Origin of the sequence: Megasphaera massiliensis (assembly GCF_000455225.1) — a bacterium.
GTDB lineage: Bacteria > Bacillota > Negativicutes > Veillonellales > Megasphaeraceae > Megasphaera > Megasphaera massiliensis.
This window is the reverse complement of record NZ_HF954537.1, coordinates 682,162-732,693: the sequence shown is the minus strand read 5'-3', so window position 1 is coordinate 732,693 and position 50,532 is coordinate 682,162. Positions and strand designations below refer to the sequence as shown.

Annotated in this window: 39 protein-coding genes; 35 read left to right on the top strand and 4 right to left on the bottom strand. The window is 51.9% G+C overall.

The features are described 5' to 3' along the window. The first annotated feature begins 407 nt into the window (after window positions 1–407). The 5 genes from rhaB to TX77_RS06760 all read left to right on the top strand — a co-directional run bounded on the left by rhaB (window position 408) and on the right by TX77_RS06760 (window position 5,873). Complete coding sequence (gene rhaB, locus TX77_RS06780) at window positions 408–1,826, top strand: rhamnulokinase (RefSeq protein ID WP_044504018.1); 1,419 nt, start codon at window positions 408–410, stop codon at window positions 1,824–1,826. 106 nt (window positions 1,827–1,932) lie between these two features. Further along, window positions 1,933–3,168, top strand: a complete 1,236-nt coding sequence (locus tag TX77_RS06775; RefSeq protein ID WP_044504017.1) for an L-rhamnose isomerase — start codon at window positions 1,933–1,935, stop codon at window positions 3,166–3,168. Between the two features lie 36 nt (window positions 3,169–3,204). After that, window positions 3,205–4,023 carry a rhamnulose-1-phosphate aldolase gene (rhaD, locus tag TX77_RS06770; RefSeq protein ID WP_044504016.1) on the top strand — a complete coding sequence of 273 codons (819 nt, stop codon included), beginning with the start codon at window positions 3,205–3,207 and terminating at the stop codon, window positions 4,021–4,023. 27 nt (window positions 4,024–4,050) lie between these two features. Then, window positions 4,051–5,403 (top strand): MFS transporter, encoded by a 1,353-nt coding sequence (locus TX77_RS06765; protein ID WP_044504015.1) that lies wholly within the window; start codon window positions 4,051–4,053, stop codon window positions 5,401–5,403. Window positions 5,404–5,555: 152 nt separating this feature from the next. Then, complete coding sequence (locus TX77_RS06760; protein ID WP_044504014.1) at window positions 5,556–5,873, top strand: L-rhamnose mutarotase; 318 nt, start codon at window positions 5,556–5,558, stop codon at window positions 5,871–5,873. A gap of 109 nt (window positions 5,874–5,982) precedes the next feature. On the opposite strand, the gene TX77_RS06755 is transcribed toward TX77_RS06760, so the two are convergent. Beyond that, on the bottom strand, window positions 5,983–6,738 hold the full coding sequence (locus TX77_RS06755; RefSeq protein ID WP_044504013.1) for a DeoR/GlpR family DNA-binding transcription regulator: 756 nt from the start codon (window positions 6,736–6,738) through the stop codon (window positions 5,983–5,985). 490 nt (window positions 6,739–7,228) lie between these two features. Here TX77_RS06755 and TX77_RS06750 point away from each other — a divergent pair, with 490 nt between their 5' ends. Further along, a complete protein-coding gene (locus tag TX77_RS06750) occupies window positions 7,229–9,181 on the top strand; it encodes a sigma-54-dependent Fis family transcriptional regulator (RefSeq protein WP_044504012.1) in 1,953 nt (650 codons plus the stop codon). Between the two features lie 223 nt (window positions 9,182–9,404). After that, window positions 9,405–10,556: a lactaldehyde reductase gene (gene fucO / locus TX77_RS06745; RefSeq protein ID WP_044504011.1), complete on the top strand. Its 1,152-nt coding sequence runs from the start codon at window positions 9,405–9,407 to the stop codon at window positions 10,554–10,556. 211 nt (window positions 10,557–10,767) lie between these two features. Here the strand turns inward: fucO and TX77_RS06740 are convergent, their stop codons facing one another. Next, a complete protein-coding gene (locus TX77_RS06740) occupies window positions 10,768–11,646 on the bottom strand; it encodes a LysR family transcriptional regulator (protein WP_044504010.1) in 879 nt (292 codons plus the stop codon). Window positions 11,647–11,781: 135 nt separating this feature from the next. Between TX77_RS06740 and TX77_RS06735 the strand changes: the two genes are divergently transcribed. The 4 genes from TX77_RS06735 to TX77_RS06720 all read left to right on the top strand — a co-directional run bounded on the left by TX77_RS06735 (window position 11,782) and on the right by TX77_RS06720 (window position 15,486). After that, window positions 11,782–13,194, top strand: coding sequence for an MATE family efflux transporter (locus tag TX77_RS06735; RefSeq protein ID WP_044504009.1), 1,413 nt, complete (start codon window positions 11,782–11,784; stop codon window positions 13,192–13,194). A gap of 352 nt (window positions 13,195–13,546) precedes the next feature. Continuing rightward, window positions 13,547–14,128 (top strand): helix-turn-helix domain-containing protein, encoded by a 582-nt coding sequence (locus tag TX77_RS06730; protein ID WP_044504008.1) that lies wholly within the window; start codon window positions 13,547–13,549, stop codon window positions 14,126–14,128. Between the two features lie 172 nt (window positions 14,129–14,300). Further along, window positions 14,301–14,723, top strand: coding sequence for a YbjN domain-containing protein (locus tag TX77_RS06725; RefSeq protein ID WP_044504007.1), 423 nt, complete (start codon window positions 14,301–14,303; stop codon window positions 14,721–14,723). 418 nt (window positions 14,724–15,141) lie between these two features. Next, entirely contained in the window at window positions 15,142–15,486 is a 345-nt protein-coding gene (locus tag TX77_RS06720; protein ID WP_044504006.1) for a hypothetical protein, read from the top strand. Window positions 15,487–15,815: 329 nt separating this feature from the next. On the opposite strand, the gene TX77_RS06715 is transcribed toward TX77_RS06720, so the two are convergent. Next, window positions 15,816–17,753 carry an OPT family oligopeptide transporter gene (locus tag TX77_RS06715; RefSeq protein WP_044504005.1) on the bottom strand — a complete coding sequence of 646 codons (1,938 nt, stop codon included), beginning with the start codon at window positions 17,751–17,753 and terminating at the stop codon, window positions 15,816–15,818. A gap of 251 nt (window positions 17,754–18,004) precedes the next feature. Between TX77_RS06715 and TX77_RS06710 the strand changes: the two genes are divergently transcribed. The 7 genes from TX77_RS06710 to galU all read left to right on the top strand — a co-directional run bounded on the left by TX77_RS06710 (window position 18,005) and on the right by galU (window position 24,921). Then, the gene (locus TX77_RS06710) at window positions 18,005–18,787 is read left to right on the top strand and encodes an electron transfer flavoprotein subunit beta/FixA family protein (RefSeq protein WP_044504004.1); all 783 of its coding nucleotides are present in this window, start codon (window positions 18,005–18,007) and stop codon (window positions 18,785–18,787) included. Between the two features lie 14 nt (window positions 18,788–18,801). Beyond that, on the top strand, window positions 18,802–19,803 hold the full coding sequence (locus TX77_RS06705) for an electron transfer flavoprotein subunit alpha/FixB family protein (RefSeq protein ID WP_044504003.1): 1,002 nt from the start codon (window positions 18,802–18,804) through the stop codon (window positions 19,801–19,803). Window positions 19,804–19,996: 193 nt separating this feature from the next. Beyond that, complete coding sequence (locus TX77_RS06700; protein WP_044504002.1) at window positions 19,997–21,286, top strand: tetratricopeptide repeat protein; 1,290 nt, start codon at window positions 19,997–19,999, stop codon at window positions 21,284–21,286. A gap of 27 nt (window positions 21,287–21,313) precedes the next feature. Beyond that, complete coding sequence (gene dcd / locus TX77_RS06695) at window positions 21,314–21,844, top strand: dCTP deaminase (protein WP_044504001.1); 531 nt, start codon at window positions 21,314–21,316, stop codon at window positions 21,842–21,844. Between the two features lie 13 nt (window positions 21,845–21,857). Then, window positions 21,858–22,838, top strand: coding sequence for a P1 family peptidase (locus tag TX77_RS06690; protein WP_044504000.1), 981 nt, complete (start codon window positions 21,858–21,860; stop codon window positions 22,836–22,838). 108 nt (window positions 22,839–22,946) lie between these two features. Next, complete coding sequence (glf, locus tag TX77_RS06685) at window positions 22,947–24,041, top strand: UDP-galactopyranose mutase (RefSeq protein ID WP_044503999.1); 1,095 nt, start codon at window positions 22,947–22,949, stop codon at window positions 24,039–24,041. Window positions 24,042–24,045: 4 nt separating this feature from the next. Then, the gene (gene galU, locus TX77_RS06680; RefSeq protein WP_044503998.1) at window positions 24,046–24,921 is read left to right on the top strand and encodes a UTP--glucose-1-phosphate uridylyltransferase GalU; all 876 of its coding nucleotides are present in this window, start codon (window positions 24,046–24,048) and stop codon (window positions 24,919–24,921) included. On the opposite strand, the gene tadA is transcribed toward galU, so the two are convergent. After that, window positions 24,887–25,381, bottom strand: a complete 495-nt coding sequence (gene tadA, locus TX77_RS06675; RefSeq protein WP_044503997.1) for a tRNA adenosine(34) deaminase TadA — start codon at window positions 25,379–25,381, stop codon at window positions 24,887–24,889. The genes galU and tadA overlap by 35 nt on opposite strands. Before the next feature lie 67 nt (window positions 25,382–25,448). On the opposite strand from tadA, the gene TX77_RS06670 reads away from it, so the two are divergent. From TX77_RS06670 to TX77_RS06590, 17 genes are all read left to right on the top strand, one after another. Next, window positions 25,449–26,114, top strand: a complete 666-nt coding sequence (locus tag TX77_RS06670; protein ID WP_044503996.1) for a trimeric intracellular cation channel family protein — start codon at window positions 25,449–25,451, stop codon at window positions 26,112–26,114. Window positions 26,115–26,170: 56 nt separating this feature from the next. Then, on the top strand, window positions 26,171–28,009 hold the full coding sequence (locus TX77_RS06665) for a DUF4127 family protein (protein ID WP_044503995.1): 1,839 nt from the start codon (window positions 26,171–26,173) through the stop codon (window positions 28,007–28,009). Window positions 28,010–28,038: 29 nt separating this feature from the next. Further along, complete coding sequence (gene mltG, locus TX77_RS06660) at window positions 28,039–29,100, top strand: endolytic transglycosylase MltG (protein ID WP_044503994.1); 1,062 nt, start codon at window positions 28,039–28,041, stop codon at window positions 29,098–29,100. After that, entirely contained in the window at window positions 29,097–29,684 is a 588-nt protein-coding gene (locus tag TX77_RS06655) for an O-methyltransferase (protein WP_044503993.1), read from the top strand. The genes mltG and TX77_RS06655 overlap by 4 nt, the downstream gene beginning before the upstream one ends. Window positions 29,685–29,689: 5 nt before the next feature. After that, window positions 29,690–30,928 carry a peptidase U32 family protein gene (locus TX77_RS06650; protein WP_044503992.1) on the top strand — a complete coding sequence of 413 codons (1,239 nt, stop codon included), beginning with the start codon at window positions 29,690–29,692 and terminating at the stop codon, window positions 30,926–30,928. Next, entirely contained in the window at window positions 30,921–31,175 is a 255-nt protein-coding gene (locus TX77_RS06645) for a DUF4911 domain-containing protein (RefSeq protein WP_044503991.1), read from the top strand. Before TX77_RS06650 ends, TX77_RS06645 begins: the two co-directional genes overlap by 8 nt. 407 nt (window positions 31,176–31,582) lie before the next feature. Beyond that, complete coding sequence (locus TX77_RS06640; protein ID WP_044503990.1) at window positions 31,583–32,758, top strand: glucose-1-phosphate adenylyltransferase; 1,176 nt, start codon at window positions 31,583–31,585, stop codon at window positions 32,756–32,758. Then, window positions 32,755–33,876, top strand: coding sequence for a glucose-1-phosphate adenylyltransferase subunit GlgD (gene glgD, locus TX77_RS06635; RefSeq protein WP_044503989.1), 1,122 nt, complete (start codon window positions 32,755–32,757; stop codon window positions 33,874–33,876). Before TX77_RS06640 ends, glgD begins: the two co-directional genes overlap by 4 nt. Before the next feature lie 28 nt (window positions 33,877–33,904). Further along, complete coding sequence (locus tag TX77_RS06630; protein WP_081651711.1) at window positions 33,905–36,337, top strand: glycogen/starch/alpha-glucan phosphorylase; 2,433 nt, start codon at window positions 33,905–33,907, stop codon at window positions 36,335–36,337. Between the two features lie 18 nt (window positions 36,338–36,355). Then, window positions 36,356–38,293, top strand: a complete 1,938-nt coding sequence (gene glgB, locus TX77_RS06625) for a 1,4-alpha-glucan branching protein GlgB (RefSeq protein ID WP_044503988.1) — start codon at window positions 36,356–36,358, stop codon at window positions 38,291–38,293. A gap of 154 nt (window positions 38,294–38,447) precedes the next feature. After that, on the top strand, window positions 38,448–39,884 hold the full coding sequence (gene glgA / locus TX77_RS06620; protein WP_044503987.1) for a glycogen synthase GlgA: 1,437 nt from the start codon (window positions 38,448–38,450) through the stop codon (window positions 39,882–39,884). Between the two features lie 50 nt (window positions 39,885–39,934). Next, window positions 39,935–43,345 (top strand): 4-alpha-glucanotransferase, encoded by a 3,411-nt coding sequence (malQ, locus tag TX77_RS06615; RefSeq protein ID WP_230198077.1) that lies wholly within the window; start codon window positions 39,935–39,937, stop codon window positions 43,343–43,345. Between the two features lie 106 nt (window positions 43,346–43,451). Then, window positions 43,452–45,113, top strand: coding sequence for an ATP-dependent nuclease (locus TX77_RS06610; RefSeq protein WP_044503986.1), 1,662 nt, complete (start codon window positions 43,452–43,454; stop codon window positions 45,111–45,113). A 96-nt stretch (window positions 45,114–45,209) separates the two neighbouring features. Next, on the top strand, window positions 45,210–47,342 hold the full coding sequence (locus TX77_RS06605) for a DNA topoisomerase III (protein WP_044503985.1): 2,133 nt from the start codon (window positions 45,210–45,212) through the stop codon (window positions 47,340–47,342). A gap of 112 nt (window positions 47,343–47,454) precedes the next feature. Next, window positions 47,455–48,597: a cysteine desulfurase family protein gene (locus tag TX77_RS06600; protein ID WP_044503984.1), complete on the top strand. Its 1,143-nt coding sequence runs from the start codon at window positions 47,455–47,457 to the stop codon at window positions 48,595–48,597. 2 nt (window positions 48,598–48,599) lie between these two features. Next, the gene (mnmA, locus tag TX77_RS06595) at window positions 48,600–49,679 is read left to right on the top strand and encodes a tRNA 2-thiouridine(34) synthase MnmA (protein WP_044503983.1); all 1,080 of its coding nucleotides are present in this window, start codon (window positions 48,600–48,602) and stop codon (window positions 49,677–49,679) included. 19 nt (window positions 49,680–49,698) lie between these two features. After that, window positions 49,699–50,532 (top strand): GTP-binding protein (locus tag TX77_RS06590; RefSeq protein WP_044503982.1); only part of this gene is annotated, 834 nt, incomplete at its 3' end.

The following is a 50,532-nucleotide window of genomic DNA, read 5'->3' as shown; positions in this document are numbered from 1 at the left end:
TCTAACTTTCGGAGGTTTTTTTGCGTTGTATCGGGCCGGGCGAATGGGCAGGGGATACGAGAGGGTGATGTCTTAATGGCCATATAAAGCCATTTTCTCCATCGTTTTGGGGACTGAAGACGGCGACTGATGTTGGGGTGAGATTCGATCAAAGCCATCTTTCTTGTGAAAACCAGATTATATTTTTTAAGAAATCCGCTATTAATATGTAAAGAATATTGATAAAAAGAGCTTTATATCTTGCTTTTAATGCATAACAAAAGTAAAAACATATGAAAAAAGAAATAATGTTGACTTTTACATAGTTTAAATGTAGTATAGTTATTGTAAAAACCAAGTAAACAAAGAAGAAAACAGGAAAACAAGAAAAATGTAAGTGGTTTATTGATGGGAAAGGAAATGGGAGTATGTCAGATATAAAGTATTATTTGGCGGTAGATATCGGCGCTTCGAGCGGTCGTCATATCCTTGGCTGGGTTGATAAAGGAAAGATTCGCATAGAGGAAATTTACCGCTTCGAGAATAAGCTTGTAAAACAGAACGGTCATCTTTGCTGGGATCTTGAGCATCTCTTTCAGGAGGTCGTCGAAGGGCTTAAGAAGTGTAAGGACCTTGACCGCATTCCCGAGAGCGTCGGCATCGATACCTGGGGCGTTGATTTTGTCCTCCTCGATAAGGCCGGCCAGGTCATCGGCGATACGGTTGCTTATCGCGACGGACGTACAAAGGGCATGGATGAGGAAGTTTATAAGACGATTTCCGAAGCGGAACTTTACAGTCGCAATGGCATTCAGAAAATGATGATTAACACCATCTATCATTTAATGGCCATCAAAAAAGAAACACCGGAAATACTGGACAAGGCAGAACGTTTTCTGATGATCCCGGAATATCTTAATTATCGACTGACCGGGATTGCCATGAATGAATACACTAATTCAACAACATCACAACTGATTAATGCAAAAACACAGGATTGGGATTTTGAACTCCTTAAAATGCTGGGCCTGCCGACAAAAATTTTTGGTGACATCCATATGCCGAAGACGCTGGTCGGCCCCCTTTCAAAAGAAATGGAAGCGTGCGTCGGATTCAAGACCCATGTTGTCCTTCCGGCCACACACGATACGGGTTCGGCAGTCATGGCAGTCCCGACGAATTCCGATGACAGCATTTATCTGAGTTCGGGAACCTGGTCGCTCATGGGAATTGAACGCCTGATTCCGGATTGTACCGAAATGAGTCGAAAGCATAATTTTACGAATGAAGGCGGATACCATTATCGCTATCGCTATCTCAAGAATATCATGGGAATGTGGATGATGCAGAATCTGCGCCGCGAGTTTAAGCATCCGTACACCTTTGACGAACTTTATGAACTCGCCCATATCGGCCGCTATTTTACATCGACAGTTGATGTCAACGACAGCGCTTTCCTGGCCCCGGACAGTATGATCAAAGCCTTGCAGGATTATTGTGAAAGAACGAATCAGGAAAAACCGGAAACGGAATGTGAACTCCTGTATTGTGTCTATCGGAGTTTGGCAAACTGCTATGCCAAGACCGTTGCCGAAATCGAGGAAGTCACGGGCCGTACGTACGATACGATTCATGTTGTCGGCGGCGGTTGTCAAGATAAATTCCTGGACAGGCTGCTTGCCGAGGCGACAGGCAAAACGGTGTATGTCGGGCCGGTAGAAGCGACGGCTATCGGCAATATCATGGCGCAGATGCTGGGTGCTAAGGTCTTTGAAGATTTAAAGGAAGCACGGCAGGTCGTAGCCAAGTCCTTCGATGTGAAGCGCATCGAAAATCAATTCGAGTAATTCCGGTTCCATAACCGGAGCGATTAAGATGTTGGAAGTTATAAATATTATATATCAGGTGATGTACGTCACCTCAAGGTTACAGGATTTATAGGAGGTTTTCATTATGTCGAGATTTGAAGAAGCAAAAGAAAGTTACGCATCGATGGGTGTGGATGTAGAAAAGGCCTTACAGAAACTGCAAGATGTACGTATTTCCATGCATTGCTGGCAGGGCGACGATGTCTTAGGATTCGATTCGGACTCACTGACTGGAGGCATTGCGGCGACGGGCAATTATCCGGGCCGTGCACGCAATCCGGAAGAACTCATGCAGGATATCAAAAAGGCTTATTCTCTGATTCCGGCTAAGCACAAACTGAACCTTCATGCTTCGTACCGGATCACCGGTGAAAATATTGATCGTGATCAGATCGAGCCGAAACATTTCAAGGCATGGGTTGATTTTGCGAAAGAAGAAGGCATCGGCCTTGATTTCAACCCGACTTTCTTCAGTCACCGGAATGTTAAAAACAACATGACCCTTTCCAGCCCGGATAAGGATATTCGTGATTTCTGGATTGCTCATGGCAAAGCCTGCCGGAAGATTGCCAACTACTTTGGTGAAGAACTTGGCATCACGGCTCTGGACGACATCTGGATTCCCGATGGGACAAAGGATGTGCCTGCTGACCGTTTGGGACCTCGTCAGCGCCTCAAGGAATCTTTGGATGAAATCCTTTCCGTGAAATATGACCGTAAGAACATCGCCGACGCGGTGGAAGGAAAGGTTTTCGGTATCGGCGTTGAGTCGTACACCGTAGGCTCTCATGAATTTTATATGAATTACGCCGCCAAGAATGGCATCATGTGTCTCCTGGATACGGGTCATTACCATCCGACGGAAGTCGTTTCGGATAAGATTTCTTCGATGCTGCTCTTTAACGACAGTTTAGCCCTTCATGTGAGCCGCCCGGTCCGCTGGGACAGCGATCATGTTATCAAGTTCGATGATGAGCTCAAGGAACTGGCAACGGAGCTCGTCCGCTGTAATGCCCTCGACAAGGTGTTCATCGGCCTTGACTTCTTCGACGCCAGCATCAACCGTGTTGCAGCCTGGGTTATCGGCATGCGCAACATGCAGAAAGCTTTGCTCTACGGCCTCTTGACACCGAACAAAGAACTCAAGGAAGCACAAGATGCAGCCGATTTCACGCGGGTCCTGCAGGGACTGGAAGAAATGAAGACGCTGCCCTTCGGCGATGTCTGGGCTGAGTTCTGCAAACGCAACGAGGTCCCCGTTGACGGTCAGTGGTACTCCGTCATTACGGATTACGAAAAGGACGTTCTGTCCAAGCGATAAGAGAAACTATAATTTGAAATAAAGAAGGAGTCAATCATGGATATCAAAGATTCAACATTTATGGAAGGTTTTAAGCGCCTGACGGCAGATGCATTTCAGAAAGGCTGGCATGAACGAAACGGCGGCAATTTGACGTATCGTGTCAAAACAGAAGAAGTCGACGCCGTCAAGGAATCGCTGCATGAAGTGACGGAATGGAAGCCCATCGGCAATACTGTCCCGGGCCTTGCCGGCGAATATTTCCTGGTTACGGGAAGCGGCAAATATATGCGCAACGTCTCATTGGCACCGGAAGAAAACACGGCCCTCATAAAGATCGACGAAAAAGGCGAGAATTATGGCATTGTTTGGGGCCTTGTCAACGGCGGTCGTCCGACGAGTGAACTGCCGACGCACCTGGCAGCCCATGAACTGAAGAAAAAGATGACCAACGGGACGAACCGCATCATTTATCACGCACACCCGACGAATCTCATTGCCCTGACTTTTGTCCTGCCCCTGAAGGATAAGGAATTCACGCGTGAGCTTTGGGAAATGGCCACGGAAGATCCCGTCATCTTCCCGGAAGGCATCGGTGTCGTGCCCTGGATGGTACCGGGCGGCAAGGAAATTGCCGACGCCTCGGTTAAACTGATGGAGAAATACCGCGTCGTCGTCTGGGCCCATCATGGCCTGTTCGTTTGCGGCGATACCTTTGATGAAGCCTTCGGACTCATGGATACGGTTGAAAAAGCCTCGGAAATTTGTGTCAAAGTCTTATCGATGGGCGGTAAAAAACAGACGATTCCTCGGGAGGGCTTTATACAGCTTGCTAAGGATTTCCATATTGATTTGAATACGAAGTTATTGGATTAATCATTTTTATAAAGGGAGGAAAAGGCTATGTTAGGTGTAAAAGTCGATTACGAGATGTCTGCTTGGAAAAAGACCTTAATTGCCGGGCTCATCAGTTACATCGATGCCGGTTCCATCGTAGCAGGGGCTTCCGGACTGTCGATGTGGCAAGGCTATCTCGGCATGAGCAGTGTGCAGATGGGTCTTTTGGCCGCGCTGTCATCGAATACGGGAGGGGCTGCCATCGGGGCGCTGATCGGGGGTAAGATTTGTGATAAGTATGGCCGTAAATTCGTTTATAACTACGCACTTCTATTTTATATGATCGGCGTGGCGATGATTTGCCTGGCAACGAACTATCCCCTGTTCCTGCTCGGTTACGTCATTGTCGGGTTAATGGTCGGCGCCGATGTCGTCGCTTCCTGGACCTTTATTGCGGAAGAAGCGCCGTCGAAAAATCGTGCCAAACACTGCGGTTCAGCCCAAGTTGCCTGGATGCTCGGGCCTGTTGTCGTATTTCTCGCATCCATTCCGCTCAATTCGATGTTCGGCCTTCTCGGTAACCGTATCATCTTTGCCCATTTGATCGTCGTTGCCGGCTGGATTTGGTATCAGCGTTTGAAGATGCCGGAATCGACGGAATGGACAGAAGCCCATAAACGGGAACAGGAACTTGCGGCAAAAGGCATTAAAGTTCGTAAGGTCCATTATGGCGATATCCTTCACGGTACCTGCCTCAAGACGGTGGTCATGCTCTGTGCCGTTTATACGCTCTGGAATCTGGCTGCCAGTACGAACGGATTCTTCATGCCCTATGTGTACGAACACCTCGGTAAGCTCTCGAACGCCATGTCTTTGTTCCTGACGGCCTTGAACTTTGCCGTTTGTATCTTGACGACCTTCATCTTTATGTATACAGGCGATAAATTTAATCGCCGCAAGGTATTTGGCATTTTTTCCGGTCTCGGTGTCATCAGTTGGTTCGTTTGGGCCCTGCCGGCGAACATGATGCAGATGTGGATGCTCTTCTTCTTCACCATTGTCTGGGGATTCTCGATGCAGCAGCAGTTCTATCAACTTTGGAGCTCCGAACTCTTCCCGGTCCGCTACCGCGCAACGGCACAGGGATTCACCTTCTTTGTCACGCGTTTCTCCGCCGCTGTTTGGGGCTTCCTCGTTCCTATCCTGATGGAAACGGTCGGTTTCCAGGTCGCCGCGATGATCATGATCGGATTCGTATTTATCAGCTGGGTTGCCGGTACCTTCTTTGGTTCTGATGCCCGCGGCCTGACCCTTGATGAAATCACGAAACAGCGCTATGACCACGAAATCGATGAAAATGGCTGGTTTGTCAAACCGGTCGAACATAATGTCAATGCCATTCATCCGGTAGGAAAATGACAGCCGTCTGCATACGATTGAGGTTTAACGTATAAGATGAAAAAGAGCCTTCGCCGCTCCCAAACGATTCCTTTTGTCGGGCAATTGGAGAAGGGGGAGACGGAGGTTCTTCTTTTTGATCATTTTGATGAACATGTATGGGAGGTTTTTTGATGGAACGTTTTGCATGGAAAGCGACGGTCAAAGAGGGAAAACTCGATGAATATAAATATCGTCATGCCCATATTTGGCCGGAAATGAAGCAGGTACTGAAGGATGCCGGTATTTCAAACTATACGATATGGAATGTCGGAAATGAACTGTTCGGCTATTTTGAATGCGAAAAAGGGGTGGCTTATGCCGAATCCTATCAGGCCAAGAGCGCTGTCGTTGACAAGTGGAATGAGTACATGAAGGATGTCATGGTTATGGAAATGGATCCAACGACGGGAGCACAGCCGAAGATGCAGCAGGTATTCTTCCTGCCTTGAAATCGTTTCCTAAAAATAAAAAACGAATTTCTTATGGACATGAAATGACCTCCTAAGATTAGATCCGAACGTCTAATTTAGGAGGTCGTTTTTTGTAAATCAGCCTTTGTCAGAAGATTAAGTTAATCTGTTTATCTGCCAGAAATTCCTGCCATTCCTTAGAAGGCGGAACATCGGTGACGAGGGTGTCGATGCGTTCGAAATCATCACATTTAACAAACGCCGTTTTGTCAAATTTCGAATGGTCGACCAGAAGAATGGTATTGCGGGCCTGCTGCATCATGATGCTCTTGACGCGGCTTTCGCTTTCGTTGGATTCCATAATGCCCTTGTTCAAGTCGATGCTCTTACAGCTGATAAAGGCAAAATCGACGTAGTATCGGGTAAGTGTTTCACAGGCTATGGAATCTGTCAGGGCACAGGAGCTGTCGCGCATCGTGCCGCCTGTGCAGATCATTTTGAAGCCGCAGCCGATGAAATCGTTCATGAGACGGATGGAATTGGTAACGACCGTGATATTACGCTGATTCTGAAGGCGCTGCAAGAGTGCTTGGCAGGTCGTGCTGGAATCCATCATGATCGTGTCGCCGTCTTGGATCAGGCTTGCGGCTTTGTCGGCGATGAGCAGTTTGCTTTCATTGTTTATGGAGCTGCGACGCGTATAAGAAAGTTCATCACTCGTGCTTTCCGTTATCACGGCACCGCCGTAACTGCGGCTGAGCAACTCCTGTCTTTCCAGTTTTTCCAGGTCGCGGCGGATTGTTTCTTCGGTTACTTTGAATAACTTAGCAAGTTCTGAGACGTAAACTTTGCGGTCAATTCGAATCTTTTCCATGATTTTTTGTCTGCGTTCTAATCCCAGCATGATAAGCTCCTTCTTTCTCTTGTTTTCTGTTATCTTTTTCTATTTCCCAATGATTCGCTCTTATTATAGGGCAATTTGAGGATCAATACAATAGAAACAGACAAAAATAGACGTTTGATTTGTTGGATGTTGTCTCTCGGTTCACTTGAAAAGAAAGGTGTCTTCATAAAAAATGAGCGAAAGTACCCTGATAAGAGGAGCTGTTTGACTACGCCCATGCAGGGTATAAAAAAAGAGGATTTTTTCGGAGGACATAGACTTTGGATTTATTCGTATGGGAGGGAGCAAGGTGTTTTCAAGAAGGGCAGCGTGGTAGAATCGATAGGAGATCGGAAGGGCCCCCCTGCGAATATATTGGCAGCGACGTTATCCGAATAGAAATCTCCATAAAGTTTTTGTGAGACGTCCGAATCCATGATACAATCAAAAATATTTGATGTTTCGTGACCCTACATACACGTGACTTATTCTCTGTAAAGGAGGTATGGCAATGATAGATTTACAAGAACGGAAAAAAATCTGGCAGCGCTTCATCGAAGAGGGCATCTTGAGTAAACAATTGCCTCCGCTTATTGCCCGTTCATGGCAGGATTGCCGCAAGAAGGGAATCGATCCGTGGCACCGAAAAAATCTTCCCGTTGATTTAGAAAATCTAAATAGAAGTCGTCAAAAAAACAGATTATTGTTGCAAGTTGCCGGACCCATTATGCAAAGTGTCCATGAAATTGTCCGGGAATCCCATTCTCTTTTGGCCTTAATGGATAGTGCCGGCTGCGTGCTGCGTACCATTGGCGATGATACGATTTTGCAACATTCAGAAAATATTTTTTTTCATCCCGGCTCTGTGTGGAGAAATGATTCTGTCGGCACGAATGGTCCCGGGCTGGCCCTGGAATATGACAGGCCCGTACAACTTATCGGCGCAGAGCATTATTGCGCTGACCAACATAACTGGAGCTGTTCAGCAGCACCCATCCACGGGAATGACGGACAGGTGATCGGCGTTCTGGATCTTTCGGGCAGTGCGGCTGCCGCTCATCCCCATACCTTAGCCTTGGTGGTAGCCTGTGCCTTTAGTATCGAACAGACCTTGCGTTCTTATCACCAAAGCCATTTCATGAAAGCCGCCGCCAATGGCCTGCCGGAATCCATCCTTCTTTTAAATGATACCTTGAAAGTGCGCTGGGCCAATGCCACGGCCTATCGTGAATTGGGCGTATCCCATAAGGAGCTGTCGGCCCTCGATTTCCGCCGTGTCCTGCCTCAAATCGACTGGCCTGCCATTCAGTCCGATACGGTGAGTGACAACCCCTTGTATATGGATGATCTGGGCGTCGTTCTAGCCAAGAAAACACGTCACTTCAGTGCTACCTTATCCAAAACCTGCGATGCTACGGGACAAACGTATACGCTCATTCTGCGCAGACAGGAACACTTATTTCGGTCCGTTAACCGTGTAGCCGGCAATCAAGCAAACTATACCTTTCAAAATATTTATACGGCGGACCCCGCTATGTCTGAAGTCATTGATAAAGGCCGTCAATATGCCTACTATGACAGCACCATCCTTATTGAAGGGGAAAGTGGGACCGGGAAAGAACTCTTTGCCCAGGCCATCCATGCCGAGAGCCCCAGGCATAAAGGGCCTTTCGTTGCCGTGAATTGCGCATCATTGCCTCGAGATTTAATTGAAAGCGAATTATTCGGCTATGAAAAGGGGTCATTTACCGGGGCCCTTCGAGAAGGGAATCCGGGCAAGTTCGAACTGGCTGATCACGGGACTCTCTTTCTCGACGAAATCGGTGAAATGCCTCTGGAATTCCAAGCCAAGCTGCTCCGGGCTGTAGAGACGCTTTGCATTCGCCGTATCGGAGGCAAAGAAGAGAAAAAACTCGATGTCCGCGTTATTTCTGCGACCAATCGCTGCTTGGAGTCTGAAGTCGCAAAGGGAACCTTCCGCGGCGATTTATACTATCGATTGAACATTCTTAAACTGTCAATCCCGCCGCTCCGCAAGAGGCCGAACGATATCAGCTACTGTGCCAACCTGTTCTTGAAGCGCTTTAATACACGCTATCCCGAACGGACTCGCCAATTATCTCCGGAGGCATTGAAGTCTCTTCTGGAATATTCTTGGCCCGGTAATGTCAGAGAGCTGCAAAATTGTATTGAACGAGCTTTCTACACCAGCTCATCGGCGATCATCATGCCCCATGACCTGGCTCTTCGCGACAGGCAGCCGGCAGATGATGTCCGACGATTGAACCCTCCTGTTGATGGGACAAATGCGGCAGAAAAAGCGGCACTCCTGCACTGTTTAGAAACTGCTTTTGGGAACGTACCGGCTGCTGCAAGTTCTTACGGAGTAAGCCGAGCGACTTTTTATCGCCTCTGTCATCGCCATGGAATTCGGCCTAAAGAAATCCGGCGGCGCCACCCGTAATCGCCCTTGAAAATGTCTCAAAAATCTCAAAAATTATCAAGACATTTGAGACTTTTTGAGATTTTTTTCTTTTCGTTTATCCTAAAGAAGTTCGTTAAAAAAATATAATAACGCATAAACTAGCCAGTATAGTGATTTTGTCTGTATTCCTGCCTTTGATTGGCACGGTAATTACATATATATTAATGAAAATAATTTATACAAGTTGTAGGAGGAATGCAAGATGGCAAATAAGATCACTTTAAATGAAACATCATACTTTGGTAAGGGGGCTATTCAGGAAATCGTCACAGAAGTTAAAAACCGCGGCTGTCAGCATGTTACGGTCATTACCGACAAGGATTTAATGAAATTTAAAGTAGCGACAAAGATTACCGATCTTTTCGATGCAAATGGCATCCAGTATACGGTTTATGATCGGATTAAGCCCAATCCGACGATTCAAAATGTTCAGGACGGCGTAGCTTTTTGTAAAGATGCAAAGACCGATATTATCGTCGCTGTCGGCGGCGGAGCAGCTATGGATACAGCAAAGGCGATCGCCATCATTTTGACGAATCCGGAATTTGCCGATGTCAGAAGTCTTGAAGGGGCGTCGCCTACGAAGAACAAGTGCTTGCCGATCATTGCCGTTTCAACGACGAGCGGAACGGCAGCTGAAGTTACGATTAACTATGTCATTACAGACCCTGAAAAGCATCGTAAATTTGTCTGCTGCGATCCCCATGATATTCCTGTCGTAGCCGTCATTGATCCGGATATGGTGGCCTCCATGCCTAAAAAACTTTGTGCGGCTACCGGCATGGATGCCTTAGTTCACGCCATTGAAGGATATATTACCAAGAATGCTTGGGAAATGACGGATATGATGCACTTGAAAGCCATTGAGATCATTAGCAAATGGCTGCGTAAATCTGTAGAAGGGGATATGGAGGCTCGAGAAAAAATGGCCCTTGGCCAATACATTGCCGGTATGGGATTTTCGAACGTCGGCCTTGGTATCGACCATTCCATGGCCCATCCGTTAAGTGCTTTTTATGATATTCCTCACGGCGTGGCCTGTGCCATCCTCTTAGCACCTGTTTTGACATTCAACGCTTCTGCCACGGGGGAACGATATCGTGAAGTTGCTCGGGCAATGGGCGTTGCCGGCGTTGACGAAATGAGTCAAGACGAATATCGTAAAGCCGCCATTGATGCCTGCCAACAATTAGCAGACGATGTCGGTATCCCTCGAAAACTTTCCGACCTTGGCGTTCAGGAAAAAGATATTGATTTCTTAGCTGATTCGGCCATGGCCGATGCCTGCACGCCCGGAAATCCGAGAGACGTCGAAAAGTCCCAAATTGTAGATCTCTATAAGTCGATTCTCTGATATAGCTCACTATCAGACATAGACAAAATTACTCCCTTTTTAGTGGACCGGTAACTAAGTATATCCTGTTCACCTAGAAGGGAGTTTTCTTTTGGCACAAAAGGAAAGGTCGTTGGTATTCGCCATGAATCACTCATCCATAAGTCTTTTTCGCATAGGAATATTTGATGGTTTGAGCAGCTCCTTCTTTTGGGCAGGGCCCGTTTACAGGCTATTTTTGGGGATAGAGTCGATAGACGGTTTCTAAGAATTTCTGGCTGGCTGCCGAAAAGGCAGGATAGCGTTTCCAGGCCAGGTAATGACTGGTTTTTATGGGCGGATCGAGGGGGCGAAAGGCGACGGCCGGGTCGATGGTCGGCGACAGGAGGTCGCGGATGATGAGGACCAGTCCCGGTGTATAGAGGGCAAAGGGGACGGGGGTCCCGTTCATGACGTTGTAGGTGGCGATGATGTCCAATTGGTCGGAAACGGGCTTGGCCCAATCGAAGAGCATTTGGCGAATCCCTTCTCGTTGGGCAATGACCAAGGGGCGGCGGCAGAGGTCTTTTGGGGTGACGGCTGTTTTTTTTGTCAGGGGATCGTCGCTTTTCATGAGCAGGCCCCAAAGGGAGACATCGGGCAGGGGGTGCGATCCATACGTTGCCTTGTCCGGCCGGTCGAGGAGGACGATGAAATCCAGGCTGCCGTGGTCGAGGCGTTCGATGATGTCGGGCGCATCGCCGACATGGAAGGAAAAACGGATTTGCGGATACTGCTGATGAAGGGTTGACGCCGCTTCAAGGACGCCTTGACGCGGTGTACCGCCAATGGCGACGGTGCCAGTAATATCCTGGTCCGTTGAAGCGATTTCCTGCTCCGTCTTTTCAAGGAGGGCGACGATTTCTTCAGCTCGTTTTCGCAGCAAGATTCCGTCGGCCGTGAGGGTGATGCGCCGCTTTCTCCGTATTAAGAGCTGTTTTCCCAGTTCAGATTCCAGTTCTATCAACTGCTTAGAAAGAGAGGGTTGGGCAATGTGCAGGGTTTCAGCGGCACGGGTAATGTTTTGTTCTCTGGCCGTGGCCAGAAAATAACGTAAGACGCGAATATCCATGAGAGTCTCCTTTCTTTTTCAGGTCCATTGTAGCATGAGGTACCATTGCTGTAAACTATGATAATGATAGTTTATAGGTCTTTGCTATGAATCACTGACAGCACTATAATGAGTGTCGTTAGGAGGAGACCTACTATGGAAGAAACAAATACAATGCATCACGTACATCAAAAAATGTTTAAAATCGACATGCTGCACGGTTCACTCTGGGATAAAATCCCTCTCTTTGCCTTGCCTGTAGCAGCCACGGTCATTTTGGAACAACTTTTTCTGGCAGCTGATTTGGCCGTTGTCGGTCATTTCAGCGGTGCCGCCAATACGATTGCCGTCGCCGGCATTGGGGCTAATATCCCCATTATCGGCTTAATTCTAAACCTTTTTATCGGATTGGCTCTTGGTGTCAACGTCGTCATCGCCAATGCCATCGGCCGTAAGGACAGACTGACCGTAACCCATACGGTACATACGGCCGTCGTCATGGGCCTGGTCATCGGCGTCGCCGTGGCCATCATCGGAGAAGTCGTGGCGGCACCGCTTCTCGGTTCTCTCAATGTCCCCGATGACGTCTTGCCGTCGGCAGTGCTCTTTTTACGAATTTATCTCTTGGGACTGCCGGTCATCATGCTGTACAATTTTGAATCGTCTATCTTTCGCAGCGTCGGCGATACGCGCATGCCTTTAAAGGTCCTCGTCGTATCGGGACTGGTAAATGTAATCCTCAGTCTGTTTTTTGTTGCCGTCCTCGATTTGCATGTCGCCGGTGCCGCCTTGGCTACGGTGATGGCCAACGCTGTCAGTGCCGGCGTCTTGTTCCGCCTGTTGATGCGGCCCCACCGTTACATTCAGCTGAAGGTCAACGATATCGGCATTCATTGGGACTGCGTCCGTTCGGTTATCGCCATCGGTCTTCCGGCAGGCGTTCAAAGCGGCGTATTTACCTTAGCCAACATCGTTATCCAGGCCGCTATCAACAGCTTGGGGACGAATGCCATCGCTGCTTCGGCTGCAGCCTTTAACCTTGAAATGATTACGTATGATCTGCTTAATTCCTTCAGCCAGGCCTGCACGACCTTTGTCGGGCAGAACTATGGTGCCGGTCAGCTTGACCGCTGCCGCCGCATTTTTAAGATTGCCCTCTTCGAAGACATCATCGCTTCTGTCGCCGCCGTTTTCCTGATTTTCTCGTTCGGCCCCTTTCTGTTATCCCTCTTTTCGCCGGATCCGGCCGTCATTGAACTGGGCATGCTGCGCTTGAAGATGGTCTTCTTTGCCTATGTATTCACTGTTTTATATGAAAATATGTCCGGTTATATGCGAGGTTTTGGTATTTCTTTGCTGCCGGCAGCCGTTACGACTGTCAGCATCTGCGGAAGTCGTCTCTTTTGGATTTTTGTCGTCTTTCCGCTGCACCGCGAATTCTACTGGATCATGATGGCCTATCCGGTCAGCCTGGCCATCACCGCCGTCTGCATTTTTGCCCTGCTCTTATGGTATCGTCCGCCCCATCGCTTAGGACATGGGACGGAAAAACTGGCTTATGAAGGCTGAGTAGAACCGATATGAGCTATTCATGATGGTGAGAAATGAAAATACCTACGTAAAGCTTATAGAAAAGACGCGTAAGACGAATTGTTATTATGCGTCTTTTTCTTGTAGGATAAGAATGTAAGCTGTCATTCATGACAAGGGACTTTAATATAAAGCTTGAGTTTTTTGCAAATACGGAATAGCCGGCGGATTACTTTAGAATCCGGTGCCGTTAAGTACGGGCTTTCTTCGTCGAAGGAGTGATATGGTTGAGCTGCTTATTTTCGGAGGGGAGACGATTCTACGCTGCGTAGGTAGTATTATTGCCCCTTTTATTTTAAGATAATCATAGTAACGGAAAGAGGTGTAATGTATGAATTATATATCAGGAACGATGTTGAAAGAACTGCGTGAAAAAAGGAATCTCACGCAAAAAGAATTAGCTGAGAAACTGCGTATCAGCGACAAGACGATTTCGAAATGGGAGACCGGGAAGGGCCTGCCGGATATTACCTTGGTAGCCCCCTTAGCGGAAGCTCTCGGTATTTCGGTGGCAGAACTCTTTGCCGGTGAATATGCCGTCAATGATAACCGCTCGGCCAATGTGAAAAAACTTAAGTTTTACGCCTGTCCCATTTGCGGCAATATCATTACCACCTTCGGCGAAGGCGATTATAATTGCTGCGGCGTCAAATTGCCGGTCCTTACGGTGGAAGACGCTTCTTCAGCTCATCAAATCAACTATGACATGATCGAACATGAGTTCTTCGTCCATATCGACCATCCCATGACTAAGGAGCACTATATTTCCTTTATGGCCTATGTAACGGCCGACCGCTATACCCTGGTCAAGCTCTATCCTGAACAGGATGCGCAGTGCCGATTCATGAGTCGGGGCCATGGCTTTATCTATGCCTACTGCAATCGCGACGGCTTGTTTAAGATACATGTCTAGTGAATTTGTTTTTTCTGTCCTTGACCTCCTGAGGATTAGCTCTAAAAAGTTAACCCTAAGGAGGCCTTTGTTTAGGCAAATTTGTACGTATATTTACGACTCTGCGTTATTTGTGTTATGATAAAAGCAATAAAAGTTATGATACGTATTTGTTTTTATCATGGAGGTAACGATGAGTAAACTGGATTTATTTAAAGAGCATCTGGATGAAAGAGAATATCGCTATCGTGAGGTCACCGATAAGGAGGGCGTGACGCGGGGGTTTATTGCTCAACACGAGATTAAAGACAATCAGTTACTTACGGTGGTTTTTGAATTCCCAGAGGAAGAAAATTTTGTAGACGTGAGAATTTTTGATATCGCCAAGATAGAAGATTCTTCAAAACGAGAAAATTTATTGGAATTGATTAATGAACTCAATCTAAAGTATCGATTTGGCAAGTTTTTCGTCAGAGATACAGGCGATGTTGTCATGCAGTGGTCATTGTTTATTAAGGATCACTTTGATCCCGCATTTCTTCTGGATATGACTTTTATACTCGTAGGCAATGTAGGCGAAGAGTATCCTAAGTTTATGAAACTTCAATGGACATAAAGATAACATGCCCTTCTGAATAGGAAGTTCATATTCAATCTATTGTTCCATCGAGACAGATTGTTTTAGATGACTGTCTCATTAAATTGGTTTTACCATTCTTGCCCGTCTCCTGAGCGGGACGGAAGAACGATATGCCCAGGCCAAAGAGGCCCTGCAGTATATCTTCGATCATATTTGTAAGTAAAAATGGGATTTATCATACCTGTTGAATTGACAAAGAGGGCACGACGGAGCTTTGGGCTTAGGTCGTGCCCTCTCTGTTTTTAACGGCTTTTCTTGAAGATTCGGTAAGGCCCTGCTCCTACGGGCAGGCGTTCTTTGTCATATAAAGTATATATATGATATAATAAAATAAATCTAACATATATACAAAAGATGGCCGATGTGAGTCTGTCGGTTGGAGGGAGCAAGGATTATGAAGAAGAAGTGCAGTTGTTGCGGGAAGAAAAAGAAGGTTGTCCGTTTTGATGGGAAGGTGTGGTGCAAGTCCTGCATTTGGCACGAACTGAAAGAACGCAGTGCTGCGGACGTGAAAACGGACACCGTCGAAGAAGTGAAAGAGCCCGACACCATGGAAAACAGGACTGCCGCCGAGGAACTGCAGGACATGAAGGAAGCTGTAAAGGGATTGGCTACCAAGCAGAATCTGATTAAAGCGGGCACTTGTGCCGTCGGTGTTTTTGTCGTCGGCATGATTGCCGTCCATTTTGGCGCTGACCAGATGGTCTATCGTTGGCTGAATCCTTGGGCACCGTTCTAAATTGAACGCCGGTCATCGTGAGATGGTCGGCATTTTTTTTGCCAGAAAATAGGGAGGAGCGTATTTCTTTATAGGAATAAAAAAAGTCCCACCATGGTCCGCAGTGCGTTTCCGCCTTATGCGTGGTGGGCTCTATCGACTATAGTGTATCAAACTTTAAGAAAAAAACAAGGGGCATAGACGTATAGGAACCGCGTCAGCTTGATTCGGACAAGTCGGGATTCTTTTGATGTAATTTAAATAGTGAGTAGCCATAAAAAATGACCTCCCGGAGTTCGTCTTTCAAAACGGACGTTAGGAGATCATTCTTTTTATGTTAAGGCTGCACGTTAAGCCTGTTTTTTGATGCGGCAGGCGACGCAGTAGATGACGGCGCACAAGCCGAGATAGGCCAGGATGCCGAGGTAAGTAGCGCCCGGAGTGGTGACCCAGTCTTTTAAGAACCAGTCGACGCCGCCGATATGGAGGACGGCGCTGATAAGGCTGCCGATGGCACCGCCGGCAACGAAGCCCGAGGCGATGGTGCTGCCTTCACTGAGACGGAGTTCATTTAAGGCTTCGTCTTTACTGCTGTGGGAGACGAAGTACGATACCAAGCCGCCGATGAGGACCGGCGTGTTGATTTCCATGGGAAGGTACGCGCCGAGGGCGAAGGCCAACGGCGGAACTTTCATCATCCACAAGATGAAGGCGAAGAAGGCGCCGGCCATGTAGAGCGGCCAGGGAGCGGCACCGCCGTCCATCATCGGTTTGACGATGGCCGCCATGGCATTGGCCTGAGGAGCGGCTAAGGCGCCGGGGCCGGTGTAGCCGTAGGCGTGGTTCAAGAGGAAGATGACACCGACAGAGACGAAGCTGGTGACGATGATGGAGACGATTTGCCACTGCTGCATCTTCTTCGGCGTAGCGCCCGTGAGGTAGGCGACTTTCAGTTCCGACATGAAGTTGCCGGCAACGGCCAAGGTGGCGCAGAGGAAGGCGGCCATCATGAGGATGGCGATGATGCCGGAACTGCCGCTCATGCCGGCGTTGCCCATGAGGACGGCCGATACGATGATCATAAAGATGGTCATGCCCGAGACCGGTTCATTCCCCGTAAAGGCGATGGAACTGATGCCGACGACGGAGAGCATGAAGGAAAAGATGATGATGATGACACCGGCCAGAAGGGTCTGGGTGATGTTCTGGGAGCAGGTGACATGGAAGAAGAGGATGAATAAGGCGTCCATGGCCAGGGTCCCGGTGACGATCTGGCTCATGGGCATATCCTGCTGGGTACGGAGAAGATCCGTTGCCGAAGAGCCCTTCGATGAGAACATATCCACGGCAGCTCTTTTCATGACCCGGCCGACGACGCCCGACATGGAGATGAGGCCGATGATGCCGGCCATGGCCAGCATGCCGATGCCGATGTGGCGGACGTACTGGGAGAAGACGTCGTCAATGGAGGCATTGGCCAAGAGAACGGACTGGCCGCCAATGGTCATGACGTGGTCACCGCCGAGATAGTAGACGACAGGGATACAGACGAACCACGAGAAGAAGGAACCGGCGGCAATGATGGCGGCGTAGCGAAGGCCCGTGAAGTAGCCGATGCCGAGGAGGGCTGCGTCGTTATCGAGGCTGAAAGCCAATTTGTATTTATCGGCTGCCGCCTGGCCCCAGGAAAAGGTCAGGGTCGACAAGACTTCCTGCCACCAACCGAGGCTGTTGAGGACGAAGTCGTAGGCCATGGCCAAGAGTCCGCTGAAGACCATGACTTTAGCCTTGGATCCTTCGTTGCAGCTCAAGACTTCAGCAGCGGCCCGACCCGACGGGAAGGGGTAGGCTGCGTCCATTTCTTCGCAGAAATAGCGGCGGAAGGTCGTGGCCAAGAGGACTCCGAGAACGCCGCCGAGGACGATGGGAATGACCATTTCGGCAAAGGATAATTGACTGTCAAGCTGCAGGATGAAAAGGGCCGGCAGGATAAACATGACGCCGCCGATGATGTTGGTACCGGCACTGGCAATGGCCTGGATGTGGACCGTTTCCGGGAAGGCGTTTTTGCGCTTGAAGAGAACGGCCATGCCCATAGCCAGGACCGAGACCGGGGCGAAGGCGTCGACGGTCTGGCCGATTTTCAGACACAGATAGCCGACGGCTAAGGCGAAGAGGGCGGCGAAAAAGAGCCCCCAGCCGACGACGTAGGCGTTGATTTCAACATAGTTTCTGTCCGGCGCCATGGGCGGGGCATAGTGTCGTCCGTCGGAATTTGGTGAAGACATAAGAAAGACCTCCTAAAAGTATAAAGTTTCATTGGCAAATCAAACGATTAACCCATTATAGACTCTTTAATTTTAGAAGAACGACGCTGGTCTGTCAACGATGGCTTTACGAGAATTTTACGGATAAAATTATATAATTAAAAACAATTCTTAATTGATAAATTTTTAATTATAGAGTATAATAGTGGACATAAGAGAGTCGCAATATGCGAATGCACTATTCTTACAGTCCTTATAAAGGAGGTTCTTCTATGAATATTGTAGTTTTAGTAAAGCAAGTTCCGGCAGTTTCTGAAATCGAAATTGCGCAAGATAATAACCTGGTCCGTGTCGGTGCTCCGTCGATGTTAAATCCCGTTGACAAGCATGCCATCGAAGCAGCGATTGCAGTCAAAGACGCAGTGGGCGGCACGGTTACCCTTATCACCATGGGCACGGCTCAGGCCGCGGAAGTCATGCGTGACGGCATCGCAGTCGGTGCTGATAAAGGCGTTCTCGTATCCGATGAACGCATGGCCGGGTCCGATACCTTAGCTACGGGCCTGATTTTAGCAAAGGCTATTGAAAAGATCGGCGACGTCGACCTGGTATTCACGGGCAAACGTTCGACCGATGGCGATACGGGCCAGATTCCTCCGGCCGTTGCTCAGTATTTGAACATCTCTCTCGTTTCCTATGCTGATTCCATCAATGTCGAAGGCTCGACGATTACGGCAACCCGCGCCAATCACGGCGGCGTTGAAACGGTTCAGGCCCAGTTACCGGCCGTCGTTTCGGTTACGGATAAGAGCAATACGCCGCGTTCTCCGAAAATCCGCGGTAAGATGGCTGCCAAAAAGGCTGTCTTCGATGTATGGCGTATCGAAGACTTGGGCCTCGATGCAGCAAGTGTTGGCAAATCCGGTTCGGCAACGAAAGTTACGGAAATGTTCGCGCCGGAACCGAATCCCGTCGGTATCATGGTCGAAGGGAATACCCCGGCGGACCTTGCGGCTAATCTCGTTAAAGATCTGACTGCCAAGAACTTACTGTAAGGAGGGCTCTGAACATGGAATTAAAAAACAACATCAGCGTATATATTGAAGTTGCCGGCAGTGCCTTGAGCACGCTGAGCATTGAATTGTTGGGCAAGGCTCGTCAGCTGGCTGACAAAAAGGGCGAACAAGTCGTCGCGTATATCGTCGGTGCCGATACGAGCAAAGCGGCTGAAGAAGCGATTTCCTATGGTGCAGACGCTGTCGTCGCCGTAGAAGATCCGGTACTCGAAGGTTATGACTCGGCCTTGTATACGAAGGCCATTGCAGCTTTGGTCGAAAAATACGCACCGAGCGTCATCCTCATCGGCGGTTCTCCCAACGGCCGTGACCTCGGCGGCCGCCTGTCGGCTAAATTGAAGGTCGGCCTCGTTGCCGATTGCATCGACGTCCTCCACGAAGGTGATGACGATACGCTTACTTGGATTCGTCCGGCCTTCACGGGTAAACTCCTGGTTAAGATTCAGACGACGACTCGCCCGCAGCTCGGAACGGTCAGCGATAAAATCTTCCACGGTGTCCCGGCTGATCCGTCCCGCAAGGGTGACGTCATCAAAGAAAAAGTCGATTTCAGCGGAGATGTTCCGACCATTAAAGTAACTAACTTTGAAGCCGTCGAAAACGCAGCTGAAAGCCTGTCTATTGAATCGGCTGATATCGTCGTCGGCGCCGGCCGCGGCGTTCAGAACGAAGAAGGCATGAAAGCTGTCGAAGCTTTTGCTCAGCGTATCGGGGCTGCCTTCGGCGTTTCCAAACCCCTCGTCGATAACGAATGGGCTCCCCATGATTTGCAGATCGGGATTACGGGCAAGAAGATTGCGCCGAAAATCTACATCGCCATGGGTATTTCCGGTGCTATCCAGCATAAATTGGGCGTTCAGGATGCTGAATTGATCATTGCCGTCAATAAAGATCCCGATGCTCCGATTTTCGAATTCGCCCACTACGGCATCGTTGGCGATCTCTTTGAAGTCATGCCGGAATTGGAAAAACAAATTGCCAAGATCAAAGGATAAAAACCTGGCTGTGAGCCTTTCGTTCAGGTCATAGCAGGCTGTATAAAAGAGCTTTTCTACAATGTCGTATTGTGGAAAAGCTCTTTTTTGCGTTTTCAAGGTTTTTTAGGGGCTGTTATGCCGAAGAGGAAGATTCTTTATGTTATAATAGGCATAATGAACACTGTGTAATAAACGGGTAGGAGGTTTTTCTATGGATTCTTTTGCAGCCCGCGAGGCTTGTCAGGAGGGCCGATACAATGACGTCATCGCCATGTATGACAAGGCTGCCCCCGACGGCTCTTGGACGAACTGGGATTATTATTACTATGCCTATGCCCTGCGCAAGGTCAAAAATTACGCTAAAGGGCGGGAAATTGCCCGGGCCGGCATCATCGCCTTTCCGGAGTTTACCAATCTTCACGGCATCTACTGCTGGTGCCTTTACTATTTATACATCCAAAAATTCGATGAACGGCTCCATACCTTCGAAGACTTTCGCCGCGCCGTCGACGCCATCTTAAAGTACAGTCAACAAGGTCCGTACACGCCGTATACCTTAGCCGTATGGCGGATGGTCGAAGTCTTAAAGACAAAACCGCCTTCTATGGCGAATATGGCCGGTGACTATTTGCGCCGTCTCGATCCGGATCTCTTGTCCGATGAAGAAAAAAAGGTGACCCTTCGCGGACGGGAACAGGTTATCGCCTCCGAACGAGAACGCTGGTATGCCCTCATGAGCCGGACCCTCATCAAGGAAGAAAAGTACGATGACTGCATTCGTCTTTGCCGAATGGCCTTGGGAATCTTTCCAGAACTGCACCACGACAACGACATTTGGTTTTCTTACCGCATCGGCCTCTGTGAGCTGCGGTTGGGACAGATCGAGGACGCCCGGCAGCGGTTTGAAGAGTTATTAAAGTATAAGCAACACTGGATCGTCTATCGCGGCCTCTTTTTTGCGGCCCAAGCCAATGGCGACAGTGAGGCCATGCGCCGCTATGGAGCATCGGCCATGGCCGCTCCCGGCGAGCTTAAGGCTAAGGTCAACTTCCTCGTCCAGTTGGCAGGAGCCTTGGAAAATATGGGCAGTTACGATAAAGAGGCTTATGAACATTATCTCTTGGCGAAACTCATCCGGACCGAACAAAATTGGAAAATTTCGCCCCAGCTCATCGCCAAGGTCGACAGTTATGATTATTCCCCGGCGGATCGGCCGGAACTGCTTCGTCGCCTGCAGTCCTTCTGGATGGCGGAAAAGCATGCCGGTGAGGAACAGCATACGGGGACTATCGATAAGATCCTTCCCGGCGGCAAGGCCGGTTTCATCCGGGAATACGGCGGCGGTCAGTATTATTTCCGTACAGCCTCCCTGTATCGGGTCCGAGCGCAAGAAGGGGAGAAGGTCACTTTTTATGTCGAAGACTTTTTCGATATAAACAAGAAAAAACCGGCCCGTCGCGCCGTGGACATCGAGCCTGTTTTGCTATATCATAAGAAATGAAATTACCAGAGAAAGCGAGTGGCCCTTATGATCTTATCAGGCAAGGAAATTGTCAAACATTTAGGTAAAGAAATTATCATCGAACCCTTTCATCCCGAACGGGTCAATCCCAATAGCTATAATCTGTCTCTTCATAACGAACTGATGATTTACGACCATGCCGAATTGGACATGGCTAAGCCCAATCCGGCGTCGACGATTCATATTCCGGAATCGGGCTATGTCCTCCAGCCTAATACGCTCTACTTGGGCCGGACTAATGAATACACCCGGACCGACGGCTACATCCCCATGCTGGAAGGTCGGTCGTCTGTCGGTCGTCTCGGCGTATTCATCCACGTTACGGCCGGTTTTGGCGACGTCGGTTTTGCCGGTTACTGGACCCTTGAAATCTTTTGTGTTCAGCCCATACGGATTTACCCCAATGTCGAAATCTGCCAGATTTACTATCACGATATCGATGGGGAGTACGACAAGTATACCCACGGAAAATATCAGAACAATACGGGCATTCAGCCGAGCATGCTTTGGAAAGACTTTGAAAAGCTGAAAAAATAGGAGAGGTATGACCATGAGAGAAATCGATATTCAGGAACTGTTGTCGAAAGAAACGTTCTGCTTGGGAAGTGCTGAAGACCGAAAAGGTGGTACCGGCTGCACGGTCCTTGTCTTCCCTGAAAGCGCACCCTGTGCCGTCGACGTCCGCGGCGGTGGTCCGGCCAGTCGGGAATCGGAGCTGCTAAGTCCCATGGCGGCAGCGTCGGGCATCCATGCCATCCTCTTAAGCGGCGGCAGTGCTTTCGGCCTCAATTCGGCCACGGGGGTTATGACCTGTTTGGAAGAACAGGGCATCGGCTTTGAAACGCGGATCGCCAAAGTCCCTTTAGTCGTCGCTTCGTGTATCTTTGACCTCGGATGCGGAGACGATGTCCGTCCCGATGCGGCCATGGGCTATACCGCTTGTGATGCGGCCTTTAAAGGCGACTTCCGTGAGGGCTGTTACGGTGCCGGTACGGGGGCTACGGTCGGAAAGCTCTGCGGCCCGGACTATATGATGAAATCCGGTGTCGGTGCCTATGCCGTTTCCGTCGGAGACCTCAAGGTTTGTGCCATCGTCGTCGTCAACGCTGTCGGCGACGTCCTCGGCGAATCGGGGGAAATCCTCTCCGGCATGAGAAGCCGTGACGGCAAAGGATTTGCCGATACGCGGCGGGTCATGCTCGAAGAAGCAGGAATCACACCGACCCTCTTTTCGCAGCGAGCCGTCGGTACGACGACCAATACGACCATCGGTGCTGTCGTGACCAACGGCCGCTTTGACAAGGCTCAGCTGAAAAAAATAGCCGCCCTCGGCAGCAACGGCATGGTCCGCACGATTCGACCGGTCAATACGACGGCCGACGGCGATTCCCTGTATGCAGCCAGCATCGGCACCGTTTCAGCCGAAATCAGTTTGACCGGAACCCTGGCAGCTTACGCCGTCGAACAGGCGGTCCGCCGTGCCGTTTTGCAGGCTGAACCGATGTACGGCATCCCCGCTTCCCTCGATTGAAGTCTGCGAAAGGACTTGGGGAGGCACTGTTTCAGCGCATCGTAATTTTTGTTATCCTAAAAGGCAGTTCAGTACAGCTGTACATTTTCTATCAGGTGGTGTTTTGCAATGTATGATTATGTCATCGTCGGCAGCGGTCTCTTTGGCGTCGTCTTTGCCCATGAAATGAAAAAAGCCGGGCGCAAGTGCCTGGTCCTGGAACGGCGAGCGCACGTCGGTGGTAACGTCTACTGCGAAGAAAAAGAGGGGATCCGCATCCATCGCTACGGGGCCCATATCTTCCATACGTCGAATAAAAAAGTTTGGAACTATGTCAACCAGTTCGTCGAGTTTAATCATTACGTCAATTCGCCGGTTGCCAATTACAAAGGCGAGCTCTACAACCTGCCTTTTAATATGAATACCTTTGCCAAGATGTGGGGCATCGTCACGCCGGCGGAAGCGGCCGCCAAGATCGAAGAACAGCGTCAAAAGGCCCATATTACGGAACCGAAAAATTTAGAAGAACAGGCCATTTCCCTCATCGGCACCGATATTTATACGAAACTTATCAAGGGCTATACGGAAAAGCAGTGGGGACGGAATTGCACCGACCTCCCGGCCTTTATCATCAAGCGCCTGCCCGTCCGCTATACTTTTGACAACAACTACTTTGACGACAGCTATCAAGGGATTCCTATCGGCGGTTACAATGGCCTCGTCGACGCCCTGTTAGAGGGAATCGAAGTGCGGACCGGCATCGATTACAATAAAGAACGGTCGTCTTATCTCGATATTGCCCGCAAGGTCGTGTATACGGGCCCTATCGATGAATATTTCGGCTACCGACTGGGCTGTTTGGAATACCGGGGCCTTCGCTTTGAAACGGAACGCTTGGAAGAAGTCAATCATCAGGGCGTAGCCGTCATGAATTATACCGACCGGGAGACGCCGTATACGCGAGTCATCGAACACAAGCACTTTGAATTCGGAACCCAACCGGTGACCTATATCACTCGGGAATACCCGTCGGAATGGCACCGTGGGGAAGAAGCCTATTATCCGGTCAACGATGACAAGAACCAGGCCCTCTACAAGCAGTACGCCCGGCTCGCCGGCCATGAACGGAACGTCATCTTTGGCGGTCGTTTGGCTGAATATAAGTATTACGATATGGACGACGTCATTGAGAGCGCTTTGACTGTCGCCGAAAAGGAGATTTGAACAGATGCAGAAAAAAGTTCGCAAAGCCGTCATTCCGGCGGCCGGCTACGGCACGCGGTTTTTACCGGTGACCAAGGCTATCCCTAAGGAAATGATTCCTATCGTCGATAAACCGGTCATCCAGTATATCGTCGAAGAAGCCCTGCAAAGCGGCATTGAAGAAATTTTAATCATCACCGGCCACGGAAAACGGGCCATTGAAGACCACTTCGATACCAATATCGACCTCGAACTGCAGCTGCGCCAGCAGGGAAAGACCCGCCTCTTACGGATGGTACAGGATATTTCCAGTATCAACGTCCACTATATCCGGCAAAAGCATATGCGCGGTCTCGGCGACGCCATTCGTTGTGCCGAATCCTTTATCGATAATGAACCTTTTGCCGTCCTCTTAGGCGACGATATCGTCTATGAACCGGAGCGGCCGGCTCTGCGTCAGATGATCGAGGCCTTCAGCGAAGTCGGTTCGACCCTCCTCGGCTGCCAGGAAGTACCTCTCGACCAGGTATCGCGTTACGGCATCGTCCACGGGATGCCGACGAAAGACGAACGCATCGTGCGGCTCATCGATATGATTGAAAAACCGTCTGTCGAAGAAGCGCCGAGCCGCTTGGCGGCCCTCGGACGCTATATCCTGACGCCGGATATCTTTGAAATCCTGCGCCGCGTCCAGCCCGGGAAGAACGGTGAAATCCAGCTTACCGATGCCCTGCGCCTCATGGCTGACCGCGAAGGCGTCTATGCCTATACCTTTACGGGAACCAGTTATGATGCCGGCAATAAGCTTGGCTTTTTGAAGGCCACTGTCGAATACGCCCTGCGTCGTGACGACTTGGGCCATGATTTCAAGGCTTATCTGAAGGACTTGTTGAAAGGATAACCGTCTCTTTCTTACGCCGCTCTTTGAAGAAACTTTTCATAAGGGCGGCGCATTCTTCCGCACGGACCCCGGCTGTGACGACGGCGGCGTGATTGAGACTGTCGCTGTCGATGAGGTGAAAGAGGGAACGGGCTGCCCCGGCCTTGGGGTCGTCGCAGCCGTAGACGACCCGGTCCAGGCGGCTGTTTACGATGGCGCCGGCACACATGGGGCACGGCTCGACCGTGACGTATAGGGTACAGCCTGTCAGGCGCCAGCGATTCAGTGCGCGACAGGCTTTTTCAATGGCCAACAGTTCGGCGTGAGCCGTGGCACAGGGAAGGGATTCCCGCAGGTTATAGGCTCGGGCGATGACCTTTTTCTGATAGACAATGACGGCGCCGATGGGTATTTCTCCGACGGCATAGGCGGTCTTGGCTTCGGCGAGGGCCTTGCCCATATAAAATTCATCTTTAGTCATGATGATCTCCTTAGTAATTAACATGGTTCATTTATCATATCACGAAAGAGAGGGAAGGGGAATTCCTATGGATGCGATTTGGTGGCATATTTTTGACTTATTGGGGACGACGGCCTTTGCCGTATCCGGCGTTTTTGCAGCCCTTTCCCGGCGCATGGATCTGTTCGGCATCTTCGTCCTCAGCGCAGCGACGGCTGTCGGCGGCGGCATCGTCCGTGACATCCTCATCGGCAATATTCCTCCGGCGGCCTTTAAAAACAGCATTTACCTATGGATTATATTAGGTTCCATCGTTATCGTCACCTTGACTGTCCGCTACTTCAATATCCACATGTGGCGCCGCTTTATGGGTCATCTGTCGGCCATCTACCTCTTGTGTGATGCCATTGGCCTGGGTTCCTTTACCGTAACCGGGACCCTTCTCGGCTGTTATTATTATCCTGATTACTGGATTTTAGATATTACCCTCGGTGTCCTCACGGCCGTCGGCGGCGGCGTCATCCGCGACGTCTTGGCCGGACGGATTCCGGTCGTCCTGCGGACTGAAGTCTATGCTACGGCGTCGCTCCTCGGCAGTGTCCTCTTGTACGGCGCCGTCATTCCCTTTGAAGTGCCTTTTGAAGTGGGGGCCATCGTCAGTTTTTCGGTTACCGTTGCCATCCGGTTGGTTGCCATTCGCTTCCACCTCAATGTGCCCCGCATCCGCCGTAAGAAGCAAGGTTCTTCTTTTTAGAGGGCAGATGTGCTATAATAAAAAATACTTGTTTTTTCTTACGATAGGAGGATAATGTGAATCTGTTACAGAAGGCAGTCAGCATGGCCGTCGTATCCCTGTTCCTGTGTGCTACGCCGTCGACACTGGCTAAGACGATTTTATACGTACCGCAGGACGACCGGCCTGTAGATTACGAATATACGGTCAGTACGGCAGAATCGGCAGGCTATACGATTTTGACGCCGCCCGCACAGTATCTGTCGGGCATGAATTTCCACGGTTCGCCGGACCGGCTCATGTCTTGGGTAGAGAATAACGCGAATAAAGCCGATGCCATGGTCCTGTCCATTGATTCTTTAGTCTACGGCGGTCTCGTCGATTCCCGGAAGCACAACCTTCCCATGTCGACCCTCTTGACGCGCCTTGAAAGAGTAGAAGCCCTGCACAAGGCCAATACCAAAGTGCCCCTCTACGTATTCAGCACGGTCATGCGCAGTCCCTGGGCCGGCGGCAAGGGCGTTGAACCGGACTACTACCTGACCATGGGCTCCGATATCTATCAATTAGCCTCTCTTCAGGCCAAGATGGATGAAGAAGGGCTCAATCCCCAGGAACGGAACGATTGGTTCGCTATCATGCGACGCATTCCCATGGAATACCTGCAGGATTGGTACAATCGGCGCCGCAAGAATATGAGCATCAATTATCGGCTCATCGACGATGCTCGAAAGGGCGTCTTTACCTACTATAGCCTGGGCCACGACGACAACTCGGTCAGCACCCAGTCTTCTTTGGAATCGAAGTATCTCGAAATGGCCGGCCAAGGCATTCCTAAGACATCCTTCGGTTCCTTCCCCGGCGCCGACCAGTTGGGATTGCTGCTCATTACGAGAGCCAGCAACGACTTCAATAATTATCATCCGAAAATTTCGGTCATCTACCCCTTGGGCGGGGGAGAAAAGACGGTCCCCCGCTATGACGGACAGGCCATTGGCAAGACTATTGCCTCTCACGTCGAAGCCATTGGCGGCACGATTGTCGACAATGAACGGCCGGATCTCCTGCTCGCCGTCAATACGCCGCTGACTACAACGACGACGGAATCGGCAAATTTTGAAAACTTCCCGATCATGCTCCAGTCGACGAAAGACTTCCTGAACCAGATTGAAAAGGCGGTCAACCTCAATATCCCGGTTAGCCTCGTCGATATGGCCTTTTCCAACGGCTCGGATAACACCTTGGTCTACGGCCTCTACCAGGACAAGATGATGTATCGCCTGGCAGCCTACAACGGCTGGAATACGGCCAGCAACTCCGTCGGCTACGGCCTTTCGCAGGGCGTCCTCGCCAAGTATATGACGCCCGCTGACCACCGCGACATGCTGACCACCCAGTATCTCGATAACTGGGCTTATCAGGCCAACGTCCGCGACTACGTATCCCGCATGGATCAAAAACTCGAAGCCCACACCATCACGCCGGTGTACGCTTCGCGGAACCAGGAACTGCAGAGCCTGGCCAAAACACAACTCCAGCGCTACGCATCGACGTACCTCGGCGTCGACCCGCGGACCATTGACGTCACCTTGCCTTGGCAGCGCCTGTTCGAAGTCTACGTCGACGTCAAAAAGACGCCGTCCGTATCCCTTGAAGCCGATGTGCGCCAAGGAAGCAATAACCAGCGCCTTCAGAACCTGGCCAATAACGTAGCCGCAGCCCAAGCTCAGCTCGATGCGGCCCAGACCGTCGATGAAGACGGCACCGTAGTTCCGCCGGATCCGGCCGTTCAGGCTCAGCTCCAGGCTGCCAAAGACGCCGCCCAGGCGCAGTACGATAAGGAACAGCAGGCCCAGGCCATGAGCCGCAGTGAAGAAAAGGCTCAGCAGAGCCGTACTTGGACTGCCGACCGTTAACCCGATAAAAAGGATTGATAAAGGAGAATATGGAAACAAACGATATGACCTCGAAGGAAATTAAAAACACAGCTCCCGTGCCATCCCCTAAGCCTCCGCGTAAGAGACTTAAAAAAATATTGACCGGGTGCTTCATCGCCGCGGCCGCCGTCGTGCTCTATGGCTTTTTCGGCCCGAACTTCCTCTTGCCCTATACCAGCGGCTATCTCCATGTTCGCAGTGACATGACGGCAGCCGACGTCGGCGATGCTTTGACAGATAAGGGCTATATTGCAAGTCCTTTATGGTTCCGCGCCGCGGCCATGGCGACCGGTCAGGCCGGCTCGATCCACGCCGGAGAATATACCTTTAACTCGCGAATGAGCGTCTTTACTATTTTACAGAAACTGGCCAGCGGCAAGTCTGAAGCTGACCGGCTCGTCGTGCCCGAAGGGTATACGGTATGGAATATTGCCAAAGCCGTCGCTGCCAACGGCCGTATCAGTGAAGCGGACTTTTTAAAGGCGGCTGCGTCGGACGCCCAGCTTTTTCCGTATATGAAGGGCAACCGGCAAGTGACCTTTGCCACGGAAGGCTTCTTATTTCCCGATACGTATTTCATCCCTTACGATGCGACAGCCGACGACGTCGTGGCCATGATGCTGAAGAATTTCGATAAGCATCTGACGCCGGCTATGAAAGAGCGCATTGCCAAGAAGAATATGTCCATCTACCAGTTCGTCACCTTGGCATCGCTCATCGAAAAGGAAGCTAAATTCGAACCGGATCGGCCCCTTATCGCTTCGGTCTTTGAAAACCGCCTGCGCATCGGCATGAAACTCCAGTCCGATGCCAGCATTGCCTACGCCATGGGCAACCACAAGGCGGAGTACAGCATCAGTGAGACCCAGTACGATTCGCCGTACAATACCTACGTCTATGAAGGCCTGCCGCCGGGACCGATCGGAAACCCCGGTCTTCCCAGTATGGAAGCTATCTTAGACGCGCCGGCGACGAATTATCTCTACTTCGTCGCCGATAAGGACGGGCATAACTACTTTGCCGCAACGTATGACGAACACATGAAGAATGTACAGGAGCATATGCCATGAGTCTGATTTGTGAGATGAAGGCTTATGCCGAAAGAGAAGGGCTTCCTATCCTCAGGGACAGTGAAGTCCCTCTTTTTGAACGTATCATAGCTAACCAACGGCCGGTGAAGGTCCTTGAAATCGGGACTTGCATCGGCTATTCGGCCCTTCGCATGGCGCCTTTTCTCGGCGACGGCGGTACGATTACGACCATCGAATTTGATGAAGGTCGTTGGCAAAAGGCACGGGACTTTATCGGCCGCTCTCCTTATAAGGGCGTCATTACGGCGCTCTTAGGGGACGGCACGGAACTTTCCGGAAGCCTCTCGGGGCCGTGGGACCTGGTTTTTCTCGACGGGCCCAAAGGACAGTATGTCCGCCAGCTTCGGCAGCTCATGCCGAAACTTTTACCCGGGGCCCTTATCATGGCCGACAACATCGGCTATCATGAGATGTTTTATATCGAAGGCACCTTGCCCCACAAACACCGGACGGCCATAAGCCGCCTGCGGGAATTTATGGTCCTTATCGAAGATCGGGCACATTTTGAAACGGTGTTTTTTGAAAATGGAGACGGCATGACCGTTTCACGATGGAAAGGATAAGATACATGGGAAAAATAGAATTGCTGGCTCCGGCCGGCAGTATGGATAAATTGAAAATGGCCTTCTTATACGGTGCTGACGCCGTCTACTTAGGCGGGAAATCCTTCGGCCTGCGGGCTTTCAGTGACAACTTTTCAAATGAAGAATTGAAAGAAGCCGTCGACTACGCCCATTCTTTGGGCAAGCGGATCCACGTCACGGTCAATATCTTTCCGCATAATGAAGATTTGGAAGGCCTTCCGGAATACCTCGTCTACCTTCGCGATATCGGCGTCGATGCCGTTCTCATCGCCGATCCGGGCATCTTTGCCTTAGCTCGCCAGATGGTACCGGATCTTCCGATTCACATTTCGACCCAGGGCAATACGACCAACTGGGCTTCGGTGAAATTTTGGGCCGACAATGGGGCGGCGCGAGTCGTCATGGCCCGCGAAGTCAGCCTGGCCGACGTCAAGACCATTCACGAAAAAGTGCCGCATGTCGAACTTGAAGGCTTCGTCCACGGTGCGATGTGTATTTCTTATTCCGGCCGCTGCCTGCTGAGCAATTACTTTACCCAGGGGGACCGCGATTCCAACCGCGGCGAATGCGTCCAGTGCTGTCGCTTTAAGTACAACGTCGTCGAAGAAAAACGGCCGGGTCAGTATTTTCCCGTCGTCGAAGATGAACGGGGGACTTACATTTTCAACTCGAAAGATCTGTGCATGCTGCCGTATCTGCCGGACCTCTACGACGCCGGCCTGTCGAGCCTCAAAATCGAAGGCCGCATGAAGAGTATCCATTACGTGGCAACGGTGACCAAGGTCTACCGCGAAGCCCTCGACGCCTATGAAGCCGATCCCGAACACTTCACGGTCCGCCCGGAATGGCTCGATGAATTGGAAAAAATCTCCCACCGGCCTTATACCCGCGGCTTCTCCGTATCGCGGCCGACGGAGGCCGACCAGGTCTACAGTGAATCGAGCAATACCCAGACCCACGACTTCATCGGCTTGGTCCGCTCCTATGATGCCGAAAAGGGGATTGCCTGGATTGAACAGCGGAACCACTTCAAAGTCGGTCAGACCGTCGAGTTTTTGCAGCCCAAAGGCCATTTAGTCACCTGCACCATCGGCTCCATCATCAATGAAGACGGGGAAGCCCTCGATGCCGCCCGCCATCCGCGGCAGCTCGTGGGGGTGGCCATTTCCGAGCCCCTTGAAGCCTTTTCCATGATGCGCCGTCAGGTAGAAGACCATGCTTGATGCCGATTGGGTCTACTTTCGCGTGGCGCCGACGGACATGACCTTCGTCAACCGCATTATCGAAGGCTGCGGCTACCTCGGCGTCGTCACCGCCCTCGATGGAAAGGCGGGGATCGGCTTCGTCCGGACGACGGCCGATACGGCAGGGGAGACACGCGACGTTTTAAAAGACCTTCCCATTCCTGTCGAGATCCTGTCCTTTGAACAGGTCCTGAAAAGAACGAATCAGACGAATGAAAAAGGCTGATAAACGTAAGGTATTTTTTTAGTAAAATTTATAGTTATACGTTTATCCGATTAGAGACAATCTCTTGAGAGATTGTCTCTTTTTTTGCTGTTTTCCCTTGCGGGACGAAAACGCTCCGAAATTAGTGCCTGTTTTGCTCGTTTTGGCTGATAATAGTTCCTGATTGTAGTCAAATTCTAAAGGAAAATGAAAAATTGTGATATTTGTTACCCTATTTTTAATCGTTATCCCTTTAAATTTCTAACAGATTTGGTGTATAATTAATACTATAATCATAAAATGAATGGCTGTATATATTATATTGTATGTAATGTGTACGGTCCGATGCAGGTCCGTCAGCTCATCTTCGACATAGGGCATTCCTTTTCACCATCCGCCGGACCGAAGTCGCGTTAGGAGGCGCTTTTATGAAAAAATCTAATTGCCTGGCTATGATCCTGGCTGGTGGGAAGGGGAGCCGCCTTGGCGTCCTGACCAAAGACCAAGCCAAGCCGGGCCTCTTGTTCGGAGGAAAATACCGCATCATCGACTTCCCTTTGAGCAACTGCCGTAATTCCGGCATCGATACGGTCGGTATCCTGACCCAATATCAGCCTCTCGAACTGAACTGGTACATCGGTAACGGCAGTTCATGGAACCTCGATTCCAATCGAGGCGGTACCTATGTCCTGCCGCCTTATCAGAGCGACGGCGGTTCTAACTGGTATCGCGGCACGGCCGACGCCATCTATCAGAATCTGAATTTCGTCGATATGGTCGGCGACGACTACGTCCTCATCTTGTCCGGTGACCATATCTATTCCATGGATTACGACAAGATGCTCAATTTCCACAAGAAGCATAAGGCTCAGGTTACCATCGGTACCATCCGCGTCCCCTGGGACGAAGCCAGCCGCTTCGGCATCATGGTCGCTGATGAAGACATGCGCATCAACAAGTTCCAGGAAAAACCGGCCAAGCCCGAAAGCAATTTGGCTTCCATGGGCATCTACATCTTTGACCGGGCCGTCCTCGAAGAGTATCTCCGGGCCGACGCCAAAGATGAAAAGTCAGAACATGACTTCGGGAAAAATGTCATCCCCACCATGCTGGCCGATCAGGTTCCGCTCTACGCCTATCCCTTTGAAGGCTACTGGAAGGATGTCGGTACCATCGACAGCCTCTGGCAGGCCAACATGGACCTTTTGGCAGATGAACCGCCCATCAATCTTCGGGACAGCAAGTGGCGCATCTATTCGGGAAACCAGAGTTTTCCGCCTCATCTCATCGGACCTAACGGGTCGGCCAAGAGTTCTCTCATCGCCGAAGGCTCTGAAATACTCGGCAATGTCAGCAATTCCGTCATTTTCTACGGCGTTACCATCAAGGAAGGGGCTAAGGTCACCAATTCCGTTATCATGCCCGGTACCGTCATTGAAGAGAACGCCGTCATCGACAAGGCCATCTTAGGGGAACGATGCCATATCTATCCCGGTGCCGTCCTGCGCAATAAAGACGGCTCTGTCGCCGTTCTCGGCCGCAAGGCAAAGCTTACAGACGGCGAACCGGAAGAAGTTACCGTGAAAGGGGAAGACTCGCTATGAACAGCAATATGATCGGTCTCATCAACATGCGTGAAGACCGCCCGTTAAAGGAAATCAATGACACACGCCCTTTGGCGACCCTTCCCATTGGCGGCAAGTATCGCCTCATCGACTTTACCTTGTCGAATATGGTCAATGCCGGCATCGAAAACGTCGGCCTCATGCTTTCGAGTCAGTCGCGGTCGGTCCTTGATCACATCCGTTCCGGGAAGGAATGGGGATTGGCTCATAAGGGGGACGGTCTGTTTTATCTGCCGGAAGAACGGGCCGACATCGAAAATCCCGTCGAAGGTGACATCGCCGCTTATTACCGCAACCTGATTTTTATCCGGCGGGCCAATAAGCGCTACGCCCTGCTGTCGGGCTGCGACATGGTGCAGAATATCGACTACGATGAAGTCCTGCACTTCCATCGCCGCCACAATGCCGACGTAACCCTTATTTATCAGAAACAGCAGTATGATTTTAACCGCGAAGGCTATGTACTGACCATCGATACAGACTGCACCGACCGGGTCCGGGCCATCGACTCCAAGATGGAAGTCAAAGCCGGGGATAACCTCTACCAGCGCGGCATCATCATCGACTGCGACGTTCTCCAGGACTGCATCCGCCGGGCTTACTCTAAAGGGTATACCCATCTCATTACCGATGTATTCCAGCGAAACGTCGACCGCCTGCGCATTTTCGGGTATAATTATCAAGGGTACGCCAAACGAATCGATTCACTCCAATCTTATTTTGAAGTCAACATGGATCTGCGCGACAGCCGCATTTGGCACGAACTGCTTTTAAAAGACTTGGATCACCGTATTTATACCAAGATCAAAGACGAAGCTCCGGCCAAGTACATGGAAGAATCCCACGTTTCCAACTCCCTTGTAGCCAACGGCTGCATCATCGAAGGGCGCGTTGAAAATTCGATCCTCTTCCGCCGCGTCCGGGTCGGAAAGAATGCGGTCATCCGCAACAGCATCATCATGCAGCACTCGGTCATCGGTGACGACGCCCAGCTCGACTACGTCGTCTGCGATAAGAATTCGGTCATCCAGCCGGAAGCTGTCTTGCAGCGTACCGCCGATGATCTGTTGTGTATTGGCAAATGTTCCGTACGTTAGTGTTTTGACAAAAGGGGATAATAAGCATATGAAAACATGGCAGGACAAGGAAGAATTCAAAAGGTTGTTTACCGACAAAGCCTACCGACTGTGGGAAAAGGAATTGCAAGAGTTAACCTTGAACGAAGTCTATCAGACCATTGCCTACATGATTCGCGATCTGGTCAGTGAAGATTGGATCCGTACCAACCAATCCTATGCTGCGAAAAAAGTCAAACAAGTCTATTATTTTTCCATTGAATTTCTCATGGGCCGCTTGTTGGAATCGAATCTCCTCAATGTCGATATGGACAACATCTGCCGGGACGGTTTGAAGGACCTCGGTTGGGATCTCGAAGACGTCATCCCGGCCGAACGCGATCCCGGTCTCGGGAATGGGGGACTCGGCCGGCTGGCAGCCTGCTTCATCGACTCCCTGGCCGCCTTGTCCCTTCCCGGTCACGGCAACAGCATCCGTTATCAGTACGGCCTGTTTAACCAGCGCATCGTCGATAACCAGCAGGTCGAGCTGCCCGATAACTGGCTGGTCAAAGGCTATCCTTGGGAGGTCAAGAAAGTCGACAAGGCCGTCTACGTCCGCTTTGGCGGCAATGCCTATATGCGGCCTACCGGTGACGGCAGCCTCGAATGTGTTCACGAACAGTTCTCGACGGTCAAGGCCGTTCCGTATGACGTGCCGGTCATCGGCTTTCAAAACGATACGGTCAATACCCTTCGCCTGTGGCGGGCCGAGTATTCCCGGGAAGAAATGTATAAGGAGCTGTCTATGGGTGACCGGCACCGGGCCTTCCGCTACAAAGACAGCGTCCAACAGATTTCCCGTTTCCTCTATCCCGATGACAGCACCGAAGACGGACGCCGCCTGCGCCTGATGCAGGAATACTTCTTCGTATCGGCCGGCGTCCAAAGTATTGTCCGCCATTATAAGAAAAAATACGGAGAAAGTCTCTATCGTTTCGACCAATACGTTGCCATCCACATCAACGATACCCATCCGGCTCTGGTCATCCCCGAGCTGATGCGCATCTTCATGGATGAAGAAGGCCTCTCGTGGCAGGCCGCCTGGGATATTACCGTCCGGACCGTCGCTTATACCAATCACACGATCCTTCCGGAAGCCCTGGAAAAATGGTCCATTCCCATGTTTAAGGACCTCTTGCCGCGAATTTATTTAATTATTGAAGAAATTAACAACCGTTGGCTCCGAGAAGTACGCCGTCTCTATCCGGGCGATGAAAATAAGGCCCGTGACGTAGCCATCTTGTGGGACGGCCAGATTCACATGGCGCACCTCTCGGTCCTCGGCAGTCACAGCGTAAACGGCGTCGCCGAAATCCATTCGCAGATCTTGAAGGATTCGACGCTGCACCAATTCTATACCTGTTTCCCGCACCGCTTTTCCAATAAGACCAACGGCATTTCTCATCGGCGCTGGCTCATCGAGGCCAATCCGAAACTGGCGTCCCTCATCGACGATACGATCGGTGACAAGTGGCGTAAGACGCCGTCGCGTTTGGCCGACCTCATGGCCTATAAAGACGACGCTTCCTTTAAGGAAAAGCTGGCCAAGGTCAAGACCGAACGCAAGGAATGGCTGGCCCGCTACATTCGGGACAAGTATAATCAGGATATCCGGACCGATTCCATCTTCGATATTCAGATTAAGCGTATTCATTTATACAAACGCCAGACCTTGAATATCCTCCATATCCTGCACCTCTACTTCCTCTTAAAGGACAATCCGTCCCTGACCATTACGCCGCGGACCTATCTCTTCGGCGGCAAGGCCGCAGCCAGTTACGGCGAAGCCAAGGAAACGATTCGCCTGATTAACGTCATCGCCCGCATGATCAATGGCGACCGGACGGTCAGCCAGCAGCTGAAGGTCCTGTTCCTGGAAAATTACAACGTATCTCTGGGACAGCTCCTTTTCCCGGCTGCCGACGTCAGCGAACAGATTTCGACAGCCGGCAAGGAAGCGTCCGGGACGGGGAATATGAAATTCATGATGAACGGCGCCACTACCCTTGGGACCATGGACGGGGCCAACGTCGAAATCCACGATCTCGTCGGTGACGACAACTGCGTCATCTTTGGCCTCCGAGCCGATGAAGTCATGAATTACTATATTCGCGGCGGTTATTCGTCTTGGAAGATGTACAGCAGTGATTCCGATATACGGCGCCTCATGGATGCCCTCGTCGACGGAACTCTGGGCGGTGAAAGTTTCGGCCTGCTCTACGAATCACTCCTCGATAAGAACGACGAATACTTCGTCTTGAAAGATTTTAAAGCCTACTGTGAGGCACAGCAGGAAATTGCCAAGCGGTATGGACATAAATCAGATTGGTGGCGGTCCAGTGTCGTCAATATTGCCCAGTCGGGATATTTCTCCAGTGACCGGACGATCAAGCAGTACGCCGACGATATTTGGCACATCAAGCCATCTAAGCACGACTGAAAGACAGGGGGATATGCGATGAAACTCAGTGCAATCGACGAATACAGTACCTTCTTGTATCACCAGGGTACCAATTACGCTAGTTATCGACTATTCGGTGCTCATTTTTCTTCTCGGCACCGCAAATCCTGCGTGCGTTTTGCCCTTTGGGCACCGCACGCACAGAAGGTCAGTGTCGTCGGTGATTTCAACCATTGGGATGACGATGCCAATCCGATGGAACGAAGCCGCCAAGGCAATGGCATTTGGGTCGCATATATAGAAGGCCTTCAAGAAGGCGATATTTATAAATACGCCATTACGACGGCGTCAGGAGAACGCATCTTAAAGAGCGACCCTTACGCTTTCTGGTCGGAAGTACGGCCTCATACGGCATCGAAACTGACCAAGCTCCACTATACCTGGCACGATAAGAAATGGATGGATAGCCGTGAGGCTTACGATTCGTATCGTAAACCGATGCTGACTTATGAAGTCCATCTCGGCTCGTGGCGGCGCGGCGAAGACGGCGGCATGCTGACTTACCGCGATATCGCCGAAGAGCTGGTCGCTTACGTAAAAGACATGCATTATACCCATATCGAGCTCATGCCGCTGTGTGAATATCCCTTTGACGGTTCCTGGGGCTATCAGGGAACGGGTTATTTTTCAGCGACCAGCCGCTATGGCACGCCGGAAGATTTTATGTATCTCATCGACCACTGCCACCGAAACGGCATCGGCGTCATCCTCGACTGGGTGCCGGGCCACTTTTGCCGCGACGCCCACGGCCTGCGCCACTTTGACGGCGAACCGTGCTACGAATCGGGAAATCCGATCTTGGCGGAAAACAAGGAATGGGATACGATGAACTTCGACTACGGCCGGACGGAAGTCCAGTCCTTCCTCATTTCCAGCGCCCTCTTTTGGCTGAGCCAGTTCCATATCGACGGCCTTCGCATCGACGCCGTGGCCAATATGCTGTATCTCGACTACGGCCATCCCGACGGAGAATGGCAGGCCAATAAGTACGGCGGCCGGGAAAATTTGGAAGCCATCGACTTTTTGCGCCATCTCAACGCGGCCGTCTTTAAAGAATTTCCGCAGGCCCTCATGATCGCCGAAGAATCGTCGGCTTGGCCCCTCGTAACCAAACCGGTCGACGTCGGCGGCCTGGGCTTCAATTATAAGTGGAACATGGGTTGGATGAACGACATGCTGCGTTATATGTCCATGGACCCCTTGTTCCGCAAGGACAATCACAATCTCATTACCTTTTCCTTGTGCTACGCCTTTTCGGAAAACTTCATCCTGCCCTTGTCGCACGATGAAGTCGTCCACGGCAAACACTCGCTCCTGGATAAGATGCCCGGCGATTACTGGCAGAAATTTGCCGGCCTTCGAGCCTTCTACGGCTACTGGATGGCCCATCCCGGCAAGAAACTCTTATTCATGGGCAGTGAATTCGGCCAGTTCATCGAATGGAAGTACGATGACAGTCTCGACTGGCACCTCTTGAATTACCCCATGCATTTGGCTATGCACGACTACGTGCGCCAACTGAACGGGTACTACGTCGACCATCCGGAATTGTGGGAAGAGGACTGCGACTGGTCGGGCTTTTCCTGGATCAGCTGCGATGACAACGATAACAGCGCCATTGCCTTCTTCCGGACGGGCAAAGACGAAACAGATTCGACCGTCGTCATCTGCAACTTTACGCCTGTCGTCCGCCATTCGTACCGCATCGGCGTTCCCGTCAAGGGCGATTACGTCGAAGTCTTTAATAGCGATGCCGAAGCCTTTGGCGGGTCGAACGTCCTCAATGAAGGCGTTTTTGCCGCTCAGGATGTACCCATGCACGGCATGGACCAGTCCATCGAATTGACCCTGCCGCCGTTGGCGACGATTTATCTGCGCCGAAAGGGCTGCGAGGCGGAGAAACCGGACTGCGAAGAAGAACAGCTGAATGGCTGAGAAAGAAGGCAAAGGCATGAGAAAGGGAACACGCCGGCATCAAACGAGACGGCGGGTATCAGTAACACATCCATCACCATCTATAAAACGCCGTGCCCAAGCAACGCGAGAAGCGGCGCGGACGACATCAGACCGTAAAAGGGAGGGACAGACGATGAAGGTATTATTTGTGGCTTCAGAAGCAGTGCCATTTATTAAGACTGGCGGCTTAGCCGATGTCATGGGGGCCTTGCCGAAGGCATTAGCCAAAAAAGGCGTGGACGTCCGGCTGGTCATTCCGAAATACAGCGGCATTGCCGATGCTGTCAAAGAAAAGATGAAGACCGTCGTGACCGGTACGGTCAACTTGTCTTGGCGCCAGCTCTATTACGGCGTCGAAGCGGTAGAACAAGACGGGGTGACCGTCTATTTTATCGACAACGAATGGTATTTCAAGCGGGACAATCTCTATGGCTACGGCGATGACGCCGAACGGTTTGCTTATTTCTGCCGCGCCGTTCTGACCATGCTGCCCGCCGTCGGCTTTAAGCCCGATATCATCCACTGCAACGACTGGCATACAGGGCTCATGGGCGTCTTCCTCAAAGAAGACTTCCGCCACGACGACTTTTATAAGGATATGAAGCTGGTCTATACCATCCATAACCTGAAGTATCAGGGCATCTATCCGCCGTCGATTATGCGCGACATCATCGGCCTGCCGCAGGAACTCTTTGATAAGGGCAATCTCGAATGCGACGGCTGCGTCAACTACATGAAGTCCGGCCTGGTCTATGCCGACCGGGTTACGACGGTCAGCCCGACGTACGCTCAGGAAATCACCTATCCCTACTTCGGGGAAGGCCTGGACGGCTATATCCGGGCTAACAGCGGCAAAGTGTCGGGCATTTTGAATGGTCTCGACGTCGATGCTTACAATCCGGAAACGGATCCGTACATTAAAAAGCAGTACTCTGTCGATACGGCCCGGGCGGACAAACGGGAAAATAAAGACGCCCTGCGCGCTGAACTCGGCCTTCGTATCAAGCGCGGCGTACCCCTCATCGCTATGGTCACGCGCCTCGTCGAAGACAAGGGCCTGGACCTTGTCATGCGAATCATGGATGAACTCGTCGATGACGAAGTCCAGCTGGTTCTGGTCGGGACCGGCGATGCCGGCTATGAAGATGCCTTCCGGGAACTGGCTTACCGCCATCCCAACAAGGTCTCGGCCAATATCATGTTCAATGAAGCCCTGGCTCATAAGGTCTACGCCGCGTCGGATATGTTCCTCATGCCGTCGCGCTATGAACCGTGCGGTCTCAGCCAGCTCATTGCCCTTCGCTACGGATCCATTCCTATCGTCCGGGAAACGGGAGGACTCAAGGATACGGTACAGCCCTTCGATAAGTACAGCAAACAGGGCAACGGCCTGACCTTCCCGAATTTCAATGCCCACGAACTCTTGTTTACGACGAAACGGGCTCTCGGTTATTACGAAGACGATTCCCTTTGGGATCAGCTGGTCCGCAACGCCATGACCAGCGATTACAGCTGGAACCAATCGGCTGACGCCTATATAAGTTTATATGAAAGTGTACTGCAGCTGTAAGGGGCTCAGTATCGGGTCCCCCGTCGGGTATGCGCGACGGGGGATTCTTGATGAAGAAGAAAGGATTTTCTATGGACTTACGACTGTATCACAACTCTCATGATTTTTATTATCGGTCTGCCTTCGGTGCCGTCCCGTCAGGAAGCCGGCTTATCCTGCGCCTGGGGGCTTCGGGACAGGGGGAGAATTGCCGGGCCGAGGTGCGCCTGTGGCAGAGTAACGTCGGTGAATCGCATCTCTCCATGACTTATGAGGACCAGGCCTTTAAAGCCGTCGTGCCCATTCCCGATAAGGGCTGCCTCTTATGGTATTACTTCATCGTAAGCGACGGAGACACGACGCGTTATTACGGGAATAATTACGAACAGCTCGGCGGGGAAGGGGCCGTCTATGAAGCGGCGCCGCCGGCCTATCAGATTACGGTCTACGACAAAGAGGCCCATACGCCGGACTGGTTTAAGCATGCCATCGTCTATCAGATTTTCCCCGACCGCTTCTATCGCAGCGGCGACGGAGAAAACCTTTGGGGCAAAGAAGGGGCCGTTATTCACAGTAATTGGTATGATAAGCCTTACTACTGCAAGCGGGAAGGCGTCGGCGATATCGTTTATTATGACTTTTTTGGCGGCAATATCAAGGGCATTCAGGAGAAACTGCCTTATTTAAAAGAATTGGGTATTACGGCCATTTACCTCAATCCCATCTTTGAAAGCTCGAGTAATCACCGCTACGGAACGGCCGATTATTTCCGCGTCGATCCCATGCTGGGGACCAATGAAGAATTTGCCGCCTTTTGTAAAGCTGCCAAAGAGGCCGGCATGGCCGTCATCCTCGACGGCGTTTTCAGCCATACCGGGGCCGACAGCATCTACTTCAACCGCTTCGGTCATTATCCCGGCGTCGGCGCTTACCAATCGAAGGAATCGCTGTACTACGAATGGTTCCGATTCACCAACTATCCCGATGAATACGAATCGTGGTGGGGCGTGTCGGACCTGCCCGACGTCGAGGAAACGACGCCGTCGTACATGGATTTCATCATTAACAAGAAAGAAAGCGTCCTCAAATACTGGCTCAATCAGGGCATCCGCGGCTGGCGCCTCGATGTCATCGACGAGCTGCCCGTTCCTTTCTTGCGGCAGTTCTATAAGACCTTGAAAGAAGAAAATCCCGACGCCGTCCTCATCGGCGAAGTCTGGGAAGACGCGTCGAATAAGGTCAGCTACAGCGAGCAGCGGGAATACCTCTCGGGCTACGACATCGACAGCGCCATGAACTACGCCCAAAGGGCCTTGATGGTGGATTTTGTCACCGGAGCCAAAGAGGCACGGCGCATGAATGATGAATTGACCCGCCTTCGGGAAAATTATCCGCCGGAAAATTTCTATGCCATGCTCAACCTCATCAGCAGCCATGACATCGAACGAATCTTGACCGTCCTGAGTGCCGCCGGCGGCACCGACGTAGAAGATGTCGAAACGACGGCCAAAAAGAGGTTGAAACTCTTGACGACGTGGCAGATGACCATGCCCGGTGCGCCCTGTATCTATTACGGTGATGAAGCCGGTCTCACCGGCGGTAAGGATCCGGACAACCGTCGGACCTATCCCTGGGGACGGGAAGACTGGGATATTCTCGGTTGGACCAAGGCTTTGACGCGTTTGCGGACGGCTCATGATGCCTTACAGACGGGCCGTTTCATCCCGCTCTACGCCGACGGCGACGTTTACGCCTTTGCCAGGCTCATCGAAGGCGGCCGCGACGTCTTTGGGAAACCGGCAGAAGACGGGCTGTTCATCGTCGCCATGAACCGGAATCCGTCGGCGCTTCGGACCATCAGCCTGTATACGGACGGATTGGCTTACGGCAAGTTTACCAATGCCCTGAATAAGCGAATGGAACCGGAAGTGACCTTGAACAGCCGCCTGACCTTGACCCTGCCGCCCTTAGAAGCGGTCATCTTACAGGCCGGTGAGGCCGAAAAGAAACGCAGCGGCGTCCTTCTCCATCCGACGTCACTGCCGGCAGCTGTCGGAAAGGGCGTCTTAGGGACGGCGGCGTATCGATTCGTCGACTTCCTTAAGACGGCCGGTCAATCGGTCTGGCAGATCCTGCCCCTGATGCCGCCCTTGGCCGGCGATTCGCCGTATCTCTCGGAATCGGCCTTTGCCGGAAACGAATCCCTCATTTCTTTAGAACGACTGTGTGACTGGGGCTGGCTGAAAAAAGACGTCGTCGCCGATTTCATCGCTATGGGGAAAGGCTTGCCGCCATCGGAGGTGGCGGCCGAAAAGGCCCGCATCTTATGGAATCTGTCTCACGATAAGGACCTCATCATTTCCTGGCAGCCCTTCCGGGACTTCTGTGAGGCCAATGCCTACTGGCTCGACGACTACGCCTTGTTCCGCAGTATCCGTGATTTCTTTAAGGGCCGTCCTTGGACGGAATGGCCCGATGACATCCGCCGCCACGATGCCGCAGCTCTTACGCGCTATGGTAAGGAACTCTCGGCCACAGTGTCCCATGTCAAATTCATGCAGTACATCTTCGACCGTCAGTGGCACGAGCTTCGGGCGTATGCCAAAGAAAACGGCATCACCATCCTCGGCGACCTGCCCATGTTCGTTGCCCATGACAGTGCCGACTGCTGGGCTCATCAGGATCAGTTCGACCTCGATGAGGACGGACGGCCCGTATCGGTCGCCGGCGTACCGCCTGACTACTTCAGTGCCGACGGCCAGCTTTGGGGCAATCCCTTATATGATTACGACGCCATGGCCGCCGACGGCTATCAGTGGTGGACCGATCGTTTCCGCCGCATGAAAGACCTCTTCGATGAACTGCGGGTCGATCATTTCCGGGGCTTTGCCGCCTACTGGGCCGTCCCTCAGGGCGCCCCGACTGCTAAAGACGGTGCCTGGAAAGAAGGGCCGGGCCTCGATTTGTTCCGCGCCGTCTATCAAAAACTGGGCCGACTGAACCTGGTTGCCGAAGATTTAGGCGTCATTACCGATGACGTCTGCGCCTTAAAAGACGCCCTTGATCTCCCGGGTATGAAGGTATTCCAGTTCCATCTTAAAGACCGTTCCGACGGCATTCGCGCCTTCGATACAGAACTGAACTGTATCGCCTATACGGGGACCCACGACAACAATACGATTCGGGGATGGTATGAACAGGAACTTTCTGAAAGCGAACAGCTTCATATTCGCCGCATGTTGGACCTTTCTGACGACGTCTCGCCGGAAGAGCTGGTACAGGCCGTCATCGCCTACACCTACCGCCGCCGGGCTGAAACGGTCATCGTGCCCATGCAGGATCTGTTGGCCCTCCCGGCAGAAGCTCGGATGAACGTTCCCGGCGTCGCCGACGGCAACTGGCAGTGGCAGATGAAGGAAGGCCAGACGACCTTTGATTTGGCTCGCCGATTGGCGAAACTTTGCCGTAAAAGCGGCCGCTAAGTCTCCTTGCCGAAATGGAATAACGCGCTGTCTCTCAAAAGAAGGGAGCAGCGCGTTTTTTGTCGAATACCTATAGTAAGGATATCCGGAAAAAGGAGGAATCGTTGTGTATATCACGCACATGCGCATTCAAAATTATCGAAACTTACAAGATGTCGACATGACCTTTCATGAAAAGGCAAACTATATCGTCGGGGAAAATGCCATCGGCAAGAGCGGTCTCCTGCGCCTTTTGGCATATATGAGCGACGGCCGCAACGTCGACGAAGACGATTACGCCGATCCGTCACAGCCCATCATCATCACCATGGGGCTTCATCTCCTCGAGAGCGACAAGGAGTACTTTGCCGATAAACCCGATGAACATCGCCAAAATCTGCGCATCCGCATGGAAATGCATATCAGCGATATGTATCCCCATCTCTACTTCGACGACACGGGTGAAGAGCTGCCCTTAGAATTGATCCGCCGCCTGCGCTATGTGTCCTATTCGGCGACCATTCCCGAAGAGCAGCGGGTGGCTCCGCGAATCTATCGGGCCTTAGAGCAGAAGCTCTCGGCTTGGGGAGAGGAGCATTGGGACGGTTTGTCAGAAGATGCGCGAGCCTTTATCCATCATGAAGTGGCCGTCGGCAGCCTCGATTCTTCCTACTTCGTCAATATCTTCCTCTTGTCGAAGCTTTTGTGCCGCACGGATCGGCCCCGGGCGGACAATATGAAATTCATTTCCCTGGCGGCGCTCTGCGTCATTACCCATGTCTACCAAATGTCCCTCAGCCGGGCCGTGCCCATGGAACACAACCTCATCGTCGATGAAAAAGGAAGGCGGTACCTGCCGCTCATCATCTCCATCGACGAGCCTGAAATCCACCTGCATCCGTATATGCAGCGGTCGGTCCTCCATTATTATCAGCAGCTTCTCCAGAACGAAGATCCTCAGTTCTGCCGGATCCTCAAGGATCTGTTCAACATCGACGGCTTGCGGGGGCAGCTGTTTATCGTCACCCATTCGACGGATTCCCTCATCGACGACTATCGCAACATCATCCGCCTGTACCGCGATAAGCAGGGGATGGTTCGAGCGGCCTGCGGCTCTTGTTTCCATTTCAGCGAAGAAATTGAAAAACACCTGATCATGCACTTCCCGGAAGTCAAGGCGGCCCTCTATTCGCGAAGCGCCCTCATCGTCGAAGGCGAAACGGAGTACGGCTGCTTCCAGCAATTCGGCGTGACCTTAAACATACCCTTTGACTACTACGGCATCTGTCTCATCAACGCCCGCGGTGAAAGCTCTATTTCTAAGATCAAAGCCCTTTTAGAATACTTCAAGATTCCCGTCGCCGCCTTGTATGACGCCGACGTCAAGGCGGCCCACAAGGGTGAACGCGGTGTCTATTTTACCCATGAAATCTGTTTTGAAATGGATCTGGCCAAGACCCTCCTCGACAGGGGACGGCGCCGCGATTTGGACCGCATCATCAACACGGCCTGCGGCGACCACGCCAGGGCTACGACGGACATGATCAAAAAGGCCTGCCGTAAGCTGGATATCAATTACCATGACTATCCGGCACGCCGGTTGTGGAACGTCAACCCTCGCAATAAGCGGGCCCTGTACGTCTACTATTTTGCCTGGCTGTACAGTAATAAAGGCGTCATTCTCGGACGCCTCCTCGGCCAATCCCTTGAAAAAGACGATATTCCGCCGGCCTTTGCCAACGTCATCCGGGCCGTCGGACAATTAGCCAAAGTAACCCAAGCCGTATAGGCCTGGGTTGCTTTTTGTGCCGATGGCACCCTGTAAAGAAACCTCAAAATATGGTATGCTATAAGGTACAGTCTATTGCAGAAAGAGAGATGTGGTATGAAACTTTTTATTGCCGAAAAACCGAGTATGGCCCGGGAACTGGCTAAGTGCCTGCCGGAACCTCATCGGCGGGGAAACGGCTGTATCCGTACGGGAGGCGGCATCGTCACCTGGGCTTACGGCCACGTCCTGCAGCAGGCCGAACCTCAAGACTACGACCCCAAATATAAACGCTGGAAGGCGGAAGATTTACCCATCATTCCGACGGAATGGAAACTCCTCATCAGTCCGGCCAGCAAGGAGCAGTTCCATATCATTGAAGGCCTCATTTCAAGTCCCGATGTCGATGCCATCGTCAACGCCGGTGACCCTGACCGGGAAGGGCAGCTGCTCATCGACGAGATCCTCGACTACGTCGGGAATGAAAAACCTGTCGAGCGCATTCTCCTCAATGCCCTTGATGAAAAGAGCATCCATGAATCCTTAGGCGATCTTCGCAGCAACGGCGACTTCGTCCACTTGAAGGATTCGGCCTTAGCTCGGAGCCGGGCCGACTGGCTCATCGGCATGAACCTGTCCCGAGCCTATACCTTGTCGGCTCGTCGTCAGGGCCATCGCGTCGTCTTTCCCATCGGAAGAGTCAAGACGCCGACCTTAGCCCTCGTCGTCCGCCGCCAGCGGGAACTCGACGATTTCGTGCCGGTTACGTATTACGTCGTGAAAGCCGATTTTGAGCATAAGAACGGCCTCATCCGCGCTCAGTGGCAGCCGAAGGATACCCAGGCCGGCCTCGATTCCGAAGGGCGCTGTATCAAGGAAGAAGCGGCGAAGGATATCTTATCCCGCTTAGCGGCCAATCCCGACGGAACCATCGTCGAGAATAAGAAATCCAAGAAGAAAGAACCCCAGCGTTTGCCCTTATCCTTGTCGTCCCTCCAGGTCTTGGCCGGCAAGCGCTACGGCTACACGCCCCAGCAGGTCCTCGACACGGCCCAGACCTTGTACGAACGGAAGCTTACGACCTATCCCCGCTCGGACTGTGAATACCTGCCCCTCAATCAGCGTAAAGACGTGCCCCGCATCTTAGCGAATATCGCGGCCATCCCGGCCGGGAAGCTTCCTGAATGGGCGGCCGGGGCTGACGGCAAGATCAAGAGTCGGGCCTGGAACGACAGCAAGATTACGGCCCATCACGCCATCATCCCGACGACCGTTCCTTGTCCTTTCGACAAATTGACCGCCGTCCAGCAGCGCATTTATTACCTCATCGCCCAGGCCTATCTGGCCCAGTTCTATCCCATCCACGAATACGACCAGACGCGGATTACCATCGACTGCGCCGACGAGACCTTCGTCGCCCACGGCAAGGCCGTCACCGTGCCGGGATGGAAGGTCCTCTATCAGAGCGATAAGAATGACGATGAGGAAGAAAAGGGAGAACTTCCCGTCGTCCGCAAAGGCGATGCCGTCCATTACCGAAACGGCCAGGTTGACAAGAAGGCGACCAAGCCGCCGCCGCGGTTTACGCCGTCGACCTTATTGGCGGCCATGAAAGAAATTTATAAGTACGTCAAAGACGACAGCTTGAAGAAGAAGTTGAAAGAAGTCCAAGGCATCGGTACGGAAGCGACGCGGGCGACGATCATTCAAGAATTGATTCAGCGCAAATTCTTGACGGCCGAAGGGAAAAAGAAATATCTCAAGCCGACGGACAACGCTTATCTTCTCGTCGACGCCCTGCCCGACGAAATGCTCTATCCCGATGAAACGGCCATTTGGGAAGAACGGCTTTATCAGATGAGCCTCGGGAAGGACAACCTCGAAGCCTTCCTACGCGACCAGCTCGATTTTCTGAAAGCCTTGGTCACGGCTGCCGGCGGCGTCGTCATGAAGGTCGAAGGCGCCAAGGCCTGCCCGGAATGCGGCAGCCCCATGGTCAAGCGCCACGGCAAGTACGGCGACTTTTACGGCTGCAGCAACTATCCCAAGTGCCGCCATACGGAACCTATTACCGAAGAGGGGAAGGACGGGGATGCCAAACCGTCGCCCTATCCCTGCCCGCGCTGTAAGAAGGGGACCTTCCAGAAAAGGACCGGGCCCTACGGCGTCTTTTGGGTCTGCAGCGGCGAGACCTGCAACACCAAGTGTGCCGACGTCGACGGCGTGCCCAGCCTCTACGCCAAGTCCTGATGACGGCCATATGTCAAAAGGACGGATATACAAAAAGGCCGCCCTATGGTATTATAAAGATTAAGCTATTTTTTTCATAGCTTTTTTGTCCATATAGGAGTAAGAATCATAAATGAAACGCATTTATTTAGATAATGCCGCAGCGACGCCTATGGATCGGGAAGTCCTGGACGCCATGATGCCGTATCTGACGACATCTTACGGCAATCCGTCGAGCCTCCATTACTTTGGTCAACAGGCTCGGGCTGCCGTTCAGAAGGCACGCGGTCAAGTCGCACACTGCCTCGGCGTCAGCGGCGAAGACCTGGTCTTTACCAGCGGTGGAACGGAAGCGGATAACCTGGCTGTTTTAGGCTATCTGCGGGCCAATTTTCCCAAGGGCGGCCACGTCATCACGACGGCCGTCGAACACCATGCCGTCCTGAGAACTTTCCAGGCCCTGGAAGAAAAGGGCTATGACGTGACCTACGTCCCCGTCAATGGAGACGGCTGCGTCTCAGCAGACGATGTGGAAGCTGCCATGAGGGACGATACGGCCCTCATTTCGGTCATGTACGCTAACAATGAAACGGGCATGATTCAGCCCATTGCTGCCATCGGAGCCCTGGCCAAGGAAAAAGGCGTTGCCTTTCATGTCGATGCCGTTCAGGCCTTCGGCTATCTGCCCGTTCGGCCTATGGAAGAAAATATCGACATGCTCACCGTCTGCAGCCATAAGATTTATGGCCCTAAGGGCGTCGGTGCCTTGTATATCCGCCACGGACTCAAGGTGACAGCCGAAGCCTACGGCGGTCCTCAGGAACACCGCCTGCGGGCAGGGACCGAAAACGTCGCCGCCATCGTCGGTTTCGGCGAGGCAGCGGCCTTACTTGAAAAAGAACGGGACGATCGGGCCAAAGCCGCCCGGGTTTTGACCGACATCGTCTATGACAAGCTCATTCAAGGCGACGATCGGTTCCGCTTAAACGGCAATCGCCGTCAGGTTCTGCCCAATATCATCGACTTCAGCGTCGACGGGGTGGACAGTGCCATTTTACTCATCGCCCTCGATTTACAGGGCATTGCCGTATCGGCCGGGTCGGCCTGCGAAGCCGGTGCCGTCGAAGCGTCCCACGTCCTACAGGCCATGGGCGTCGAAGAAAAGTGGCTGCGCAGCAGCATCCGCCTGTCCGTCGGCAAAGACAATACGACAGAAGATATTGAACACGCCGTGTCCCGGATCCGGGACGCCGTGACGACCAGTAGAGGAGATTAGACATGAAACGAGTCGCAGTAGCTATGAGCGGCGGCGTCGACAGCTCGGTTACAGCCGGTCTTTTAAAGCAGCAGGGGTATGACGTCATCGGCATCACCCTGCGCCTGTGGGAAGAAGACCCGGCCTGCACCATCGACAACGTCCACGCCTGCTGTTCCCTCAGTTCCGTCGACGACGCCAAAGCCGTCGCTTCGGTTCTGGGCATTCCCCATTATACCTTGGATTTCCGCGAACTGTTCCGCCGCGATGTCATCGACTATTTCGTCGATTCCTATCGCCGGGGCAAGACGCCCAATCCCTGCATTGCCTGCAATAAATTTATTAAATTCGGCCTGCTCTGGGAAAAAGCCAAGCAGTTTGGCGCCGATTTCCTGGCCACCGGCCATTACGCCCGTCTGGCAAAAGACGAACAGACGGGAATCTATTCGCTCTTACGCGGTACAGACCGCCGCAAAGATCAGTCCTACGTCCTCTATCAGCTGACCCAGGACATCTTGCCGCACCTCCTGTTCCCCATGGCCGATCTCGAGAAGGCCGACACGCGGAAACTGGCCAAAGAGTGGAACCTTCCGGTCTTCAACAAGCCCGAAAGTCAGGATATTTGCTTCATTCCCGACAACGACTACAAGGGCTTTTTGGAAAAGGAACAGAAGGATATCTTTAAGCCCGGCGACTTCGTCGATGAATCGGGCCGCGTCATCGGCCGTCATCAGGGCATTGCTGCCTATACCGTCGGCCAGCGGCGGGGACTCAACCTCGGCGGTCCCGGCGGTCCCTACTACGTCACTGCCTTAGACGTCGAACATAATCGAGTCATCGTCGGTTCAGAAAAGGACCTGTTTTCAAAGACCGTCGAAGCCAGCGAAGCGACGTGGGTCGAACAGGTGCCGACAGCGCCCTTCCGGGCCCTCGGCAAGATACGCTATGCGGCTAACGAATCGCCCTGCACGGTCTATCCTGACGGCGACGACATGCGCGTCGAGTTCGATGAAGCCCAGCGTGCCGTTACGGCCGGCCAGGCCCTCGTGCTCTACGATGAAGAAACAGGGGAACGCGTCCTCGGCGGCGGCGTCATCCAATAAGAAAGAGGGGAAACATACGGTGTCCACAGATCATATCAGAAACTTTTCAATCATTGCTCATATCGACCACGGCAAGTCTACCTTGGCCGACCGGATGCTGGAAATGACCGGCACTGTGCCCGAACGGGAAATGGAAGCCCAGTTACTCGACACGATGGACCTTGAACGAGAACGAGGCATTACTATCAAAGCGCAGTCGGCCCGCCTCATTTATGATGCCAAAGACGGCAAACAGTATACGCTGAACCTCATCGATACGCCGGGGCACGTCGACTTCAACTACGAAGTATCGCGAAGCCTGGCCGCCTGCGAAGGGGCCCTGCTCATCGTCGACGCCACCCAGGGCGTCGAAGCCCAAACCTTGGCCAATGTGTACCTTGCCTTGGAACATGACTTAGAAATCATCCCCATCATCAATAAGGTCGACCTGCCCAGTGCAGACCCGGACCGAGTCTGCAAGGAAATCGAAGACGTCATCGGTCTCGATGCCTCCGACGCTATCATGATCAGCGCCAAGACGGGCCTCGGCGTCGACCAGGTCCTGGAAGCCATTGTCCAGCGCATTCCCGCCCCGGCCGACGAAGAAGATAAGCCCTTGCGGGCCCTCATCTTCGACTCCCACTTCGATGCCTATAAGGGGGCTATCGCTAACATCCGCATCATGGAAGGCAGCTTAAAGCCGGGCCAGCGGATCCGCATGATGGCTTCGGGCAAAGAATTTGAAGTCATCGAAACGGGCGTCTTCCTGCCTCAGATGCATCCCGTGCCGTCTCTCGGCTGCGGCAGCGTCGGTTATTTGGCAGCCAGCATGAAGAACGTCCGCGACTGCCGCGTCGGCGACACGGTTACCTTG

Bases quoted from the DNA above. Each gene is read 5' to 3' on its own strand.
- mnmA (WP_044503983.1), top strand. From the start codon at position 48,600: ATGAAACGAGTCGCAGTAGCTATGAGCGGCGGCGTCGACAGCTCGGTT.
- rhaB (WP_044504018.1), top strand. From the start codon at position 408: ATGTCAGATATAAAGTATTATTTGGCGGTAGATATCGGCGCTTCGAGC.
- TX77_RS06650 (WP_044503992.1), top strand. From the start codon at position 29,690: ATGGGAAAAATAGAATTGCTGGCTCCGGCCGGCAGTATGGATAAATTG.
- TX77_RS06720 (WP_044504006.1), top strand. From the start codon at position 15,142: ATGAAGAAGAAGTGCAGTTGTTGCGGGAAGAAAAAGAAGGTTGTCCGT.
- mltG (WP_044503994.1), top strand. From the start codon at position 28,039: ATGGAAACAAACGATATGACCTCGAAGGAAATTAAAAACACAGCTCCC.
- TX77_RS06740 (WP_044504010.1), bottom strand. From the start codon at position 11,646: ATGGATATTCGCGTCTTACGTTATTTTCTGGCCACGGCCAGAGAACAA.
- TX77_RS06715 (WP_044504005.1), bottom strand. From the start codon at position 17,753: ATGTCTTCACCAAATTCCGACGGACGACACTATGCCCCGCCCATGGCG.
- glgD (WP_044503989.1), top strand. From the start codon at position 32,755: ATGAACAGCAATATGATCGGTCTCATCAACATGCGTGAAGACCGCCCG.
- fucO (WP_044504011.1), top strand. From the start codon at position 9,405: ATGGCAAATAAGATCACTTTAAATGAAACATCATACTTTGGTAAGGGG.
- dcd (WP_044504001.1), top strand. From the start codon at position 21,314: ATGATCTTATCAGGCAAGGAAATTGTCAAACATTTAGGTAAAGAAATT.
- TX77_RS06605 (WP_044503985.1), top strand. From the start codon at position 45,210: ATGAAACTTTTTATTGCCGAAAAACCGAGTATGGCCCGGGAACTGGCT.
- TX77_RS06765 (WP_044504015.1), top strand. From the start codon at position 4,051: ATGTTAGGTGTAAAAGTCGATTACGAGATGTCTGCTTGGAAAAAGACC.
- TX77_RS06700 (WP_044504002.1), top strand. From the start codon at position 19,997: ATGGATTCTTTTGCAGCCCGCGAGGCTTGTCAGGAGGGCCGATACAAT.
- TX77_RS06655 (WP_044503993.1), top strand. From the start codon at position 29,097: ATGAGTCTGATTTGTGAGATGAAGGCTTATGCCGAAAGAGAAGGGCTT.
- TX77_RS06710 (WP_044504004.1), top strand. From the start codon at position 18,005: ATGAATATTGTAGTTTTAGTAAAGCAAGTTCCGGCAGTTTCTGAAATC.
- TX77_RS06735 (WP_044504009.1), top strand. From the start codon at position 11,782: ATGGAAGAAACAAATACAATGCATCACGTACATCAAAAAATGTTTAAA.
- glf (WP_044503999.1), top strand. From the start codon at position 22,947: ATGTATGATTATGTCATCGTCGGCAGCGGTCTCTTTGGCGTCGTCTTT.
- rhaD (WP_044504016.1), top strand. From the start codon at position 3,205: ATGGATATCAAAGATTCAACATTTATGGAAGGTTTTAAGCGCCTGACG.
- TX77_RS06705 (WP_044504003.1), top strand. From the start codon at position 18,802: ATGGAATTAAAAAACAACATCAGCGTATATATTGAAGTTGCCGGCAGT.
- TX77_RS06630 (WP_081651711.1), top strand. From the start codon at position 33,905: ATGAAAACATGGCAGGACAAGGAAGAATTCAAAAGGTTGTTTACCGAC.
- TX77_RS06645 (WP_044503991.1), top strand. From the start codon at position 30,921: ATGCTTGATGCCGATTGGGTCTACTTTCGCGTGGCGCCGACGGACATG.
- TX77_RS06690 (WP_044504000.1), top strand. From the start codon at position 21,858: ATGAGAGAAATCGATATTCAGGAACTGTTGTCGAAAGAAACGTTCTGC.
- TX77_RS06775 (WP_044504017.1), top strand. From the start codon at position 1,933: ATGTCGAGATTTGAAGAAGCAAAAGAAAGTTACGCATCGATGGGTGTG.
- TX77_RS06640 (WP_044503990.1), top strand. From the start codon at position 31,583: ATGAAAAAATCTAATTGCCTGGCTATGATCCTGGCTGGTGGGAAGGGG.
- TX77_RS06760 (WP_044504014.1), top strand. From the start codon at position 5,556: ATGGAACGTTTTGCATGGAAAGCGACGGTCAAAGAGGGAAAACTCGAT.
- TX77_RS06670 (WP_044503996.1), top strand. From the start codon at position 25,449: ATGGATGCGATTTGGTGGCATATTTTTGACTTATTGGGGACGACGGCC.
- malQ (WP_230198077.1), top strand. From the start codon at position 39,935: ATGAAGAAGAAAGGATTTTCTATGGACTTACGACTGTATCACAACTCT.
- TX77_RS06725 (WP_044504007.1), top strand. From the start codon at position 14,301: ATGAGTAAACTGGATTTATTTAAAGAGCATCTGGATGAAAGAGAATAT.
- TX77_RS06755 (WP_044504013.1), bottom strand. From the start codon at position 6,738: ATGCTGGGATTAGAACGCAGACAAAAAATCATGGAAAAGATTCGAATT.
- galU (WP_044503998.1), top strand. From the start codon at position 24,046: ATGCAGAAAAAAGTTCGCAAAGCCGTCATTCCGGCGGCCGGCTACGGC.
- glgA (WP_044503987.1), top strand. From the start codon at position 38,448: ATGAAGGTATTATTTGTGGCTTCAGAAGCAGTGCCATTTATTAAGACT.
- TX77_RS06750 (WP_044504012.1), top strand. From the start codon at position 7,229: ATGATAGATTTACAAGAACGGAAAAAAATCTGGCAGCGCTTCATCGAA.
- tadA (WP_044503997.1), bottom strand. From the start codon at position 25,381: ATGACTAAAGATGAATTTTATATGGGCAAGGCCCTCGCCGAAGCCAAG.
- glgB (WP_044503988.1), top strand. From the start codon at position 36,356: ATGAAACTCAGTGCAATCGACGAATACAGTACCTTCTTGTATCACCAG.
- TX77_RS06600 (WP_044503984.1), top strand. From the start codon at position 47,455: ATGAAACGCATTTATTTAGATAATGCCGCAGCGACGCCTATGGATCGG.
- TX77_RS06730 (WP_044504008.1), top strand. From the start codon at position 13,547: ATGAATTATATATCAGGAACGATGTTGAAAGAACTGCGTGAAAAAAGG.